The 57,671-nt window shown below is 59.0% G+C and carries 44 protein-coding genes and 4 tRNA genes (2 of these 48 only partly in view); 13 read left to right on the top strand and 35 right to left on the bottom strand.

Annotation, left to right across the window (positions count from 1 at the left end; genetic code table 11):
• Positions 1–797, top strand: partial view of an EamA family transporter RarD gene (gene rarD / locus ABFX35_RS19965; RefSeq protein ID WP_346082603.1) — the 3' portion only. It extends 88 nt beyond the left edge of the window; 797 of the gene's 885 nt are visible here — the last part of the coding sequence; its start codon lies off the left edge, out of view; its stop codon occupies positions 795–797.
• 53 nt (positions 798–850) lie between these two features.
• On the opposite strand, the gene ABFX35_RS19960 is transcribed toward rarD, so the two are convergent.
• Positions 851–1,930, bottom strand: coding sequence for an AbrB family transcriptional regulator (locus tag ABFX35_RS19960; protein WP_095846357.1), 1,080 nt, complete (start codon positions 1,928–1,930; stop codon positions 851–853).
• Between the two features lie 296 nt (positions 1,931–2,226).
• Positions 2,227–3,177, bottom strand: a complete 951-nt coding sequence (corA, locus tag ABFX35_RS19955) for a magnesium/cobalt transporter CorA (RefSeq protein WP_121552792.1) — start codon at positions 3,175–3,177, stop codon at positions 2,227–2,229.
• A 594-nt stretch (positions 3,178–3,771) separates the two neighbouring features.
• Between corA and ABFX35_RS19950 the strand changes: the two genes are divergently transcribed.
• Positions 3,772–4,245 carry a WbuC family cupin fold metalloprotein gene (locus ABFX35_RS19950; RefSeq protein ID WP_346082602.1) on the top strand — a complete coding sequence of 158 codons (474 nt, stop codon included), beginning with the start codon at positions 3,772–3,774 and terminating at the stop codon, positions 4,243–4,245.
• Between the two features lie 30 nt (positions 4,246–4,275).
• Here ABFX35_RS19950 and uvrD read toward each other — a convergent pair whose 3' ends face one another.
• The 6 genes from uvrD to lptM form a co-directional block, all read right to left on the bottom strand.
• Positions 4,276–6,438, bottom strand: a complete 2,163-nt coding sequence (gene uvrD / locus ABFX35_RS19945) for a DNA helicase II (protein WP_346082601.1) — start codon at positions 6,436–6,438, stop codon at positions 4,276–4,278.
• Between the two features lie 77 nt (positions 6,439–6,515).
• Positions 6,516–7,232 carry a 5-amino-6-(5-phospho-D-ribitylamino)uracil phosphatase YigB gene (gene yigB, locus ABFX35_RS19940; RefSeq protein ID WP_346082600.1) on the bottom strand — a complete coding sequence of 239 codons (717 nt, stop codon included), beginning with the start codon at positions 7,230–7,232 and terminating at the stop codon, positions 6,516–6,518.
• On the bottom strand, positions 7,232–8,143 hold the full coding sequence (gene xerC, locus ABFX35_RS19935) for a tyrosine recombinase XerC (RefSeq protein WP_346082599.1): 912 nt from the start codon (positions 8,141–8,143) through the stop codon (positions 7,232–7,234). The genes yigB and xerC overlap by 1 nt, the downstream gene beginning before the upstream one ends.
• Positions 8,140–8,844: a DUF484 domain-containing protein gene (locus ABFX35_RS19930; RefSeq protein ID WP_346082598.1), complete on the bottom strand. Its 705-nt coding sequence runs from the start codon at positions 8,842–8,844 to the stop codon at positions 8,140–8,142. Before ABFX35_RS19930 ends, xerC begins: the two co-directional genes overlap by 4 nt.
• The gene (gene dapF, locus ABFX35_RS19925) at positions 8,841–9,665 is read right to left on the bottom strand and encodes a diaminopimelate epimerase (RefSeq protein WP_095846363.1); all 825 of its coding nucleotides are present in this window, start codon (positions 9,663–9,665) and stop codon (positions 8,841–8,843) included. Before dapF ends, ABFX35_RS19930 begins: the two co-directional genes overlap by 4 nt.
• 117 nt (positions 9,666–9,782) lie before the next feature.
• Positions 9,783–9,980, bottom strand: coding sequence for an LPS translocon maturation chaperone LptM (lptM, locus tag ABFX35_RS19920; protein WP_423783684.1), 198 nt, complete (start codon positions 9,978–9,980; stop codon positions 9,783–9,785).
• A gap of 78 nt (positions 9,981–10,058) precedes the next feature.
• On the opposite strand from lptM, the gene cyaY reads away from it, so the two are divergent.
• A complete protein-coding gene (gene cyaY / locus ABFX35_RS19915) occupies positions 10,059–10,379 on the top strand; it encodes an iron donor protein CyaY (RefSeq protein ID WP_121525478.1) in 321 nt (106 codons plus the stop codon).
• A 10-nt stretch (positions 10,380–10,389) separates the two neighbouring features.
• Here cyaY and ABFX35_RS19910 read toward each other — a convergent pair whose 3' ends face one another.
• Positions 10,390–12,948, bottom strand: coding sequence for a class I adenylate cyclase (locus tag ABFX35_RS19910; protein ID WP_346082596.1), 2,559 nt, complete (start codon positions 12,946–12,948; stop codon positions 10,390–10,392).
• A gap of 304 nt (positions 12,949–13,252) precedes the next feature.
• Here ABFX35_RS19910 and hemC point away from each other — a divergent pair, with 304 nt between their 5' ends.
• From hemC to hemY, 4 genes are read left to right on the top strand one after another with little or no spacing between them, the layout of a single operon-like run.
• Positions 13,253–14,194, top strand: a complete 942-nt coding sequence (gene hemC / locus ABFX35_RS19905) for a hydroxymethylbilane synthase (protein ID WP_346082595.1) — start codon at positions 13,253–13,255, stop codon at positions 14,192–14,194.
• Positions 14,191–14,931, top strand: a complete 741-nt coding sequence (gene hemD / locus ABFX35_RS19900) for a uroporphyrinogen-III synthase (protein WP_346082593.1) — start codon at positions 14,191–14,193, stop codon at positions 14,929–14,931. The genes hemC and hemD overlap by 4 nt, the downstream gene beginning before the upstream one ends.
• 23 nt (positions 14,932–14,954) lie before the next feature.
• Complete coding sequence (gene hemX / locus ABFX35_RS19895) at positions 14,955–16,079, top strand: uroporphyrinogen-III C-methyltransferase (protein ID WP_279028143.1); 1,125 nt, start codon at positions 14,955–14,957, stop codon at positions 16,077–16,079.
• A 3-nt stretch (positions 16,080–16,082) separates the two neighbouring features.
• Positions 16,083–17,303 (top strand): protoheme IX biogenesis protein HemY, encoded by a 1,221-nt coding sequence (gene hemY, locus ABFX35_RS19890; protein ID WP_346082592.1) that lies wholly within the window; start codon positions 16,083–16,085, stop codon positions 17,301–17,303.
• Positions 17,304–17,999: 696 nt separating this feature from the next.
• Here the strand turns inward: hemY and ABFX35_RS19885 are convergent.
• From ABFX35_RS19885 to trxA, 17 genes are all read right to left on the bottom strand, one after another.
• A tRNA-Pro gene (locus ABFX35_RS19885) sits at positions 18,000–18,076 on the bottom strand.
• Positions 18,077–18,150: 74 nt separating this feature from the next.
• Positions 18,151–18,237 (bottom strand) — tRNA-Leu (locus tag ABFX35_RS19880).
• A gap of 43 nt (positions 18,238–18,280) precedes the next feature.
• Positions 18,281–18,356 (bottom strand) — tRNA-His (locus ABFX35_RS19875).
• A 59-nt stretch (positions 18,357–18,415) separates the two neighbouring features.
• Positions 18,416–18,492 (bottom strand) — tRNA-Arg (locus tag ABFX35_RS19870).
• Positions 18,493–18,627: 135 nt separating this feature from the next.
• Complete coding sequence (thrP, locus tag ABFX35_RS19865) at positions 18,628–20,031, bottom strand: bifunctional threonine/serine APC transporter ThrP (RefSeq protein WP_346082591.1); 1,404 nt, start codon at positions 20,029–20,031, stop codon at positions 18,628–18,630.
• Between the two features lie 423 nt (positions 20,032–20,454).
• A complete protein-coding gene (gene wecG / locus ABFX35_RS19860) occupies positions 20,455–21,195 on the bottom strand; it encodes a lipopolysaccharide N-acetylmannosaminouronosyltransferase (RefSeq protein ID WP_279026050.1) in 741 nt (246 codons plus the stop codon).
• 14 nt (positions 21,196–21,209) lie between these two features.
• Positions 21,210–22,568, bottom strand: a complete 1,359-nt coding sequence (wzyE, locus tag ABFX35_RS19855; RefSeq protein WP_279026048.1) for an ECA oligosaccharide polymerase — start codon at positions 22,566–22,568, stop codon at positions 21,210–21,212.
• Complete coding sequence (locus ABFX35_RS19850; protein ID WP_095846374.1) at positions 22,565–23,650, bottom strand: TDP-N-acetylfucosamine:lipid II N-acetylfucosaminyltransferase; 1,086 nt, start codon at positions 23,648–23,650, stop codon at positions 22,565–22,567. The genes wzyE and ABFX35_RS19850 overlap by 4 nt, the downstream gene beginning before the upstream one ends.
• Entirely contained in the window at positions 23,647–24,897 is a 1,251-nt protein-coding gene (gene wzxE, locus ABFX35_RS19845; RefSeq protein WP_279026046.1) for a lipid III flippase WzxE, read from the bottom strand. Before wzxE ends, ABFX35_RS19850 begins: the two co-directional genes overlap by 4 nt.
• Before the next feature lies 1 nt (position 24,898).
• Entirely contained in the window at positions 24,899–26,029 is a 1,131-nt protein-coding gene (gene rffA, locus ABFX35_RS19840; protein WP_279026044.1) for a dTDP-4-amino-4,6-dideoxygalactose transaminase, read from the bottom strand.
• Positions 26,016–26,738, bottom strand: coding sequence for a dTDP-4-amino-4,6-dideoxy-D-galactose acyltransferase (rffC, locus tag ABFX35_RS19835; protein WP_346082589.1), 723 nt, complete (start codon positions 26,736–26,738; stop codon positions 26,016–26,018). The genes rffA and rffC overlap by 14 nt, the downstream gene beginning before the upstream one ends.
• Positions 26,739–26,767: 29 nt before the next feature.
• Entirely contained in the window at positions 26,768–28,030 is a 1,263-nt protein-coding gene (gene wecC, locus ABFX35_RS19830; RefSeq protein ID WP_346082588.1) for a UDP-N-acetyl-D-mannosamine dehydrogenase, read from the bottom strand.
• A complete protein-coding gene (gene wecB, locus ABFX35_RS19825) occupies positions 28,027–29,157 on the bottom strand; it encodes a non-hydrolyzing UDP-N-acetylglucosamine 2-epimerase (RefSeq protein ID WP_279026038.1) in 1,131 nt (376 codons plus the stop codon). The genes wecC and wecB overlap by 4 nt, the downstream gene beginning before the upstream one ends.
• 84 nt (positions 29,158–29,241) lie before the next feature.
• Positions 29,242–30,294, bottom strand: a complete 1,053-nt coding sequence (wzzE, locus tag ABFX35_RS19820; RefSeq protein ID WP_346082587.1) for an ECA polysaccharide chain length modulation protein — start codon at positions 30,292–30,294, stop codon at positions 29,242–29,244.
• A 12-nt stretch (positions 30,295–30,306) separates the two neighbouring features.
• The gene (wecA, locus tag ABFX35_RS19815; protein WP_095846381.1) at positions 30,307–31,386 is read right to left on the bottom strand and encodes a UDP-N-acetylglucosamine--undecaprenyl-phosphate N-acetylglucosaminephosphotransferase; all 1,080 of its coding nucleotides are present in this window, start codon (positions 31,384–31,386) and stop codon (positions 30,307–30,309) included.
• A 544-nt stretch (positions 31,387–31,930) separates the two neighbouring features.
• Complete coding sequence (gene rho, locus ABFX35_RS19810) at positions 31,931–33,190, bottom strand: transcription termination factor Rho (RefSeq protein WP_095846383.1); 1,260 nt, start codon at positions 33,188–33,190, stop codon at positions 31,931–31,933.
• A 393-nt stretch (positions 33,191–33,583) separates the two neighbouring features.
• Positions 33,584–33,910 carry a thioredoxin TrxA gene (trxA, locus tag ABFX35_RS19805; RefSeq protein ID WP_095846384.1) on the bottom strand — a complete coding sequence of 109 codons (327 nt, stop codon included), beginning with the start codon at positions 33,908–33,910 and terminating at the stop codon, positions 33,584–33,586.
• A gap of 117 nt (positions 33,911–34,027) precedes the next feature.
• On the opposite strand from trxA, the gene rhlB reads away from it, so the two are divergent.
• Both rhlB and ppx read left to right on the top strand, forming a co-directional pair.
• Complete coding sequence (rhlB, locus tag ABFX35_RS19800; RefSeq protein ID WP_346082584.1) at positions 34,028–35,314, top strand: ATP-dependent RNA helicase RhlB; 1,287 nt, start codon at positions 34,028–34,030, stop codon at positions 35,312–35,314.
• Positions 35,315–35,320: 6 nt separating this feature from the next.
• Complete coding sequence (gene ppx, locus ABFX35_RS19795; protein WP_346082583.1) at positions 35,321–36,817, top strand: exopolyphosphatase; 1,497 nt, start codon at positions 35,321–35,323, stop codon at positions 36,815–36,817.
• 105 nt (positions 36,818–36,922) lie between these two features.
• On the opposite strand, the gene rep is transcribed toward ppx, so the two are convergent.
• Positions 36,923–38,947, bottom strand: coding sequence for a DNA helicase Rep (gene rep, locus ABFX35_RS19790; protein WP_279026028.1), 2,025 nt, complete (start codon positions 38,945–38,947; stop codon positions 36,923–36,925).
• A 141-nt stretch (positions 38,948–39,088) separates the two neighbouring features.
• On the opposite strand from rep, the gene ppiC reads away from it, so the two are divergent.
• A complete protein-coding gene (gene ppiC, locus ABFX35_RS19785) occupies positions 39,089–39,370 on the top strand; it encodes a peptidylprolyl isomerase PpiC (protein ID WP_095846387.1) in 282 nt (93 codons plus the stop codon).
• 56 nt (positions 39,371–39,426) lie between these two features.
• Here the strand turns inward: ppiC and ABFX35_RS19780 are convergent, their stop codons facing one another.
• The 8 genes from ABFX35_RS19780 to bcsR form a co-directional block, all read right to left on the bottom strand.
• Positions 39,427–40,905 (bottom strand): M16 family metallopeptidase, encoded by a 1,479-nt coding sequence (locus ABFX35_RS19780; RefSeq protein ID WP_279026026.1) that lies wholly within the window; start codon positions 40,903–40,905, stop codon positions 39,427–39,429.
• 672 nt (positions 40,906–41,577) lie between these two features.
• Entirely contained in the window at positions 41,578–42,882 is a 1,305-nt protein-coding gene (locus tag ABFX35_RS19775) for a dicarboxylate/amino acid:cation symporter (RefSeq protein ID WP_279026024.1), read from the bottom strand.
• A gap of 253 nt (positions 42,883–43,135) precedes the next feature.
• Positions 43,136–45,145, bottom strand: a complete 2,010-nt coding sequence (gene hmsP, locus ABFX35_RS19770) for a biofilm formation regulator HmsP (RefSeq protein WP_346082581.1) — start codon at positions 45,143–45,145, stop codon at positions 43,136–43,138.
• Between the two features lie 364 nt (positions 45,146–45,509).
• On the bottom strand, positions 45,510–48,977 hold the full coding sequence (bcsC, locus tag ABFX35_RS19765) for a cellulose synthase complex outer membrane protein BcsC (protein ID WP_346082580.1): 3,468 nt from the start codon (positions 48,975–48,977) through the stop codon (positions 45,510–45,512).
• Between the two features lie 5 nt (positions 48,978–48,982).
• Complete coding sequence (gene bcsB, locus ABFX35_RS19760) at positions 48,983–51,274, bottom strand: cellulose biosynthesis cyclic di-GMP-binding regulatory protein BcsB (RefSeq protein WP_346082578.1); 2,292 nt, start codon at positions 51,272–51,274, stop codon at positions 48,983–48,985.
• A 100-nt stretch (positions 51,275–51,374) separates the two neighbouring features.
• A complete protein-coding gene (bcsA, locus tag ABFX35_RS19755) occupies positions 51,375–53,972 on the bottom strand; it encodes a UDP-forming cellulose synthase catalytic subunit (RefSeq protein ID WP_346082577.1) in 2,598 nt (865 codons plus the stop codon).
• On the bottom strand, positions 53,969–54,700 hold the full coding sequence (bcsQ, locus tag ABFX35_RS19750) for a cellulose biosynthesis protein BcsQ (protein ID WP_279023675.1): 732 nt from the start codon (positions 54,698–54,700) through the stop codon (positions 53,969–53,971). The genes bcsA and bcsQ overlap by 4 nt, the downstream gene beginning before the upstream one ends.
• A 3-nt stretch (positions 54,701–54,703) precedes the next feature.
• Complete coding sequence (gene bcsR / locus ABFX35_RS19745; protein WP_279023673.1) at positions 54,704–54,892, bottom strand: cellulose biosynthesis protein BcsR; 189 nt, start codon at positions 54,890–54,892, stop codon at positions 54,704–54,706.
• Between the two features lie 268 nt (positions 54,893–55,160).
• Between bcsR and bcsE the strand changes: the two genes are divergently transcribed.
• The 3 genes in view from bcsE to bcsG are tightly spaced (at most 3 nt apart) and all read left to right on the top strand, a layout consistent with a single transcriptional unit that may run on beyond the window.
• Positions 55,161–56,738, top strand: a complete 1,578-nt coding sequence (gene bcsE, locus ABFX35_RS19740) for a cellulose biosynthesis protein BcsE (RefSeq protein WP_346082575.1) — start codon at positions 55,161–55,163, stop codon at positions 56,736–56,738.
• Positions 56,725–56,922, top strand: a complete 198-nt coding sequence (gene bcsF, locus ABFX35_RS19735; RefSeq protein WP_121552814.1) for a cellulose biosynthesis protein BcsF — start codon at positions 56,725–56,727, stop codon at positions 56,920–56,922. The genes bcsE and bcsF overlap by 14 nt, the downstream gene beginning before the upstream one ends.
• A gap of 3 nt (positions 56,923–56,925) precedes the next feature.
• A protein-coding gene (gene bcsG / locus ABFX35_RS19730; RefSeq protein ID WP_279023668.1) for a cellulose biosynthesis protein BcsG crosses the window boundary here: on the top strand, positions 56,926–57,671 show its beginning. It continues 904 nt past the right edge of the window; only the first 746 of its 1,650 coding nucleotides appear in the window; its start codon is at positions 56,926–56,928; the stop codon falls past the right edge of the window.

Raw genomic sequence — 57,671 nt, 5'->3', positions numbered from 1 at the left:
TTCAACAGGTGCCCGCCGGGGAAATTCTCACCCACCGGGTGATCTGGTCATTCTTCTTTTTGCTGGTGTTGATTTCCGTCGGCCGCCACTGGCCGCAGGTACGCGCCACCTGCCAACACCCCTGGCGCCTGCTGTTACTGGCGGTGACCGCGCTGCTGGTGGGCGGCAACTGGCTGCTGTTCATCTGGGCGGTCAATAACCACCACATGCTGGAAGCCAGCCTGGGCTACTTTATCAACCCGTTGGTTAACGTGCTGCTGGGCATGCTGTTTCTTGGCGAGCGCTTTCGCCGTATGCAGTGGCTGGCGGTAGCACTGGCGTTCGCCGGGGTGCTGATCCAACTGTGGCAGTTCGGCTCCCTGCCGGTTATCGGCCTGGGGCTGGCGTTCAGCTTTGCCTTCTATGGCCTGTTACGCAAGAAGGTTGGCGTGGATGCGCAAACCGGGATGCTGATCGAAACGCTGTGGCTGCTGCCCGTGGCCGCGATTTATCTGTTCCTGATCGCCGACAGCCCAACCAGCCATCTGAGCGCCAACCCGTGGTCGCTGAATTTGCTGCTGGTGGCCGCCGGGATCGTGACTACCGTGCCGCTGCTGTTTTTCACCGCGGCGGCGACCCGTTTGCGCTTATCGACGCTGGGCTTTTTCCAGTATCTGGGCCCAACGCTGATGTTTCTGTTGGCGGTGACGTTCTACGGCGAGCAGATTGGCCAGGATAAGTTGCTGACCTTCGGCTGCATTTGGGCGGCATTGATTTTATTTACGCTGGATGCGGTTTATACCCAGCGCAAGCGGTGAATGGCCCGGCCTGGGCGAAAGCCGTTCATTGAGGATCCCGCCGCCAGGCGGGATCACGCATTTTTACCTGGCGTGCTCTGCGCCAGCGTGGGTGAATGCCGGGTAATAAAACGCGCCAGCGCTGGGCCGGTGAGCAGGATAGTAAACAGCCGCAAGGTCTGCAGCGCCATCACAAACGACATATCCACCCGGCTCCCCGCCGCAATGATCGCCACGGTATCCAGCCCGCCGGGGCTGGTGGCCAGATACGCCGTCATGATATCCACCGGCAGAAAGAAGGTCAGCATCCAGGCCAACGCGCCGCAAAGCGCCATCAGCGCAACAATCGATACCACCATCTGCGGCAACGTGCGCAGCGCCAACAGGAAAACCGGCCGGGTAAAACGCAGCCCCACGCTCCAGCCAATCAGGGTATAGGCCAACGCCAGCAGCCATTCCGGCACCTGTAAGGTCAGCGTGCCGCTGGCATGCAGCCCCGCGCCGATGATCATCGGCAGCAGCAAAGCCCCGGAAGGGATGCGCAACCGTGGCCCCAGCCAGGCGCCGGCAGCGGCGATAGCCAGCGTGGCGATAAAGCGCCAGTCCAGCGCAGGGAACCACTCCAGCGTGGCGGCGCCATGGCCGGCTTCATCACCCAGGCCGATGCGCGCCACCACCGCCGCTGCGGTGGCGACAAACAACACGCGCAGATATTGCATAAACGCCACCAGGCGCACATCGGCGCCGAAATCGCCGGCCATAGCCACCATCGCCGAAGCCCCGCCCGGCGACGAGCCCCAGGCGCCGGTAGGGCCGGGCAGATCGCTAAAACGCACCAGGCACCAGCCGGAAACGGCGCTGGCCAGCAACGTGGCGGCCAGCACCAGCAACACCAGCGCCCAATCGTCCAGCAGCGGCGTCAGAATGGAGGGAGACAGCGTTTGCGCGATCATGCAGCCCAGAATCGCCTGCGCGGCGACAAACAACGATTTATGGATCCGCACCGAAGCGCCGAGCAGCCCCATCGCCACTCCGACAATCATCGGCCCCAGTAACAGGGCCGCCGGGATATGATAAAACTGCAGGCCGAACCCCAGCACCAGCGAAGCCAGCAGCAGGATCAGCCATTGTAACGTGCGGGGTAGACTTGCCATCAAAACGTGCGCCTTACCGGCAAATTATATCGGGGATTGCATTCTATACTCTAAATAATTCGAGTTGCAGGAAGGCGGCGACACAGCGAATCCCCAGGAGCTTACCGAAGTCAAGTGACTGGGGTGAGCGACAAATCTGCCGGGAGCAGATTTGAACGCTGCCGGCAGCGGCCCCATCGGGGCGAGGCCCAGGGATGGGCCGAGTAATAAAGCCAACGCACCTGCGACTTGAAGTATGACGAGTATACTCTTTATTTAGCTAGCAGGCTAACGAAGCCAGCTCACCCCGGTTGCACTCACAGCCAGTTTTTACGCTTGAAATACAGGTAAGGAGCAAGGCCGGCCAGGATCATCAGCCCAATGGCGCCGGGGTAGCCAAACGACCATTTCAGCTCCGGCATGAATTCGAAGTTCATGCCATAGCTGGAAGCCACCAGCGTGGGCGGCAGGAACACCACCGACACCACCGAGAAGATCTTGATAATGCGGTTCTGTTCGATGTTGATAAACCCCATCGCCGCCTGCATCAGGAAGTTCACTTTCTGGAACAACGATTCATTGTGCGGCAACAGCGATTCGATATCACGCAGCACCTCACGCGCCTGCTCCAGTTGGCCGGTAGGCAGGCGCGCTTTGCGCACCAGGAAATTGAGCGCGCGCTGGGTATCCATCAGACACAGGCGCACCTTCCAGCCGATATCTTCCAGTTCCGCCAGCGTGGACAGCGCCTCATCGTATTCGTCGCCCTGGTGGCCTTCCATGATCACACGGCTGAGCTTCTCCAGATCGCTATAGATGTTTTCAATTTCATCCGCCAGTTGTTCGATCTTGGTTTCAAACAAATCCAGCAGCAGCTCATAGGCATTGCCGTCAACCATCATCTGGTTGCGGGCGCGCATGCGGTACAGGCGGAAAGCCGGCAGTTCGCGCTCGCGCAGGGTATACAAACGGCCGTCGCGAATCGTGAACGCCACAGTGGCGTTGCCGGCGTGATCGTCCGCATCCTCAAAGTAGAAGAATGAGTGAATATGCAGGCCGTCTTCATCTTCGAAAAAGCGCGCGGATGCTTCGATGTCGTCCAGCTCCGGGCGCGTCGCCAGGCTCTGGCCCAGTTCACTTTGCACGCGCTCGCGCTCGCCGTCTTCCGGTTCAACCAGATCAACCCATACAGAAGTGGTGAGATCGTCGGCATCATCCAGTTCCAGGCGGGACAAGCGGCTGTTGTTCAGTGTAAAAGCGCTCAGCATGTGCCAAAACTCCCTAATGGTGAGAGGTTAACAACGCATTGAAGCACGGAAACAGGGGGGGATTCTGCATCACCGCGTGTTCCAGACCATGAAGAGATCCGGCTCATAGCGACGCATTATGAGGTCGCTGACAACCACGAAGGCTATCAGCAGCAGAGGATAGCCTTAGAAGTTGTACCTGTTGTTGTCCAGGTCAGTGAGCCAGTATCTACTGGGTGCGTCCAAGGCGAATGTCCTCATTGATAATAATGGTGCGCGCATGTTACGCCGAGATGAAAAAGCCTGTCAACACATCATGCCGGATAATTGCGCAACATTTCATCAGGATGGCAGCATAATAAGGGGCTATCCCAGTAGGCATTATTGTCGCAGCCAGTTTGGACACGGACAGCGCGCAAAAACCGGAGCGTACACGAAGTACGTGAGGATTTTGAGCACTGCCCCGGTTCAAAATGGCAAGTAAAATAGCCCTAATGGGATAGGCGCTAAAAAAGCAGAGCGTTGCACAAACGTACAGCGCGGAAAAAATTACCGCGGGCGCAGAATGAAATGTTGCTAAGCTTAGACGGTGACCCACGCTTGCGGATGATCTTCATGAAACAAATCAGCAACCACGATCTGGCTGCTCTAAGCGAACAGGCCGCCCTGCAGCCACGGCTGCGCACGCACCGCCTGCTGCACGATACGCAGAGTGAGCCGGTACAACGGATGATCATCGCCATGGAGCCCGGCACCTACGTCCGGCCACACCGCCACCCGCAAACCTGGGAGCTGCTGGCGCCGCTGTGCGGGCGCTTTGTGGTGCTGCAGTTCGACGACAGCGGCGCCGTTACCAGCCGCACCCTGCTGGGGGATGAGATCAAAGTGCTGGAGTTGCCGGCTTTGGCGTGGCACACCGTGCTGGCGGTCGATCACGGCGGCGCGCTTTTTGAGGTGAAGCAGGGGCCTTATCAACCGTTAGCGGCGGAAGACTGCATGGCCTGGGCCCCGGCGGAAGGGAGCGCGGGTATCGAAGCGGTGCTGCGCTGGTACGCCACCGCACAACCGGGCGATCGCTACTCCCATTGAAACGCCCCCGGCGAGCGCCAGGGCGCACGGTTACTGGGTTTCCAGCTTGGCGTAGGCCGCCACCAGCCATTTGATCCCTTCCCCCTGGAAGGCGATCTGCAGCCGGCAGTGTTCGCCGCTGCCTTCCAGATTAACGATGGTGCCTTCGCCGAATTTCGGGTGGCGCACACGCTGGCCGAGCTTATAGCCGCTGTCGTTTTCGCTGATCGGCGTCCCCATGCGGCGGTGACTCACCGGCCGTGAGACGCTGGCGCGCAGGCGAACTTCCTCGACGCACTCTTCCGGCAGCTCGCCGATAAAGCGCGAAGGGCGATGGTAGGCTTCCTTACCGTACAGCCGGCGGGTTTCCGCATAGGTCAGCGTTAATTTCCGCATCGCCCGCGTCAGGCCAACGTAGGCCAGCCGGCGCTCTTCCTCTAGCCGCCCGCCCTCATCCAGCGACATCTGGCTGGGGAACATGCCTTCTTCCATGCCGACGATAAACACCTGGGGGAATTCCAGCCCTTTTGCCGAGTGCAGCGTCATCAGTTGCACCGCGTCCTGATAGGCGTCGGCCTGCCCTTCCCCCGCTTCCAGCGCGGCATGGGACAAAAAGGCCTGCAGCGGCAACAGATCCTGATCTTCATCCTGGTAGCTGTACTGACGCGTCGCCGTCACCAGCTCTTCGAGGTTTTCGATACGCGCCTGGCCTTTTTCGCCCTTTTCCTGTTCATACATCACAAACAGGCCGGAATCGCGGATCACCCGGTCGGTCTGCACGTGCAGCGGCATTTCGGCGGTTTCATACGCCAGCGCGTCCACCAGTTCGACAAAGCGCTGCAACGAGGACGCCGCGCGCCCCGCCAACGCCTTATCCTGCAGCAGCGCACGGGTAGCCTGCCACAGCGTCAGTTGCCGATCGCGCGCCGCCTGGCGCACCACATCCAGCGTGCGATCGCCAATGCCGCGCGTCGGCGTGTTAACCACGCGCTCAAACGCCGCGTCGTCGTTGCGGTTGGCGATCAGACGCAGGTAGGCCAGCGCGTCTTTGATTTCCTGGCGTTCGAAGAAGCGCATGCCGCCGTAAATGCGGTACGGCATCGCACTTTGCAACAGCGCTTCTTCCAGCACGCGTGACTGGGCGTTGCTGCGGTACAGAATGGCGCAATCGTTCAGCGCCCCGCCGTTGTCCTGCCAGGTTTTAATCCGGTTGACCACAAAGCGCGCCTCATCCAGCTCGTTGAAGGCGCAATAGATGGAGATCGGTTCACCCTCGGCCCCGTCGGTCCACAGGTTTTTCCCCATGCGGCCGTCGTTGTTGGCGATCAGCGTGTTGGCGGCCTTTAGGATATTGCTGGTCGAGCGGTAGTTCTGCTCCAGGCGAATGGTCTCCGCCGCCGGGAAGTCCTTCAGGAAGCGCTGGATGTTTTCCACCTGCGCGCCGCGCCAGCCATAGATTGACTGATCGTCATCGCCGACGATCATCACATTGGCGCGATCGCCTGCCAGCAGGCGGATCCAGGCATACTGGATGCGGTTGGTATCCTGAAACTCATCCACCAGAATGTTAGTGAAGCGTTCACGGTAGTGGTTGAGGATCTGCGGCTTGTTTAGCCACAGCTCGTGGGCGCGCAGCAGCAGCTCGGCGAAATCCACCAGCCCGGCGCGATCGCAGGCCTCCTGATAGGCCTGATAAATGCGCAGCCAGTTGGCCTCGACCGGATTGCCGTAGCTTTCAATATGCTGCGGGCGCAAGCCATCGTCTTTTTTGCCATTGATGTACCACATCGCCTGGCGCGGCGGCCACTGCTTCTCGTCAACGTTCAGCGCGCGAATAATGCGCTTGAGCAGCCGCAGCTGATCTTCGCTGTCGAGGATTTGGAAATCCTGCGGCAGGTTGGCGTCCATATGGTGGGCGCGCAGCAGGCGGTGGGCCAGACCGTGGAAGGTGCCGATCCACATCCCGCCCTGGCTGGTGCCGATCAGGTGCTCAATACGGTGGCGCATTTCCGCCGCCGCCTTGTTGGTGAACGTCACCGCCATGATGGAATACGGGGAACAGTTCTCCACCGCCAGCAGCCAGGCGATGCGGTGCACCAGCACCCGGGTTTTCCCGCTGCCCGCACCGGCCAGCACCAACAGGTTGCTGCGTGGCGCCGCCACGGCTTCGCGTTGTTTATCATTCATGCTGTCGAGCAGATCGGAAACGTCCATAGGCACCATTAATTGGTAAAGGAAAACGCGCGGCCCGCACGTTTTCACTGGGAATTTATACAGAGTTATGGCTGGGATTATAACAACGCTGTCAGCGATGCCAACTGCGAAATCTCAATATGTGGCAGCAGCCGGCTGTCATCCGCCTGCATCAGGCTGCGCTGACGATCGTTGATCCAGCAGGCCTGCAAGCCGGAACGCAGCGCGCCGGCCACGTCCGTGGTCAGATCGTCGCCCACGTGCAAAATGTGCCGGGGCGCCACACCGAGCCGATGGGCGGCCTGGTGGTACATGTCGTGATAGGGTTTTGAACGGCCGTCGGGGCCGGAACGCAAAACGAATTGGAAATAGCCCGCCAGCCCGCACGCGGCCGGATCGGCATTGCCGTTGGTGATCGCCACCAGCGGGTAGCGTTCGCCCAGCGCCCGCAGAGTGTCGTGTGTCGCCTGCGGCACATCAATCTGGCTGCGCCAGTGCGCGAAATCGTGCATCGCGGCATCGGCGCCGCTTACCGCGGCGGCCTCGCTCACCCCTTGCCGGCGCAGCGCCAGGTGGACGGCTCGCCAACGCCATTCGGTGACGTCGTGGTAGATCTCCGGCTCCTGCTGGCGCAGTTCCTGGCGCAGGCGGTGAAAGTCCGCCGCCTGAAAATCACGCAGCCCCGGATGGTAGCGCTGCAAAAAAGCGACCGACTGCTGCTCGGTCTGCTTGATCACCGGGCGGTTATCGTACAGCGTGTCGTCCAGATCGAACGTCAACGCTGCAAGCGGGCGCAAAGGCCGGTAGAAACGCATCAGGATTTCCCCCGTTTGGCGCGTGGATGGGCGGCGTCATACACATTTGCCAGGTGTTGAAAGTCAAGATGGGTATAAATTTGCGTGGTGCTCAGGTTGGCGTGGCCCAGCAGTTCCTGCACCGCGCGCAGATCCCCGCTGGATTCCAGCATATGCGTGGCAAACGAGTGGCGCAGCTTATGCGGGTGGATATGGCTGTTCACCCCCTGTTTTACCCCCCACTCGGCAAAACGCTTTTGCACATTGCGCGCCGAAATGCGTTTCCCCTGATTGGACAGGAACATCGCGTCATCTTCCGGCGCGAACAGATCGCGCAGCGCCAGCCAGTGCTCCAGCCAGGTCACTGCCGTGCGGCCGATCGGCAGCTTGCGCTCCTTGCTGCCCTTGCCCAGCACCCACACTTCGCCGGCCGCCAGATCGACATGGCGGCAGTTCAGCCCCACCAGCTCTGAAAGACGCAGCCCGGCGCCGTACATCACCTCCAACATCGCGCGATCGCGCACGGCCAGCGGATCGTTAAGATCGATCTCCAGCAGTTGGTGCATTTCGTCCACGTCGATATTTTTCGGCAGATGGCGGCCGCTGCGCGGCGTGCGGATACCCTTGGCCGGGTTGGCCTGCAACACGCCCTGGCCCACCTGCCAATCCAGAAAGCTGCGCAGCGCCGACAGGCGCAACGCCAAACTGGAAGCGTGCAGGCCGGCGCGTTTGCTGCGGGCGGCCAGTTGGCGCACACCGGCGGCGTCTAGCTGCGGCCACTGGGTGATGCCGAGCGCCTCGGCCAGCGTGATCAGCGCCTGTAGCTGGCGGGAATAGCTAAGACAGGTCAACGGGCTAAGCTGGCGTTCAACCTTCAGGTAACGCAAAAACGCGTCCACCGGTTGCTGCAGGCCGCCGCTTGAAGGGATCATAACCGCTCGATCCAGCGTTCCAGCAGCTCTGGCAGCATACGTGCCAATTGGCCGAGCATCACAGTGCCCATGCCGGGTTGGTAGTGGTGCACATCGCGGCTACTGAAGATCACCATGCCCAAATCGCCGTCTGCCCCCATCAACGACAGGGCGACCGAGCCAACCTGGCGCGCCTGCGGCAACAACAGTAACAGCTCCGGCCCATTCAGGCTGCCAAGAAAGTGGTGATCGTCCCCCAGGCGCTGAATGCGCAGGGGCTCAAATGCCGAACGCGACAGGCCAAGGTGGGTAAAATCGGAAGGGGCGCCAATGTTCCAGCGATCGTTAAACAGGCGAATATTGGCGCCGGCCAGGCCCAGACCGCGCGCCCAACGCTGCAGGCGGTTCAGCATATCCTGCAGGCTTTCGGCCGTGGCCAGTTCGGCCTGCAGATGCAGCAGTTGGGCGAACAGCGCTTCGTTAGCGCTGGCCTGCTCCATCAGCAGCGTGATTTCCTCTTCCAACTGGGTGATATGGTTGCGCTGCCGCGCCAGGTGCCATTCCACCAGCGACACGGTGCCGCGCACCGGGTGAGGAACGCGCATTTGTTCAACCTGGCGCGCATTACGGATAAAAAAATCCGGGTTCTGCAGCAGATACTGCATGATGGCGTCATCATCAAGCTCAACGCCCGTGACGGCCTGGTCTTCAACGCTCTTCATAAGTGAATAAATCCGTCATAGACATGGGTTGCCGGGCCCGTCATAAACAGCGGGCTGCCCGGCCCCTTCCAGCGAATATGCAGGCTGCCGCCCGGCAATTCGACATGTACTTCTTCTGACAGCAATTCCTGCTGAATGCCAATGGCCACGGCCGCACAGGCGCCGCTGCCGCAGGCCTGCGTCTCGCCGGCGCCGCGCTCGAAAACGCGCAGCTTGATGTGCTCACGGCTGACCACCTGCATAAAGCCAATGTTTGCCCGCTCCGGGAAACGCTCATGGTTTTCCAACACCGGCCCAAGCAACTCTACCTTGGCGGTTTGTACATCATCCACCTGCAAAACACAATGCGGGTTGCCCATGGAAACCACGCCGCACAGCACCGTGTGTTCCGCCGCGCGCATAATGTAGGTTTTCTCTGCTTTTACCGCGCGGAACGGCACCGCCTGGGGATCAAAATTCGGTTCGCCCATGTTGACGCAGACCAATTCGTCATCGGTCACGCTCAGCACCATGCGCCCGGTCTGGGTACTGACGCGAATGTCGCGTTTGTTGGTCAGCCCTTTCAGCCGCACAAAACGGGCGAAACAGCGGGCGCCATTGCCGCACTGCGCCACTTCGCTGCCATCGGCATTGAAGATGCGGTAGTGGAAATCAAGTTCTGGATCGTAAGGCGGTTCAACGATCAACAGTTGATCAAAACCCACGCCCAAATGCCGATCGGACAGGCGCCGGATCAGCTCAGGGGAAAAATAGACATTCTGTGTAACAGCATCGACCACCATAAAGTCGTTGCCCAGGCCGTGCATTTTGGAGAACTGCATATCATACTCCGCTATCTGGACGAGCTATCCGTCTATCCCCTTCACCCGGCAAGCTCATCGTCTGCCGCGGGGTTGCCAGGGGATTGAACGCGGTCAAACTGCCACCGCGTTCACACATTACGGGTTGCTCATTGACGAATTTTGCTGTGTACCAGATGCATCTTGCTGGTTTTTCTGCGTTTGCTCACCCGTTTGCACCGGCTTGGAAGCCGCTTTCTGTTCGGCAGGTGGGAAGTAGAGCGGGCCTTTCAGGCCACAGCCAGAGAGCCCGGCAAGCAGAACTGCCATCAGCGCATAGCGTAGTTGTTTTTTCATTTGCATTAATGCCTGTAATTCATGCGTCTAAGCTCTCTATAATCGCAGGTGGATCATGAAAAGCAATAGGAATCGAATATGAACGACAGCGAGTTTCATCAGTTGGCCGACCAACTGATGCTGAATATTGAGCAAGCTCTGGACGATTTTGTTGGGGAAGCCGACATCGATTACGAAACCAACGGCGGCGTCATGACGCTCAGCTTTGAGAACGGCAGCAAAATTATCATCAACCGCCAGGAGCCGCTGCACCAGATCTGGCTAGCCACCAAAACGGGCGGCTACCACTTCAACTACCGCGGCGGCGATTGGCTATGCGATCGCAGCGAGCAACCGTTTTATACGTTGCTTAGCGAAGCGGCCAGCGCCCAGGCGGGGGAAGACATCCGCTTCGGCTAACCGCCGGCGCTCAGTAGAGCTGGAAATGCTGTTTCATTGACAGCGGCGCCCCCTCGGGCACGGTGAGACACAGGCTCGACAGAGTATTGCTGCGGAACGGGATCACCTGCGTGCCACCGTCGAGCTGCACAATCTGGTAAAACTGCGGCAGATTGAAATTGATGAAGCTGGAGCCGTAGGTAAAGCGATCGTGGGATGAGGAATAGAAACGGCTCACGTCGCGCACCAGCTCTTCTTTGCTACCTTCGCAGTGGTGGTAAACCTCAACCCGGTTGGACTCATCCAGAATATAAATATTAAAGCCCTTGTCGTCCGTGGTGTCTTCGAAAAAGAACTGGATAATCCCTTCGCTGGCAAAACCGTCCACCACAGGCGGCAGGTGCACCTGATCGGTTTCCACCTTGATCGACAACCCGTGCAGCTTGTTGTTGGAAATGGCACCGTAAAACTCAATGGCGTTTTCCAGCTTCTGCACCGACACGCTCAGCCGCTCAAAGAACAGCCCCCAGGTTTGCCCCGCCACGCGCACCGCTTTGAAACGGCCCGGCTCCAGGCGGGTGCTGGACAAACGCAGCTCAATGCATTCGGAAACCAACTGCTGGATACGGGTGCGGATCAGCCCGCGCAAATGCTGGCTGTAGCAGAATACTTCCACCGACTCCGGCGGCGCGGCGTCCTGGTGCATCTTGCCCAAAATGGTTTTCAGCGCTTCCAGAACCGATTGCTCGCCGCTGAAATGCAGGGTACGCACCTCATTCCACGAGTTGCGGTACAGCAGATCGATACTGCCCACCAAGCACTGTTGCTGCTGGCCGAAGCTGAACACGTCCAGCTTGCGGAAATCAAAATGCACCACCTGATTGCGGAACGCCGCGGTCGGATCGTGTTCCAGGTTGACGATAATCGCCAGGTGGCGAATTTCACACGGGCTGTACAACGCCTTCGGCGACGGGGCCGGCAGGCGCAACGGGAAGTGGTGCGACACATCGGACACCAGTTCTTGCAGCTTGGCGATATCGCACAGGTTGCCGCTCTTGATATGCAGACGGGTGCTCGGCGTCAGCAGGCCGTTGAAGTAGGCCCAGGCCACCAGCTTGTTCAGGTAGCGGTTATATTCCAGCGGCTGATGGCTGACGATGGTGCTCATGGCCGGCGCCTGGTTGTACAGATACCAGCCGGTGCGGTTGGCACGGCCGATCGGCACGTGGATGAAGGTCAGATCGCGTTCGGAAAGATCCGGCGATATCTGCGGGTTCACCAGCGTCACTTTGCCGGGCAGCGCCTCAAAAGCGGCGTACAGTTTACGGGTCAACACCCCGATATCCTGCGGGCTGGCGCTGATGCTAAGGTTGTTACGGCGGGCAAAGCGAATCAAGTTGCGGTAGCTTTGCATCATCGCATCAAGCAATTCGTTATGCGCTTCGCGCACCCGTTCGATTTTCCAGTTGGCGCGGTTATCCAGAATCGCCAGGCGCTCTTCATCCCAACCCCAGGCGCTGACCAGTTGGCTCAGGATTTCACGCCGCCAGCCGACGCACGCTTTGCTGTTGGATTGGGAGAGCTTTTCACAGACTTTCAGATAAAAACAGCGGCGGGCAAGATCAAGGCGGGTGGTATCGTTGATTTCGGTCAGGTAGTGGGTCACCCGTTCCAACATCATACAGTAGGCATCCAGCCCAAAACAGACGATATCGCCCGCATGCAGGCGCTGCTTGATGTCCATCGCCAGCAGTTGCGTATTGGGGTATTCCCAGGAGTAGGCTTCCAGCAACAGGGTCTTCAACACCGCCTTGTACGGCGAGTCGATGCTTTTATACAACTGCCACAGGCTGGCGCCGAAGTATTCTTCCGCCGACAGGGTGCTCAGGCCGCCGAGATCCAGCCATTCATTGGGCGTTAGCGCGCCTTGCGCATACAGCGACAGCACATATTCGTCGTAGTGGGCTTCTTCTTCGCCCGGCACCATGTTCCACAGAATACGTTTACCCGCCAGGCGCACCGCGGTGCGGTAAAATTCGTCCAGCAACAGAATATGCTGGGTGGAGCCGCAGTCTTCGCCGCCCAGGTTGCCGCTTTCGTTATGGCGGAAGCGGTTCTCGTCGATCAGGAAGAAGCTGACTTCCACTCCCATCGACGCCGCCCATTTTTCCAGCAAGCTGCATTTCTGCTGCAAACGGTTGCGCTCTTCGCCATCGAGCCAGGACTGGTGGCACACCCAGATGTCGAGATCCGACCGGCTGCTTTGGCCGATCGATGAGGTGCTGCCCATCGAGTAAATGCCGGTAATAGGCAGTTCACCGCTGGCCTGCGCGGCTAAGGCGCTGCCCCATTTATCTTCTAAATCATCAAGGTATTGTTTTTGGTTTTCGTCAGGCGTGTAAAGACAGATGCCATGGGGAACGTTACCATTCAGGTAGCCCGGCATCAGTGGATGGTGGAAATGCAATAAGGCCGGCAGCAGACTGTAGACCCGTTGAAAAGCGGGTTTCATGGCCGCCAGAGCGCGATCGATACGCAGTTGGTTGATCGCATCTTGCCTTTGTTTCAGTGTCTCGATGTAGAGGTACAAGACGTCTCGCCTGATTATCCCGGTGTTTGGAAAAAACCGTATTTTTTGCCAGCGTCGTAAGTTTAGAAGAATAATTGACGACTTATTGCTGGAAACGTGATCAATCTAACACCTTGCTGATTGACCGTAAAGGAGGTAACGCGACACAATCGTGAGTCTAACCCACGCCCATGCATGCCAGCGCCCCACCTTCCCATGCCGCCCATTGATTCCATTACCCTTTCTGCGCCTATGGCTTCTTACACTGACAGTTTTCCCTCTCGGTGGTAGGATGGGCAAAGAATAAAAGGAGCGGTAACCAGCAATGTTAGACAGAATTATTAGAATTGCCACCCGACAAAGCCCTCTTGCGCTCTGGCAAGCACAATATGTGCAACAGCGCCTGATGGCCAGCCACCCTGGCCTGCAGGTTGAGCTGGTGCCGATGGTCACGCGCGGCGACATTATCCTGGATACGCCGCTGGCGAAAGTGGGCGGTAAAGGCCTGTTTGTCAAAGAACTTGAGCTGGCACTGCTGGAAAACCGCGCGGACATCGCCGTGCACTCCATGAAAGATGTGCCCGTCGCCTTCCCCGCCGGGCTGGGGCTGGTGACCATTTGTGAACGCGACGATCCGCGCGATGCGTTTGTCTCCAACCATTTCGCCACCCTGGACGCCCTGCCCCAGGGCAGTTGCGTAGGCACCTCAAGCCTGCGCCGCCAATGCCAACTGCGCCATTACCGGCCGGATCTGGTGGTGCGCGATCTGCGCGGCAACGTCGGCACCCGCCTGGCGAAGCTGGACAACGGCGATTACGACGCCATTATTCTGGCGGCGGCCGGGTTGAAACGCCTGGGCCAGCAACAGCGTATCCGCTGCCCGCTAAGCACCGAAATTTCCCTGCCGGCCGTCGGCCAGGGCGCCGTCGGCATTGAATGCCGGCTCGACGATGATATCACCCGTGCGCTGCTGGCTCCGCTTAACCACAGTGAGACGCAGGCCCGCGTACAGGCGGAGAGAGCCATGAACACCCGGCTGGAAGGCGGTTGCCAGGTGCCTATCGCCAGCTATGCCGAGCTGGCGGACGGCACGATATGGCTGCGCGCGCTGGTCGGTTCGCCGGATGGCAAGCAGATAATACGTGGCGAACGCCGCGGCCCGGTGGCGCAGGCGGAACAGATGGGCATTGCGCTGGCGGAAGAACTGCTGGCCAAGGGCGCGCGTGAAATCCTGCGCAACGTTTATCAAGGGCAGCCCCCCGCATGACCATCCTGGTGACCCGCCCATCCCCGGCAGGGGAGCAGTTGGTGAGCCGCCTGCGCGCACTTGGCCGGGTTGCCTATCATGCGCCGTTGATCGATTTCGCCCCCGGGGGCGATCTGCCCAGGCTGCCGCAGGCGCTGCAGCAATTGAACCCGGGCGATCTGGTATTCACGCTGTCACAGCACGCTGTCAGCTATGCCAACGCCGTTATTCGCCGCGCTGGGTTTCAATGGCCGGCGCACCTGGCCTATTATGCTATAGGCCGCACCACCGCATTGGCGCTGCACCGCGTCAGCAGCCTGCCGGTAGATTACCCGCGCGAGCGGGAAACCAGCGAAACGCTGCTGCTAATGCCGGCGTTGCAGGCACTGTCAAACCGCCAGGCGGTTATTCTGCGCGGCAACGGCGGGCGGGCGCTGCTCGGCAACACGTTGCGTGAACGCGGCGCCGCCGTAAGCTATTATGAATGTTATCAACGCAGCCCGGTGCATTACGACGGCGCAGAGCAAAGCGCTCACTGGCAGCGGGCCGGTGTCAATACGCTGGTGGTGACCAGCGGCGAAATGTTAAAACAGCTTCACACTTTAGTTCCTGACTACTACCGTTCGACATGGCTTTTGCAGTGCCGCCTGGTGGTCGTCAGCGAACGCTTGGCTACCCTCGCCCAGGCATTGGGATGGAGCGCAGTTCGGGTAGCTGATAACGCCGATAATGACGCGCTAATACGCGCGCTACAATAAACCTGACTATGGAACGTGCCATTATGACGGAACAAACCCCCCCATCAGCACCGGTTGAAGAGCCGGCTCGTAAGGCTGAAAGCCCGCAGCAGCCAGAAGCGAACAGCCGTAAAGGTAAAAACACCGGCGCTGCCCTGGGCGCGATTGCCATCGTGCTGGTGATTGCGCTAGGCGCTGGCGGTTATTACCACACGCACAAGCAGGCACAAATGTTGATCGCCGCCAATCAAGATCTGCAAAGCCAGTTGGCTACGCTGCAGCAAAGCCAGCAGCAGGAAAAGCGTGCGCTGGAAAACATGCTGCAGCAACAGGGCACATCGCTGGCCACCGCCGATCGTGAACAGGCGGCCCTGGCGCGCCAACTGAATGAGCTGCAGGAAAAAGTCGCCGTGATCTCTGGCAGCGACGCCAAAACCTGGTTGCTGGCTCAGGCCGATTTCCTGGTGAAAATGGCCGGCCGCAAGCTGTGGGGCGATCAGGACGTCAACACCGCCGCGGCGCTGCTGAAAAGCGCCGACGCCAGCCTGGCAGACATGAACGATCCGAGCCTGATCGACGTGCGCCGGGCGATTACCGAAGACGTCAGCACGCTGTCTACCGTGACTCAGGTCGATTTTGACGGCATCATCCTGAAGGTCAACCAGCTGTCCAATCAGGTGGATAACCTGCGCCTGGCGGACAACGACAGCGATGAGTCGCCGATGGATGAAGACAGCAGCGAGCTGTCCAGCTCGATCAGCGAATGGCGCCAGAACCTGAGCAAAAGCTGGCATAACTTTATGGCGGACTTCATTACCATCCGCCGCCGTGATACCAGCGCAGAACCGTTGCTGGCGCCGAATCAGGACATCTACCTGCGCGAAAATATCCGTTCACGCCTGCTGATTGCCGCCCAGGCGATCCCGCGTCATCAGGATGAGGTGTATAAACAGTCGCTGGAAACCGTTTCAACCTGGGTGCGCGCCTATTTCGATACCAGTGATCCCACCACCAAAGCGTTCCTGGAAGAGCTGGACGGCCTGAGCCAACAGTCGATCTCCATGGATGTGCCGAGCCAGTTGAAAAGCCAGCCGCTGCTGGAAAAACAGATGCAGACCCGGGTGCGCAACCTGCTTGCCCAGGGCCCCGCAGCCCATCAGGAGGGATAAGCCATGTTACGCGTGTTATTCCTGTTCCTGGTGCTGATTGCCAGCGTGGTGCTTGGGCCGATGCTGGCCGGCCATCAGGGCTATGTGCTGATTCAAACCGATAACTACAACGTTGAAACCAGCGTCACCGGCCTGGTGATCATGGGCATTCTGCTGTTCGTGGTGTTGTTTGCCATCGAATGGCTCCTGCGCCGGGTGTTCCGCACCGGCGCACGCACCCGCGGCTGGTTCCTTGGCCGCAAACGCAGCCGGGCGCGCAAGCAAACCAAAGCGGCGCTGATCAAGCTGGCGGAAGGCGATTACAAACAGGTGGAAAAACTGCTGACGCGCAACGCCGACCATGCGGAGCAACCGGTGGTGAACTACCTGCTGGCCGCCGAAGCGGCGCAACAGCGTGGGGATGAGTTCCGCACCAACCAATACCTGGAGCGCGCCGCCGAAGCGGCGGATACCGATCAACTGCCGGTCGATATCACCCGGGTGCGTATTCAACTGGCGCAGGGCGAAGTGCATGCGGCACGCCACGGGGTCGATCGCCTGTTGAACCAGGCGCCACGCCACCCGGAAGTGCTGCGGCTGGCGGAACAGGCTTACCTGCGCACCGGCGCCTATGCCTCGCTGCTGGAGATTCTGCCTTCGATGAGCAAGGTGAAGCTCCACAGCGAAAGCGAGCTGCAAGCCTTGCAGCAGCAGGCCTATATCGGCCTGATGAACCAGGCGATGGCGGATGAAGGCAGCGACGGGCTGAAACGCTGGTGGAATAACCAGAGCCGCAAAATTCGCCATGAAGTGCCGTTGCAGATAGCGATGATAGAACACCTGATCCAATGCGACGACCATCCAATGGCGCAGGAAATCTTACTCGACGGCCTGAAGCGCCAGTATGACGAACGCCTGGTATTGCTGATCCCACGCATCCGTTCCGGTAACCCGGAACAGTTGGAGAAGGCGCTGCGCCTGCAGATCAAACAGCACGGCGCCACGCCGCTGTTGAACAGCACGCTGGGCCAGTTGTTGATGAAGCAGGGCGAATGGCAGCCGGCCAGCGAAGCCTTCCGTGCCGCATTGCAGCAGCGCCCGGATGCCTTCGACTACGCCTGGCTGGCGGACACGCTGGAAAAACTGCACCGCTCCAGCGAGGCGGCGCAAATGCGCCGTGAAGGGCTAATGCTGACGCTGAAGCAAAATGGCGATAACCAACCGCCAGCGCCACCCGCCGCCTAACCTTCCCCCCCTGGCCACCCGCCAGGGGGATTTATCCCCTTCATCCCCCTCCTTCTCTTTCATTGCCGTGCCATGCGGCCAAACGACAGGCAAAAAAAACACTTGCCGAACCGGCAAGTGTATAAGAGAAGCAATCAGGTCTAGGACAACAGGGGCGGTGCCTCACTCAACGTAATGCCCTGAGTATGATGAAACAGCTGCAAGCAACCTTTCATCGTTCTGGTAGGCAATAGGCACCCTAAATCGGCTCTGCATCATTCCCAGGGTTTATGAAGCCTAAGGCGAACATAAGGGATGGAATGAGCATCTACGAGATAGATATTGCACTTGGCGTGCCAACTTTGTCACTTAGGCACAACACAAATCTATCATAATGATTTTAAAGTGATTAAATTCGTTATTTTTGATATCGGCGGTTACGCGGCGGCTCCTCGGCAGGCGGCACATCGGTTATTTGTCGCCGGCAAACGACAGCCTGACCACTTAGGCTTTTTATTTAATAGATTCAGTAAATTATATGTCTCCTGCTGGCGACAGGCCACAGGGTCAATGTCGCCAATAACCAACAGGTTGGCGTAACGCGCTGAACAACATAGGGAAAAGCAGATCGCGGCAGCGGAAAATCGCTGACGGCCGAAGAGAGGGCAAAGATGACAGGCGAAAAAAAACCTGCTTATAAAGCAGGTTTCTCGAATGTGGTCGGCGAGAGAGGATTCGAACCTCCGACCCACTGGTCCCAAACCAGTTGCGCTACCAAGCTGCGCTACTCGCCGATTTCTTGTCTGGCATACTACCGGGTAATAAGCTTTATGTCTATGAAAATATTAACTATTTAAGACATTTTGCGTGGTGCGAAGAGAGGGACTTGAACCCTCACGTCCGTTAAGACACTAACACCTGAAGCTAGCGCGTCTACCAATTCCGCCACCTTCGCACGGCCACAAAACAGCTTTTACTCTTCACTTCCCGTAGGAAGATGGGGTGGCTAATGGGACTCGAACCCACGACAACTGGAATCACAATCCAGGGCTCTACCAACTGAGCTATAGCCACCATTACTTCTTAAAATCACGCGGTAATCATACCACCGCAGCTCTTGCGCACAAACTTAATGGCGCGCCCGACAGGATTCGAACCTGAGACCTCTGCCTCCGGAGGGCAGCGCTCTATCCAGCTGAGCTACGGGCGCGTAGCGCCGTTGCGGGTGGGGATACTACGGATTTAAACCAATCCTGTCTAGTGCTTTTTCGCAGAAATGTTGCGTTTGCTTATGCTTTGCGCAGCACTGCGTAAGAAAGGGCCATCCATAGCCCTTTTTAGCGGCTTATTGCTGAGTTTCTACCCGATTTTCAGCCTGATGCTGTTTTTTATTCATGCCTAATGCGAAATAGCAGACGCTGACGGCAGCCAGGAACACCGCCCCGACCAGCAGGGAAATACGTGTATCCGGGTTAATCCCCATACCAACCAGTACGCACAGCAGGAAAGCGATGGTCAGGTAGTTCACGTACGGGAACATGACCGACTTGAAGCCATGAGTTTTGATCGCTTCTTTGTGCACGCGGCGGAAATGGAGCTGGCTAATCAGCACCACAAACCACGGCACCATCCCCGGCAGCACGCTGGCGCTGTACACATACACAAACACCTGCTGCGGGTTTGGAATGATGTAGTTCAGCATCGCGCCGGCCAACAGGCAGAGGATGGTAATCACGATACAGTTGACCGGCACGCCGTTGCCGGAGAGCTTGGTCAGCGCCGCCGGCAACTGGCGGTTTTTCGCCAGCGCATACAGCATACGCCCGCCGCTGTACATACCGCTATTGCAGCCGGAGAGCGCCGCGCTCAGCACCACAAAGTTAATGATCCCGGCCGCGGCAACGATGCCAATCTTGGCGAAGGTCAGCACAAACGGGCTACCGGCTGTGCCGATGCCGTTCCACGGGAAGATGGTCACAATCACGAAGATGGCACCCACGTAGAAGATCAGGATACGCCACAGGATGTTGTTGATCGCCCGCTTAAGGGTGACCTTCGGATTTTTAGCCTCGCCGGCGGTAATACCGACCAGCTCAACCCCCTGGTAGGACGCCACGACAATACAGAGTGCAAACAGGAAGCCTTTCCAGCCGCCGGCAAAGAAGCCGCCGTGCGCCGTCAGGTTGGCAAAGCCGATTGGTTCGCCGCCGTTGCCGAAGCCAAAGAGGATCACCCCCAGGCCAACCAGGATCATCACAATAATCGTGGTGACCTTGATCATCGCGAACCAGAATTCCAGTTCGCCATACAGCCGGACCGCCACCAGGTTAGCCAACGCCACCATGCCTACGGCAATCAACGCCGGCAGCCACTGCGGTATTTCCGGGAACCAGAACTGGACGTACACGCCGATAGCGGTGATCTCGGACACCCCGACGGCAATCCACATAAACCAATATCCCCAGGCCGTCAGGTAGCCGAAGTAGGGGTTCATATACTTATGCGCATAAACGGCAAAGGAACCGGCCACCGGCTCGAGAAACAGCATTTCCCCCATTGAGCGCATAATGAAGAAAACAAACAGCCCGGCAATGATATAGGCCAGCAGCACTGACGGCCCAGCCCACTTCAACGTACTGGCCGATCCCATAAACAGGCCGACGCCAATGGTGCCGCCCAACGCAATCAATTCAATATGCCGGGCTTCCAGCCCCCGTTGTAGTCCCTGCGGTTTTTCTTTACTCGCCATAAATCCTCAGTTGTTATTTATCGGCCGCTTCCATCCACCGCCGTTCGGCGTTGCCCGAATGGAACACAACCCCTGTTATGTTTGCCTGCCGGCTGGCGCCGGTCATTATTGTTTTAGTTGGTTAATTACCCTCATCGGCAGCACTATCCACGGGTTAGCCAGCAAAACCGCAGTAAAAAAACGCAGTTTCGCCCGATAAACCCAGCGTAAAGGCCGTAAGGAATAATTTCCGGTCGGTATCGTTTCGCATTTCGCGGCTATAAGCAAACCGCACGTTAAAACTTTATGAAATAAACAAGCGGCGTATTAGGGCGGGAGGTTATAGAAACGCGGTTTTTTCCGGCAAAAGGCGCGGTATGCACTGCGCCGGGGATAACGCGGTGAGGCAATAACCGCCGACATGCCGCGCAAAAACCGGCGCCATCATAGCTTGCCGCCATAATAGTAACCCACAAACTTCAGCAGCTTCAGCTGGCGGCGCAGCCGGCTGGGCTGGCATAACAGCCGGTAAAGCCACTCAAGACCCAGACGCTGCCACACCTTGGGCGCACGCTTCACATGGCCGGTAAACACGTCATAGGTGCCGCCTACGCCCATATACAGCGCCTCAGGGTGCACCTTGCGGCAGTCCCGCATCAGGATTTCCTGCTTCGGCGAGCCCATCGCCACAGTCACGATCGCCGCCCCGCTGGCACGAATGCGTTCAAACAGCGCGCCGCGCGCCTCGGGCGCAAAATAGCCGTCCTGGCTGCCGACAATGTTCACATTCCACTGCCGGCGCAGCTTCTGCTCGGTTTCCGCCAGCACGGTCGGTTTACCGCCGATCAGAAACACCGGCGTGCCCTCCCGGCCCGCACGCTGCATCAGCGCTTCCCACAGATCCGCACCCGCCACGCGCGCCACCTCTGCGCCGGGGTATTTTCGCCGGATGGCGCGTACCATACTGATCCCGTCGGCGTACTTGTATTCCGCCTCGTCCAGTAATGCGCGCAGCGCCGGATCGCGCTCCGCATTCAGGACTTTTTCGGCATTCATTGCCACCAGCGTTCCCTGCCTGATCTTGCCGCCATCAAACAGAAAATCCAGACACTGCGCCATATCGCGAAAGCCCCAAAGGCTAAAACCGCGCAGCGCATATTGGGCAACAGACACCTTTGCTTCCATGATGATTATGACCCTTACAGAAAACCGTCAGCCTGCGGTGGCGCAGGCCGATGCTGCGAACGCGCCCGGATAAGCCCGGTGCTGTCGAACAGCCAGAACAGTAGCTTCGCCACCACCAGGCAAGCGCCGAAAATAAGACAGAAAAACACCACGCGCGAAACGAATGCGTCCAGCCCTTCGCGCGCCAGCACAATGATGTTGAACACCGCGCCAAAGCAGAAGCCCTGCAGGATCGCCGATTTATAACGGTTCGGCTCCGCCCGCCCCAGGGCATACAGCCAGTCGAACCATTTGATGATCAACCCAACCACCACCGCCCCCAGGGGAATAAACAGCACGCCGCCCATCACCACCAGCGAACCAATCAGCGTGGGCGAGATCGCCAGCCCGGAATGGTTATCCAGCACTTCCCAGGTAAAGTAGTTGGCGCTGTTGAGCACCACGTCCGGCCGCCCCGGCCACAGCCAGGAGGGAATAAAGACGTAAAAATCGCGCACGATCGGCGCCAGCCCCTGAAAATCGATCTTATCGTAGTTTTGCAGCAGCAACGCCAGGTTTTCCCACGGCGAGAAGGTATCGCGCGTCAGATACAGGAAGGTGTAGAACGCTTCGTCGCCGCTCACATCCAGCCCGTAGCGCTTGAGCGCCAGCCAGAACATGCCGACGATGCCAAAGATGCCTGCCGCCGCCAGCATCCACAGGGTGATCCAGCCGCGAACGATGCCAATAAACAGGAACAGGGCGAATGCGATGATGATATTGGCACGCGTGCCGCCGACGATCAGATAGGTCAGGAAGCCGAACGCCACCGTCGCCAGCAGGAAAAAGAACCAGGCGCCCATGCTCTGCCGGAGGAAATACACCACCAGCATCGCCGGAATAAAGAAGTAGAAGAAGCGTTTAAGCGCGACGCCGGAAACATCGCTGGAAAAAATCTGGCTGTAGGAGTTGAGCTTGAACAGCAGGAAGCCGTTGTGCATAAAGAAAATGCCGACGGTGCTGATCGCCACCAACATCAGCAGCACCCAGGTCAGGTTGGTTTCCACCCGGTTCATGGTGAACAGCGGCGCACGCGGCCGGCTGGCCGCCAAACGCCAGCGGGTTTTATAGCTAACGTAATAAATGGCATAAAAGCAGGTGGCTGACAGCATGGCGTACAGCAGGAACGCCGGCGGCACCACGTCGACGCCAAAACGCATCGCCAGCAGGCAGGTCAGCGGGAAACCGAAGTAGAACGTCAGCAAATACAGCAACGAGAAGAACACGTTGAAGTTAAAGCGCACGCGCCGAAACTCGCGGTAGGTCAGCGCCAGCACAAACAACAGCCCAATCAGATAAACCACCAACAGGCCGCCAAATTGCGCCAGCGTCATGGCTGTTCTCCCGCCGCCAGCTCCAGCGCCTGTTGCCAGCCATCAATGTAGTTCGGGTTGAAGAAAGCGATCGCCTGTTTATCCACCTGCGCCAGTTGCCGCTGGGCTTCACGCACCACCGCTTCATCCAGCGTATCGCCATAGAACAGCACCGGCAGGCGCTGCTCCGCCAAATCCTGCCAGAACGGGTTCTGGCGGCTAAGCACAAACGGCACGCCGAACTGAATCAGCAGGCATAGCGTGCCGATGCCCTGCTGGCGATCGAAAATAAAGTAGCCGAGATCGCACTCGCGCAGGATGTTCAGGTAATCGTCAAATGCCACCTGCTGCGTCAGCAACTGCAGGTTTTTGGCGCCGAACAGCGCTAGGCCGGCCTTGCGCACCTGCTCGATATAGGCGCCATTATTGGGCGGATAGCCCATGGGCACGATCACCCGCACATTGGCGCCGAACTGTTGGTGGATCGCCTGCAGCGCTTCAATATGGCGGTTAGTATTGTCGCCGGAGTTGCCCACCAGGATAGTCATCGGCCCGGCAAGGTTCTTCTCGACCTCCACGCCGGTCAGTTGGGGATCCATCCGCGTTGGGAAGTACAGCAGCGAAGCTGGCACCCGCGGGTGCCGCTGATGGTAATGGATCAGATCGCCCCGGGTGGCGAAAACGTGCCCCACCCGCCCCTGCGCCATACGGCGCAGCAGATAAAACAGGCGATATTTCCAGCTGGTGGCGTTTTCATACAGATCGGCCCCCCATATATGCCAGCTCACCTGCTCGGGCTTGATTTTGCCGCTGAGCAACGCCAGCCACAGCGTGGGGTTAAACTGCCCATGCAAGAAGAAACGGCAACTGCGATCGGCCTGCGCACGGGCGATCACCGCCTGCGCCAGGCTTTTCTTGCCGGCGTAGCTTTCAACCGCCAGCGCCGGAAATTGCCCCAGCGCGGCCACGTCTTTGGCGGCCACCATAAAGTGGCGCACCTGTTCCTGCGGCAAGCGCGTTGCCAGCACCTGGTTGAAGAAACGCAGCACCGTCTGATTGTGATGCGGGATGTCAGATCCCAGTACGTGAATCAGTGTGGTCATACTCGTCTACGATAAAGAATAAATACGCAGCTACACAGTGCAAAATACACGATGTAAGTTGCCATATAGGCTTGCGCCGCGCCCAGTGCACCGTGCAACGGTATCAGCCAATGAGAAAACAGCGTCAGCAGCAAAAACTGGCTGACTTCCGTCAGAATATAAAACCGCAGCGCCGCCTTGGCGATCACCAAATAGCCGTATACATAGGCGCCCACTTTCAGCACATCGCCCACCAGTTGCCAGGCGAACAGATCGCGCATGGCGGTGAACTTGTCCGAGAATAACAGCCAAATCGCCACATCGCGCAGCAGCCAGACGGCAAAGCTGGCCGCCGCCACCGCCGGCAGCACAAACTTCAGCGAACGCACAATTTCCTGCGAAATGGCCTGTTTGTCCACCAGGCGCGAGAGCGTCGGCAGCAGATAGACGCTGAATGAGGCGGTAATAAACTGCAGATAGGCATCGGAAATGCTGCTCACCCCTTGCCAAATCCCCACCGCATCCCAGCCGTAATGCCGGGCCAACAGGTTACGCATCATCACGTAAGCCACCGGCAGCGTCACCGAGGTTATCAGCGCCATAATGGTGAACTTGCCCAAGTGGCTGGCCAACGCCCCATCCCACGCCGGCAGCAGGTGGCGCAGCGGCATCGGGCTGCGCCGCCACAGCAATACGCCGGCGGGCAGCGCCACCAGCGCCGGCACCAGCGCCAGGCCGACCAGCGCGCCTTCATAACCGCCCAGCGTGAAACACAAGGCATAGGCCGCCACGCCAATCAGGCTGCCGCCGATCACGGAGAGCGCGTTGCCCATCGCGTCGCGATAGCCTTTCAACACCGCCTGGAACAGGTTGGCATAGGCGATGCCCATCTGAATAAACGCCACGGCCCGCACCACGTTAACATAACGCGCATGGCCAAACAGCCCGATGCTGATCGGCTCGGCGGCAAACAGGAACACCAGCGCCAGCAGGGTTGAGAACCCCAGCACGATGCTTGACGCAGTGCCCACCGCCAGGCGCAGGCGCTGCGGATCCTGATGATACTGGGCGACGTATTTGGTGATGCCGTTGAATATCCCGGCGCCGGACAGCACGCCCAGCACGGTGACCAACTGGCGGAAGTTGCCCGCCTGCCCCACGCCAGCCGGGCCATAGGCCACGGCCAGCAGCTTGACGACCAACAGCCCCACGCCGATTTTGATCAGCGTGGAGCCGGCGGTCCAGAGCGATGCTTTTGCCAACGACATATCAGGCGAGGTAGCTCAGGATGGTGCTGATCACCGTGCGCTGATTAACGTCCGACATATTGTAGAACAGCGGCAGCCGCACCAGGCGCTCGCTTTCCTGGGTGGTGAAGCGATCTTCGCCGTCAAAGCGGCCGAAACGCTCGCCCGCCGGGCTACTGTGCAGCGGGATATAGTGGAATACCGACAAAATCTCCGCTTCTTTCAGGTAGGCGATGAACGCCGAGCGATCCTCAATATCCCGCAGCTTGAGGTAAAACATGTGCGCATTGTGCACGCAGTCGGCCGGGATCACCGGCAAGGCGATCCGCCCGGCGGCGGCCAACGGTTTGAAAGCGTTGTAGTAGTTTTGCCAGAGCTGCAGGCGGCGCGCGTTGATTGGCTGCGCCGCTTCCAACTGCGCCCACAGGTAGGCCGCCTGTAAATCGGCCATCAGATAGCTGGAGCCGATATCGCGCCAGGTGTATTTATCGACCTGGCCGCGGAAAAATTGGCTGCGGTTAGTGCCCTTTTCGCGAATGATTTCCGCCCGCTCAATCAAGGCGCGATCGTTAATCAGCGTGGCGCCGCCTTCACCGCCGGCGGTGTAGTTTTTGGTTTCATGGAAACTGAACGCGCCCACGTGGCCGATGGTGCCCAGCGCCTTACCTTTATAGGTGGACATCACGCCCTGGGCGGCATCTTCCACCACCAGCAGGTTGTGCTTCTCCGCCAGCGCCATGATGGTGTCCATCTCGCAGGCCACGCCGGCGTAGTGCACCGGCACAATGGCGCGGGTTTTCTCAGTGATCGCCGCTTCGATTTTACTTTCATCGATGTTCAGGGTATCCGGGCGGATATCCACATAGACGATCGTCGCCCCGCGCAGCACAAAGGCGTTGGCGGTGGAAACAAAGGTATAGCTCGGCATGATGACTTCATCGCCCGGCTGGATATCCAGCAGAATGGCCGCCATCTCCAGCGATGCCGTGCACGACGGCGTCAGCAGCACTTTCGGGCAGGCGAAGTGTTGCTCCATCCACTGCTGGCAGCGGCGAGTAAAGCCGCCATCACCGCACAGTTTGCCGCTGCCCATGGCCGCCTGCATGTATTCAAGCTCGGTACCTACTACCGGTGGTGCGTTAAATGGAATCATGTAAACCTCGGTATAACCAGTACGCGGTGTCCGTCACCCTGGCACCGTGCCGTTGATAGAGCCGCAATGCGGGAATATTGCCCAGTTGGGTCGCCACCCACAGGCGCGCCAGTTGCCGCTGTTGGCACCAGCCCTGCGCCGCCGCCATCAGGCGGGCGCCGACGCCCTGGCCTGCCGCCCCGGGGAACGCCGCCAGCAGCCCAATACGCGCCTGCTGCCGGCCGATATCGCGCAGGCTGACAAACCCAACGGGCTGGCCGTCGCTGCCCAATGCCAACAGGCACTGGTGATCAAAGGTGCCGAGCACCGCTTTTTCAACCCAGGCAGCGTAAAAGCGGCCGCTGTCTTGCGGCGCATACCACGGCGCGCGAAAGCGGCTAATGGCGAACACTGTGCTGGCCGCCGCGCGCAGCGCGGGAATATCCGCCGGCGCGGCGGGGCGTACCGACAAATCCTGGGCAGCTGGCTGTTCATCGCCGACGGCCAGGGAAAGATCGACCGCCCCTTCCACCAGGCGAAAACCGAAGCCCGCCAGCGCATCGGCCAGATCCAGACGCTGCGCCGGGATCCTGGCCTGCACCAGCGTAAACGCATCCAGCGCCTCGGCCGTAAGGGCCGGCGCCGGCGAGCTGAAGTTCAGCTTCGCGCTGGCCATGCCGAAAAACGCGCTTTCCCAGCTTAACGGCTCAACGGTGGCGTACAGGCACATATTCCCCACTCCTTAAAGCGGTGCCGGCGTTAACGCCAGACGCCTTTGGTATCCACAATCCAGCGTTGTTTGATGGCCTCGGGCGCAATGGCGCGGAATTCGTTGTGATCCACCAGCAGCACCAGCACATCTGCCTGCTGCAGCGCGGCATTGAGAGCTTTGAGCACCACCTGGCCGACCAACGATTTTGGCAGTTGCTCCACGTTCGGTTCGATCACCTGGGTTTCCCCTACGTGCCAGTTGGCGATCAACTGCGCCACTTCCACCGCCGGGCTTTCGCGCAGATCGTCAATATTGGGCTTGAACGCCAGGCCGAAGCAGGCGATTTTGACCTCCGCCGCCCGTTTACCGGTCGCCGCCAGGCAGTCGGCAACGGCCGCTTTAACGCGATCGACCACCCACAGCGGTTTGCCGTCGTTAACCAGGCGTGCGGTGTGGATCAGGCGCGCCAGCTGCGGGTTCTGCGCCACGATAAACCACGGATCCACCGCAATGCAGTGGCCGCCGACGCCGGGGCCGGGCTGCAAAATGTTGACGCGCGGGTGGCGGTTCGCCAGGCGAATCAGTTCCCACACGTTAATCCCCTGCTCAGCGCAGATCAGCGACAGTTCGTTAGCAAAGGCAATATTCACGTCGCGGAAGCTGTTTTCCGTCAGTTTGCACATCTCCGCCGTGCGGGAGTTGGTAATCACGCACTCGCCTTCGAGGAAAATCTTGTATAGGGCGCTGGCGCGCGCGGAGCATCGCGGCGTCATGCCGCCAATCACGCGGTCGTTTTGAATCAGCTCCACCATCACCTGCCCCGGCAGCACGCGCTCTGGGCAATAGGCGATATTCACGTCGGCGGCTTCGCCTGCATCCTGTGGGAAACGCAGATCGCCGCGGGCTTCGGCCAGCCATTGCGCCATCTGTTCCGTCGCCCCCACCGGGGAGGTGGATTCCAGAATGACCAAATCGCCTTTTTTCAGCACCGGCGCCAGCGATTTGGCCGCGGCCTCAACAAAGGCCAGATCCGGCTCATGGTCGCCTTTAAACGGGGTGGGAACGGCAATCAGAAACGCATCGGCCGCCTGCGGCTTGGTCACCGCCTGCAAATAGCCCCCTTCCACCGCCTCTTTCACCACGTGGGCCAGATCGGGTTCGACAATATGAATGGCGCCACGGTTAATGGTATCGACCGCATGGTGGTTCACATCAACGCCCACCACTTTTTTCCTGCGGGAGGCGAACGCCGCCGCCGTTGGCAGCCCGATGTAGCCCAGACCAATAACCGAGATCGTGTCAAAATTCATAGTGTCACCTGATGATTCTTCAAAGCTTTGAGGATACGCTGGCAGGCATGCCCGTCACCGTAAGGATTATGGGCCCGGCTCATCATGTGATAGGTCTCTTCGTCCGTCAGCAGGCGGGTCACCGCGCTGACGATCCGGGCCACGTCCGTCCCTACCAGTTGTACCGTGCCGGCATCGATCGCTTCCGGCCGTTCGGTGGTGTCGCGCATAACCAGCACCGGCTTGCCCAGCGACGGCGCCTCTTCCTGAATGCCGCCGGAGTCGGTCAGGATCAGATAGGCATGCGTCATCAGATAAACGAACGGCAGGTAGTCTTGCGGCTCGATCAGGAAAATATTGTCGATGCCTTGCAAAATACGGTTAACCGGCTCGCTGACGTTCGGGTTGAGGTGCACCGGGTACACCACCTGCACTTCTGGGTGGCTGCGGGCAATGTCCGCCAACGCGCTGCAAATACGCTCAAACCCGCCGCCAAAACTTTCACGGCGGTGGCCGGTCACCAGGATCAGTTTTTTATCGGCATCCAGGAAGGCATAGCGCTGCGCCATGCGGGCGCGCTGGGCGGCGTCGCTTAGCACCTGATCGCGCACCCAGAACAGCGCATCAATCACGGTATTGCCCGTCACGAAAATATGGCTGTCCGGCTGCTGCTCATGCAGCAAATTCTGCCGTGAGTTTTCCGTCGGCGCGAAATGGTACGCCGCCAGGTGGCCGGTCAGCCGGCGGTTGGCCTCTTCCGGCCAGGGGGAATAGAGATTACCGGTACGCAGGCCCGCTTCCACATGGCCGACCGGAATGCGCTGGTAAAACGCCGCCAGGCTGGTGGCCAGCGTCGTTGTGGTATCACCGTGCACCAAGACGACATCCGGCTTGAAATCGTCGAGCACGCCTTTCAGGCCTTCAAGGATCCGGCAAGTGATTTCCGTCAACCCTTGCCCAGGCTTCATGATATTGAGATCGTAATCCGGCGCGATCGCAAACAATCGCAGCACCTGATCCAACATCTCACGATGCTGCGCTGTGACGCAGACTTTTGATTCAAAGGCAGCATCCTGCGCCAAAGCATGTACCAGAGGAGCCATTTTGATAGCTTCAGGCCTGGTGCCGAAAACAGTCAACACTTTCACTGTGGGTCTCTTCTTGTCGGTTAACTGCAGGCGAACCTGCAAATGGGGCGCTTTCGCACCCATTAAAAGAATTATTATTATATTTTAATGAGTTGGCCGGCGAGCCAAGGCAATACCCGCGCCAACCAGGGCACCTACGGCCCCCCACAGCACCAGCCAGAATACACGCCGTGGGCTATCGCGTTTCACCGGCTCTTCCGGAGTGCGCAGATAGCGGTAAGTCTGAAACTTGTCATCCAGCGTCGGGCCGACGTTCAATGTTGCCAGCATCGCGCGGTTTTGTTCGTAATCAAGATCATAAGACGGCCCGGATGCCTGTAACCCTTCCAGGCGCGCCTGCAGCATCGGCTTGCCCAGCAGGAACAGATCGGAATCCGGCAGTTGCTCCGCCGGCGTCGTCGTCTGGGTGCGGCTAATGCCCTGCAGATCGGCGATTTTCAGCGCCTGCTGCACGGTGTTCAGTTCACGTTGATACAACGCCTTGGCCACCGTTTCCTGGCGCTTGACCTGCGCCTTCATGGAAGTGGTGCGCGCCGCCCAGGCGCCCTGAATTTCTTCGTTCAGGTGCTGCGCCGCCCGGTGGCTGGCGAAAGCCACATACTGGCGCAGCAGGCGGTTGGCGTCGCTGGCAGTTTCGGCGGTTAATTTTACGCTATCGTTCGGGACTTTTTTGTCATCACGCGCGGTGAAGACAATATTGGCGATCAGTTCATCAAGCAGCACGGCATCAGCACGCGCATCGCCTTCCTGGCGCTGCCGGTAATAGTCGGTGTGCAGCCAGAAATCACGGCGGGTATCATACGCGGCCAACTGCATCACGAATTCATTATAGGCTTCATCCGCAATACCGGGTTGATCGGCGGGGGCCACCGGCGTGGCGCGAGCGTCCAGATTGCGCAGAAACTGCTGCTGCGAATAGTAACCGCCCAGGGCATTCACCGTCGGCCGGTCGGTAATCGCCGTCGCGCTCCATTCCTGCTTCACCAGGTAAGAGACGCCCAATGCCACCACGGCAAACAGCAGCGCCATCCCGATAATCCAGGCTTTACCGCGCCACAGAGTACAAAACAGGCCGCGGATATCCAGCTCGTTATCCACCACCGGGGTCCTTTTGACAGATGTTGTCTCTTGAGTCATCACAGCCTCTGGTTAAGGTTGTTGCTTATTGCCGGAACGCCGCATGCGGCGTTTTAAACGCTTGATGTAACGCGCAACGCGCCAGGCGCGCTTGATGCAATAACCATAAAACAGGAATGCCAGCAGAAATAATGCCAACATAAACCATTCAGGGATAAAAGTAAGCCGCTCGCCGAGCACGCCAATCGCCGCCAGCAGCGCGGCCGCCAGGGTGATCAATACAAACGCCTGGTTCGGGGTAAACCCCGCGCGCATGATCAGGTGGTGAATGTGCTGGCGATCCGGCGAGAACGGGCTCATGCCTTTACGCAGGCGGCGATACATGATGGCGATCATATCCATCAGCGGGATGGCGATGATCCACAGTGCGGTAACCGGGTTGATGGCGTGGCTCACGCCCTGGGAACTTTGCAGCAAGAGCCAGATGGCGGTAAAGCCGATCAGCGTGCTGCCGGCATCGCCCATAAAAACCTTATAGCGCCGGCCGAGAATGCCGAGGTTAAGCAACACATAGGGCACAATGGCGGCGATCATGGCGAAACACCAGAATGCACGGTCGGTATGCCCGCTCAGATAAAGCAGCAGCCCGAGCGCGCCGAACGATACGCAGGACAGCCCGCCGAGCAGGCCGTCAATGCCATCGACCATGTTAAACGCGTTAATCGCGGCCCAAACGGCGAACAGCGTCACCAGGTAGCCAAAAGGGCCGAGCTGCATTTCCCAGTTGCCGAGCACGTGCCCGAAGCTGCGCAGATACAGGCCGGCAAAAACCATCATGGCGATACCCACCAGCGCCTGAACCAGGGCACGGATTTTTACGCTGATATCATAGCGATCGTCCAGCGCGCCAACCAATACCAGCACGCCGGCACAGGCCAGATATAATTTTCCATGAGCAATCGTTTGGTCAGAGATCAGAAAGGCGAAGCACAGGCCGATATAGACGGAAATGCCGCCGACCAACGGGATCATCCCCTGGTGGCGTTTACGGTAGTTGGGTCTATCAACCAAGCCAATGCGTTTTGCGACCTTGCGGGCAACAAAGAGAAAAGCCAAAGAAAACAGAAAAACAAATAGAAGTTCAGTACTCATGTGAGTAAGTTCACAGTTAACAGATCTCTGAGAAAGTAAGGCAGCTTAACACGGGCTACAGCAGGCACCAGATGTTGTACTCCCTTTCAGTCATTTCCTATGACAACAGTAATTAATTCCCATTACGCAATAGCCGTCCCCCACATTGAAACCGTAATGTGGCATATGGATTGCCCGCTAATAATGTATACCCTTCATACTTCAAGCTGCAGGTGTGTTGGCTTTCCTCGCTCACCCCAGTCACTTACTCAAGTAAGCTCCTGGGGATTCACTGCGTTGCCGCCTTCCTGCAACTCGAATTATTTTGGGTATATAACCCTTCATACTTCATGTTGCAGGCATATTGGCTTTGTTACCCGGCTGATCCTTAGAGCCTATCCCCTACGGAGCCGCCGCCTTCCTGCTACGCGAATTATTTTGGCTACAGAAATCCAAAATGATAAGTTACAAAATAACTTACGCTTTTATTACTGCTACTTATCGTATCCGTCAAATGCGAAAAACGCCACGCTTAGGCGTGGCGTTCTCCGGATTTTTTACTCAATTATGAGCGCTTCATCATATCGAAGAATTCATCATTGGTTTTGGTCATCGCCAATTTGTTGATGAGGAACTCCATTGCGTCGATCTCGCCCATCGGGTGAATAATCTTACGCAGGATCCACATTTTCTGCAGTTCTTCAGACGTGGTAAGCAATTCTTCTTTACGGGTACCGGAGCGGTTGTAATCGATCGCCGGGAACACACGCTTCTCGGCGATTTTACGCGCCAGGTGCAATTCCATGTTGCCGGTACCTTTAAACTCTTCGTAGATAACCTCGTCCATTTTCGAACCGGTATCCACCAGCGCGGTGGCGATGATGGTCAGGCTGCCGCCCTCTTCCACGTTACGCGCTGCGCCGAAGAAACGCTTCGGACGGTGCAAGGCGTTGGCGTCCACACCACCGGTCAGCACTTTACCGGACGCCGGCACCACGGTGTTGTAGGCACGGGCCAGACGGGTGATGGAATCCAGCAGGATGATCACGTCTTTTTTGTGCTCAACCAGGCGCTTGGCTTTCTCGATCACCATCTCGGCGACCTGTACGTGGCGGGAAGCCGGTTCGTCAAAGGTGGAAGCGATCACTTCGCCCTTCACCAGACGCTGCATTTCGGTCACTTCTTCCGGGCGTTCATCGATCAGCAGCACCATCAGCACGCAGTCTGGGTGGTTGTAGGCGATGCTCTGCGCGATGTTTTGCAGCAGCATGGTTTTACCGGCTTTCGGCGGCGCCACAATCAGGCCTCGCTGGCCACGGCCAATCGGCGATGCCAGATCCAGCACGCGGGCGGTCAAGTCTTCGGTCGAACCGTTGCCGCGCTCCATGCGCAGACGGGAGTTAGCATGCAGCGGCGTCAAGTTCTCAAACAAGATTTTGCTGCGGGCATTTTCCGGTTTGTCGTAGTTAACTTCGTTAACCTTCAACAGGGCAAAATAGCGCTCGCCTTCTTTTGGCGGACGAATCTTACCGGAAATGGTATCACCGGTGCGGAGGTTGAAACGGCGGATTTGGCTTGGAGAAACGTAAATGTCGTCAGGGCCGGCGAGATAGGAGCTGTCTGCGGAGCGGAGGAAACCAAATCCATCCTGCAGTATCTCCAAGACGCCGTCGCCGAAGATATCTTCCCCACTCTTGGCATGTTGCTTGAGGATAGAGAAGATAATGTCCTGTTTGCGCATGCGGGCAAGGTTTTCCAGCCCCATATTTTCGCCTAGAGTAATTAGCTCAGAAACCGGCGTATTCTTTAATTCGGTAAGATTCATAGTGGTGGGTTCTTAAACTCGGGGTATGTCTCGAACTTAGTATCGTGAATGGTATGGCAGCGTGATACGTGCCTGTTTACTGGGCGTTCGATCACCAGCCCGGCCCGGTAAGGTACAGCCTTACTGTGGACGCATGCGCTGACGGTGTAAGATCGAAGGTGCCTTAAAACTGATTTTTTGCAAAACCGTTTGATTGTTAAAACATCGGCTGGGTTCACTTTTCTTTCAGCGCCGACGCTTCAACACAGAGTAAAGCTTAGATTCTAACTCTTTAGATTTAAAACTTATGGCAAGTACTATATGCAGTTGTGGCTAAATTTAGCACGCTTCCTGGCGGGCGTCTAGCGTTGAATCACAATCTCGCCAGACGCCCTCCAAAGGCATCCCGCCCGCTTACAGATTCGCGTTCAGGAAGTCTTTGAGTTGGCCTTTGGACAGCGCGCCAACTTTGGTCGCCGCCACTTCACCATTTTTGAACAGCAGCAGCGTTGGGATACCGCGGATGCCGTACTTCGGCGCCGTCGCCGGGTTCTGATCGATATTCAACTTGGCGATGGTCAGCTTGCCTTCGAATTCTTCGGCGATTTCATCCAGAATCGGAGCAATCATCTTGCACGGCCCACACCATTCAGCCCAGAAATCGACCAGGACAGGACCTTCAGCTTTCAGTACGTCAGTGTCGAAGCTGTCGTCAGCCAGGTGAATAATTTTATCGCTCATGTTTTACTCCACAGGATTATGTCTACCTTGTTGGTGTAGCATTAACCAACCTAAGGTGACTTTATTTCACCGGATACGCTTTCGTAAAGCAATAGTTAGCTGATATTCTACCACACTATGAGCAAAACACACTTAACAGAACAGAAGTTTTCCGACTTCGCCCTGCACCCATTGGTGATTGAAGCCCTTGAAAAGAAAGGGTTTCATAACTGCACGCCTATTCAGGCGTTAGCATTGCCGCTCACGCTCTCCGGGCGTGACGTAGCAGGCCAGGCGCAAACCGGTACCGGCAAGACGTTGGCATTTTTGGCGTCTACTTTCCATTATCTGCTTTCCCACCCGGCGAAACAGGATCGTCAGATCAATCAGCCGCGCGCATTGATCATGGCGCCAACGCGTGAGTTGGCGGTGCAGATCCACTCCGACGCGGAAGCCCTGTCCCAGTCCACCGGCCTGAAACTGGGCCTGGCCTACGGCGGCGACGGCTACGATAAACAGCTCAAGGTGCTGGAAAGCGGCGTTGATATCCTGATCGGCACCACTGGCCGCTTAATCGATTATGCCAAGCAGAACTACATCGATTTGGGCGCCATTCAGGTGGTGGTGCTGGATGAGGCCGATCGGATGTACGATCTGGGCTTTATCAAAGACATCCGCTGGCTGTTCCGCCGGATGCCAGCGGTGGATCAACGCCTGAATATGCTGTTCTCCGCCACGCTGTCCTATCGCGTGCGTGAACTGGCCTTTGAACAAATGAACAACGCTGAATATGTTGAAGTGGAACCGGAACAGAAAACCGGCCACCGCATAAAAGAAGAGCTGTTCTACCCGTCCAACGAAGAAAAAATGCGCCTGCTGCAGACGCTGATCGAAGAAGAGTGGCCGGACCGCGCCATCATCTTCGCCAACACCAAGCACCGCTGTGAAGACATCTGGGGCCATCTGGCCGCCGACGGCCACCGCGTAGGCCTGCTGACCGGCGACGTCGCGCAAAAGAAACGCCTGCGTATCCTGGACGACTTCACCAAGGGGAACCTGGACATCCTGGTCGCCACCGACGTCGCTGCGCGTGGGCTGCATATTCCGGCCGTGACTCACGTATTCAACTACGATCTGCCCGACGACTGCGAAGACTACGTGCACCGCATTGGCCGTACCGGCCGCGCCGGCGCCAGTGGGCACTCCATCAGCCTGGCCTGTGAAGAGTACGCGCTCAACCTGCCGGCGATCGAAGCCTATACCGGCCACAGCATTCCGGTGAGCAAATACAACAGCGACGCGCTGCTGACCGATCTGCCGGCGCCAAAACGCCTGCAGCGCCCGCGCAACAACAACGGCCCGCGCCGCAATACGTCACAACGCCGCAGCAGTGCGCCACGTAACAACCGTAAACGTTCAGGCTGATAAATCATGCTCAGTTCCAGCACGCTTTATGCCGCCATTGACCTTGGCTCCAACAGTTTTCACATGTTGGTGGTGCGTGAGGTGGCTGGCAGTATCCAGACCCTGGCTCGCATCAAGCGCAAAGTGCGCCTCGCCGCCGGGCTGGATCAGAACAATCTCTTGTCGCACGAGGCCATGCAGCGGGGTTGGCAGTGCCTGAAGCTGTTCTCTGAACGCCTGCAGGATATTCCCCCCCAGCAGATCCGCGTGGTGGCAACGGCAACGCTGCGCCTGGCGAATAACGCCAACGCATTTTTGCAGACCGCCGAACAGATCCTCGGTTGCCCGATCCAAGTGATCAGCGGCGAAGAAGAAGCCCGCCTGATTTATCACGGCGTCGCCCACACTACCGGGGGGCCGGATCGCCGTTTGGTGGTGGATATTGGCGGCGGCAGCACCGAACTGGTCACCGGCACCGGCGCGCAGGCCTCGCAGTTGTTCAGTCTGCCGATGGGCTGCGTCACTTGGCTGGAACGCTTCTTTAGCGATCGCAACCTGGGGCGGGAAAACTTCGAGCGCGCCGAACAGGCCGCGCGCGATATGGTGCGCCCGGTGGTCGACCAACTGCGCAAACAGGGCTGGCAAATCTGCGTCGGGGCTTCCGGCACCGTGCAGGCGCTGCAGGAAATCATGGTGGCGCAAGGCATGGATGAGCGCATCACCCTGCAGAAACTGCGCCAGCTGAAGCAACGCGCCATTCAATGCGGCAAGCTGGAAGAGCTGGAAATTGAAGGCCTGACGCTTGAGCGAGCGCTGGTTTTCCCCAGCGGTCTGTCTATTCTGTTGGCGATTTTCCAGGAGCTGGGCATCGAAAGCATGATGCTGGCCGGCGGTGCGCTGCGTGAAGGCCTGGTGTACGGCATGCTGCACCTGCCGGTGGATCAAGACGTGCGCAACCGCACGCTGCGCAACCTGCAGCGCCGTTATCTGCTGGATACCGAACAAGCGGAACGCGTTAACCTGCTGGCGACCAACTTCGCCCAACAGGTGGCCAATACCTGGCAACTGGACGAACGATGTCGGGAATTGCTGCATGCCGCCTGTTTAATCCACGAGATCGGCCTTAGCGTTGATTTCAAACGGGCGCCACAGCATGCCGCCTATCTGGTGAGCCATCTCGACCTGCCAGGTTTTACGCCCGCCCAGAAAAAGCTGTTAGCCACCCTGCTGCAAAACCAAAGCAACACCATCGATCTGGCGCTGCTCAGCCAGCAAAATGCGGTGCCGCCGATCATGGCGCAGCGCCTGTGCCGTCTTCTGCGTCTGGCGATTATCTTTGCCAGCCGCCGCCGCGATGACACGTTGCCGGCGGTGCGGCTGCGGGCCGGTAGCGATGAGGAACTGACGGTGATCCTGCCGCATGGCTGGCTTGAGCAGCATCCGCTGCGGGGCGAGACGCTGGAGCAGGAGAGCCATTGGCAAAGCTATGTCCATTGGCCGTTGGTGCTGGAAGAGCAGAACTAAAGCCCGCTACGCCAGCGGGTGTTTCATCGCGTTAGCGCCGGCGTTCGAGCCAGGGCAGCATTTTACGGCTGGGGGGGGTAACCGCGCAAACCTCTTGCGGGCGCCCTAATTCCCGCCCTTCGCCTTGGCCAACATCGCCCTGACGTTCGCCAAATGGCTCTGCCCTTTTTGCATCCGCTCTTGCGGGCTCACCACTTTGCGCTCGCTTTCCCACTGCAAATCATCCTGCGGCAGTTCCAACAGGAAGCGGCTGGGCTCCGGCCGCACCAGCTCGCCATATTGGCGCCGTTCACGGCACAGGGTGAAAATCAGCTCTTTTTGGGCGCGGGTTATCCCTACATAGGCCAGGCGCCGCTCTTCATCGACGTTATCCTCATCAATACTGCTCTGATGTGGGAGCAACCCCTCCTCCATCCCCACCAGGAACACATACGGGAACTCCAGCCCTTTGGAGGCGTGCAGCGTCATCAATTGCACCTGATCCAGCTCTTCTTCATTTTCGCCGCGCTCCATCATATCGCGCAGGGTAAAGCGCGTGACCACCTGGGTCAGCGTCATCGGCTCTTCCAGATCGCTGCCGGTCAGCATTTCGGTCATCCAGCCAAACAGCGTATTGACGTTTTTCATGCGCATTTCGGCTGCTTTCGGGCTGGTGGAGGTTTCAAACAGCCAGCTTTCATAATCCACGCCGCGGATCAGATCGCGCACGGCCGCCACCGGTTCACGCTCCGCCAGTTGCGCCACTTCGGCCATCCAGTGGGTGAAACGCTGCAGCGATTCCAGCCCACGGCCGCTCAACGACTGGCTCAGGCCAAGATCAAAGCTGGCGCGGAACAGGCTCTTATTGCGCTGATTGGCCCATTCACCGAGCTTTTGCAGCGTCGCCGGCCCAATTTCGCGCTTGGGGGTGTTCACAATGCGCAGAAAAGCGCTGTCGTCGTCCGGGTTGGTCAACACCCGCAGATAGGCCAGCAAATCTTTGATTTCCGGGCGTGAGAAAAAGGAAGTGCCGCCGGAAATCTTGTACGGAATGCGGTTTTGCATCAGCATCTTTTCAAACACCCGCGACTGGTGGTTGCCGCGGTAGAGGATCGCATAATCGCCATAGTGGGTTTTCTTCACAAAGTGATGGGCAATAAGCTCCCCCACCACCCGTTCGGCCTCATGATCTTCGTTGTTCGCCGTCACCACCTTGAGCACTTCCCCATAGCCCAGCTCCGAAAACAGGCGTTTTTCAAACACATGGGGGTTATTGGCGATCAGGATATTGGCCGCTTTCAGAATGCGCTCGCTGGAGCGATAGTTTTGCTCCAGTTTGATCACCTGCAACTGCGGGAAATCCTCTTTTAACAACACCAGATTCTGCGGGCGGGCGCCGCGCCAGGAATAGATCGACTGATCGTCATCGCCCACCACGGTAAAGCGCGCGCGGTTGCCCACCAGCAGCTTCACCAGCTCATACTGGCTGGTGTTGGTGTCCTGATATTCATCGACCAGCAGATAGCGGATGCGGTTTTGCCAACGTTCCCGCACCTCATCATTGCGCTGCAGCAGCAGCGTGGGCAGCAGGATTAAATCGTCGAAATCCAGCACGTTGCATGCCCGCATGTGCGTATCGTACAGGCCGTAGCAATGGGCAAACAGCTTATCGCGCTCCGAGCGGGCCAACCCCATCGCTTGCTCCGGGTTAACCAGATCGTTTTTCCAGTTGGAAATGGTCGAAATCAACTGCGCCACCAGCGTTTTGTCATTTTCCAACCATTTCTCGGTCAGCTCTTTCAGCAGCGCCAGCTGATCCTGATCGTCGAACAGCGAAAAGTTGGATTTCATGCCCAACGCGGCATATTCACGCTTGATCACCTCCAGCCCCAGCGTATGAAAGGTGGAAATCATCAGGCCACGCGTTTCTTTACGCCCCATGGTCTGCGCCACACGCTCTTTCATCTCGCGCGCGGCCTTGTTGGTGAAGGTCACCGCAGCAATATGGCGCGCCTGGTAGCCGCAGTGGTGCACCAGATGGGCGATTTTATTGGTGATAACGCGGGTCTTGCCGGAGCCGGCGCCGGCCAGCACCAGACATGGCCCGGTGACAAATTCGACGGCTTGTTGTTGGCTGGAGTTTAATCGCATGGCTCTTTTCTGCTCGGCTTGCATAACGTGGGAGAGGGATTGTAGCAGAAAGCCGCGCCGGGATTGAGAACCGCATTCAACGGAAAAGGCGCGCAATCGCGGGTATAATCAACGCCATTACGCATCAACGAAGGTAACCCCATGGCAAAGACCGCGTGCGCCCTGCACATCCTGGTGGATAACGAAAAGCTGGCCAACGAACTGCTGGCTAAACTCAAACGCGGCGTCAGCTTTGACACGCTGGCGCGTAAATATTCACGCTGCCCGTCAAAACGCAACGGCGGCTCGCTGGGCGAGTTCAACAAAGGCACCATGGTGCCGGCGTTCGATAAGGCGGTGTTCAGCATTCCGCTGCTCAAGCCCTTCGGGCCGGTCAAAACCCAGTTCGGCTATCACATCATCAAGGTGTTATACCGCAATTAACCGCTGCCGCCACGCGGCGGGCAACACCAGGCGGCCTAAACCGCCTGGTGCAGGGTTTACTGCGCGGCCGGCGCGTCAGCCGGCGGCGCTTCTTCGCTCACCGTTGCCGGCACCGGGGTCATGCTGCGTTCATAGGTTTGCTGCAGCTGCTTCATGCTCATTTCCGGCTCGCCTTTCGGCTGCACCAGTATCAGCGTCGCATCTTGCGCCAGCTGTGCTTTCAGCTCCTGGTTCAGCGCGTCCAGCGTCAGATCGGCAAGCAACGCCTGGCGCAGCTTCTGATACTGCTCTGGCGCAATATCCACCACGCCGCTCTGCTGGGAGCGCAAGCGCTGGCTCATCAGCACGTCCGTATCGGTGCGCGCATAGGTGGCGAAAAGCTTGCTCAACTGATCGTTCTTCTGCGCAATCAGCGTATCAAACTCTGCCTGCGACAGGCCGTTATTGCGCACGTTGGCCAGCTCCCGCGCCACAAACGCCAGGCCGGCGTTCAGGTTGTCATTCGGCGTGCCGATATGGATAGCGCACTGCGCGCGCTGATATTGCACCCGGCAGTCAAAGCCCAGATTAACCTGCTTTTGATCGCTCTTTTCCAGCGCCTGCTGCATGTGCCAAAACAGCCCTTCACGGGCGATATCCGCACGCCAATAGCGGTTCAGGCTTTGGGAATCGCGGATCGGGTGCCACGGCGTATCCCACATGATTGACAGCCGATCCTGCTTCACATGCGGGCTCATCAGGCTCACCGGCTGCGGGGGCAACGGCCCCAGGGTCGGCACGATGGCCGGCACTTCACGCTTGCCGTCCAGCGGCGAAAACGCCTTGTTGATCTGTTCGCTCAGGCTGCGGCTATCCACTTTGCCCACCACGTACAGCGTCATGGCGTCTGGGGTATACCACTGCTGGTAAAATGCCTTGAGCTGCTCGATATCCACCGGGCGCTTCACCGGTTGGTTCGGATCATGCGGCAGCAGCGTCGAGCCTTTCAGCCGGTAACGCCACCAGACGTCCTGCGGATCAACCGGGAAGGTGCCGATCGGGTCAACATGGCTGTTGATAACGGCGTGAACCGTATTTTCATCGATCGCCAGCCGGCCGGTGGTATCCGCCAGCCACGCCAATGCTTCTTTCAGCAAATCCGGGCGGTTATTCGGCAGACTGAGATTGTACAGGGTGAAATCATAAGAGCTGATCGCCGGCGGCAACGGCCGGCCGCTGTCGATGCCCTGTTGCCAAAGCGAACGCAGCTCCGGCTGCGTAAAACTTTCGCTGCGCGCCAGTGCCAGACGCGGCAGAAAATGGGCAAACCCCGTCTGTTGGGTGGTCTCCACCAACGAGCCGGTATTAACCATCAGCCGCAGCTCAATGCGATCATTCGGCCGCTGCGGCGTGCTAAGAATTTGCCATGAGAACCCGTTATCCAGTTTCCCCTGCTGCCAGGCCGGATCGGGTTGTAGTGTTTCAGCCTGCACGCTGCTGCTGGCCACGGCCAACAATAGCCCACCAACCAAGAGATGAATTCTGGTGCCCTGCATGTGAACCCCTACTTAATGACTATCCAATTTCTATATATACCCAAAATAATTCGAGTTGCAGGAAGGCGGCTTTGCTGCGACAAATTCGTCAGGAACGAATTTGCCTGGCCTCTGGCCAGCCTTCGGTGAGAGACAAGGATGTCTCTCATCAATCCCCAGGAGCTTACCGAAGTCAAGTGACTGGGGTGAGCGACAAATCTGCCGGGAGCAGATTTGAACGCTGCCGGCAGCGGCCCCATCGGGGCGAGGCCCAGGGATGGGCCGAGTAATAAAGCCAACACACCTGCAACTTGAAGTATGAAGGGTAAACAAACACGGATATTCGCCTCAACGGAATATCCCACTGTATCCCGCAGAGTGGACACAGCTAACAACTACGCCCTGAGTTTCACGGTGGGGCAGAAAGCAGAAAGTGTACCATTGTGTTAGACCGCATGCCTTTGCGGATGTCACTCACAGGGTGAAAAATAATGGATAAAGGGATTTTTAATGCAAAAAAACGTGAAAACGGCCGGCCGGCCGCTGAGAAAAACAGCAATTTACGGCGGTGATAGCAGAAAATAACGAGAGAAAACCAAAAGATAACCCCCTTCGCCTATGGCTAAAGGGGGTCAGTGGCCGGGGCAACGTTGGCGTTGCCCCGGCAAGCGGCGTACGCGGCAAGAAGCGGATTTACGCTGAAGGCAGCGTCTTATCGGCCTTCTCAGCCGCGACGGCCTCCTTTGTTTTACCCGAGAGCGTATCTTTCAACTGTTGCTCATCCAACTGCTTACACCATCTGGCCACGACCACGGTCGCCACGCCGTTGCCCACCAGGTTGGTCAGCGCGCGGGCTTCAGACATAAAGCGGTCGATACCCAGAATCAGCGCCAGCCCGGCCAGCGGCAAGTGGCCCACGGCAGAGATCGTCGCCGCCAGCACGATAAAACCGCTGCCGGTAACGCCGGCCGCCCCTTTCGAGGAGAGCAACAGCACCACCAACAGCGTCACCTGGTGCCAGATATCCATATGGGTATTGGTGGCCTGGGCGATAAACACCGCCGCCATGGTCAGGTAAATCGAGGTGCCGTCAAGGTTGAACGAATAGCCGGTTGGGATAACCAGCCCGACGACCGATTTTTTACACCCCAGCTTCTCCATTTTCTCCAGCATGCGCGGCAGCACCGATTCGGACGATGACGTGCCCAGCACCACCAGCAGTTCTTCCTTGATGTAGGCGATAAACTTGAAGATATTGAAGCCGTTGGCGCGGGCAATGCTGCCAAGCACCACGATCACAAACAGGAAGCAGGTGAGGTAGAAACAGAGGATCAGCTGGCCAAGCTGCACCAGCGTGCCCACACCGTATTTGCCGATGGTGAACGCCATGGCGCCAAAAGCCCCCAGCGGCGCCAGGCGCATGATCATGTTGATGATGCCGAAAATCACCCGTGAGAAGCTGTCGATCACGTTAAAGATCAACTGCCCTTTTTCACCCAGGTGATGCAGCGCAAAACCAAACATCACGGCGAACAGCAGCACCTGCAGAATATTGCCGCTGGCAAAGGCGCCAATGACGCTACCGGGAATAATGTCCAGCAGGAACGGGATCAGGCCCTGTTGCGAAGCCTGCTCGGCATAGACCGCCACCGCTTTGGCATCCAGTGAGCCGGGATCGACATTCATACCGGCGCCCGGTTGCGCCAGATTGACGATCAATAGCCCAATGATTAACGCAATGGTACTGACAATTTCAAAGTAAAGCAGCGCGATGGCGCCCGTGCGCCCCACCGCTTTCATGCTTTCCATACCCGCGATGCCGGTGACCACGGTACAGAAGATCACCGGTGCGATGATCATTTTAATCAGTTTAACAAATCCATCACCCAGCGGTTTCATCTGGGCACCAAGGTCAGGGTAGAAATGGCCAAGCAAGATACCCAGCGTAATCGCCGTCAGCACCTGAAAATAGAGGCTCTTAAAGATTGAGGTTTTCATATGAACGTCCTTTGGGGGAGATCAGCATCAGGTGGTTTATAACTTGTCCGTCCTGTTTATCGCCAGCGCGAAAATAACACCCCCATAACAACATGGAAATAAATTGTTGCGCCTACATACAGGTATTAATACGATTTTAAGAGCTGAAACGCTTCAGCTTGAATGGGAAAACCACGCATTACTTATGGTTTTGTTTAGTGAAACGAAACAGGGGAATTTGGCCGGCTCGCGCTTAACGCTGGCGCCGTTCAATTCAGGAATGGGGGTGCAGGCAGAACCTGGCTTCAAAGACTTCGCGCGGCAACGGGCGAGCAAACAGGAACCCCTGGCCGAAGTAGATACCGTGCCGAATCAACCAATCGCGTTGTTCCGCCGTTTCCACCCCTTCCGCCATCACCGGCAGGTTCAACACCTCGGAAATCACGCTGACGATACGCGCCATGGAATCATCCCCGGGCAGGCTGTGAATAAAGCTCTTGTCGATTTTGATTTGGTCGATCGGCAGGCATTTCAGGCGGTTGAGGTAGTTCAGGCTGGAGTAGCCCATACCGAAATCGTCCAGTGCGATCGACAGCCCCAAATCATGCAGTTCGCGCAGCAGCGCCAGCGCATGGTCCAGATCGTCAATGCGCACCGTCTCAGTAATCTCCAGCAGCAGTTTACGCGGATCGATCCGGTGCTGCGCCAGAACCGTTTTCAGATGCGGCACAAAGTCTTCATGCTGCATCTGAATGGCGGAAATATTCACGGCCAATGGCAGAGTAATCCCCTGCGCCTGCCAGTCCGCCAGGATGCGGCACGCCTCTTCCAGCACCCAGTTGCCCAAGGGCACGATCACGCCCAGTTCTTCAGCCAGCGTGATCACTTCGGCCGGCAGCGAATAGCTGCCATCCCGTTGCTGCCAGCGCAACAACGCTTCAACGCCAAACACCTGGTTACTGCGCATGTCGATTTGCGGCTGTAGGAACAGCGTGAAACGGCGCTGTTCGATCGCCTGCAGGATTTCGCTTTCCTGCGTCAGGCGTTTTTGCGTTTTTTCCGTCAGGCTGGGTTCAAAGAACAGGATTTTATTTTTGCCCATGCGGTGCGCAGACATCATCGCCGAGGTGGCGCTGCGCAGCAGTTGCTCCGCGCTTCCCTCATGATTCAGGTAATGGGCAATGCCGATACTGGCCGTCGGCCGCAGCGACATCTGCTGGATTTTCAACGGTGCGTTAATCTGCGCCAGAATACGCCGCGCCAGTTGCAGCGCATGAAGCGGCCGCTCAACGCCTTTGGCCAGCACCGCAAACTCGCTGTTGGTCAATTGCGCCAACACCGCATTTTCATCAATGCATGCGCGCAGCTTAGCCGTCAGTTGCCGCACCAGCGCTTCACGCTGCGCCGTGCTGAGCACCACGGAAGCCTCGTGCAGCGTCTCAATGCCGATCACCAGCAGGTTGAAGCGCTCCGGGCGCAGGCTGGAGGCAATATGCTGCTCCAGCAAAGCGGAAAACAGTACCTGATTAGGTAAATCGGTAATCGGGTGGCGCGTGCTGAGGCGGCTCATGTCCACATGTGCCTTGGCCAGCCGCTGCTGATTGCGATTATAATAACGCACCAATAGCCCTAGCTCGTCATCCTTGTGCAGCGCAGGCAACATCAGTTGATGGTAAGGCGCATCATCCGCCGGCACGTTTTCCAGCTCGCGCGCGATGGCGCGCAGCGGATAGACCATCAACCGATTCATGCACCAGGTGATCGCGATCGACAAGATCAGCGCCAGCAACAGGTAGGTTGAGAGCATGGTCGAAATCGCGCTGAGGATAAACTGGTACATACGGAATGAGTCGGCTTGCAGGACGAGATAAGCCAGCGGCTGGGGGTTGGCCGGCACCCGTTCCAGTGAATACAGCGGGACGGAGATCTGCACCGGCAGCTCGAAAATCCGGGCAATCAACGGCGGCACCGGCCGTTCAGGCGGGAAATTAGCATGCAGCGCCTGGAACTCGTTCGGTAAAACAATATCAGCCCGGGTCAGAATGCCGACCGGCAGCAACGAGTTAAGCACCTGTTTCGCCTTCGGCAGATCCATACGCAGCACCGCGTCGGCCAAGGGTTGGCGCACCGAGTGGGCGATGTTTTCCAGTTGCTGGGCGTAGTCATCCCTGCGCTGCTGCACAAAATGGAACAACTGAATCACGATAAAAATACAGATCGTCACCAGCGCCACACAGGACACCGTAGACATCTGCTTAATCGTCAATGAACGCCTGACCCGCAAAACTGCTCTCCATCATCCGGGCTGAAATATAAAAGGGGGGTGAAACAATACGCTTCTTCCCCCCCAAAGCCTGCCCCAGCGTTATCGGGCTTCTACCCAGGCCCACGATGCTTTGCGCTCTCTGTTTTGATAGCAAGCTTTGGGGCTACAACGGCGCCACGATCGATGGCGGGACACCGCCTAAGTATACGCGATTGCCCGTGCTTTTTACCGTGCCAGGCCCGTAGCCAAAGTAATAAAAAGCGGGTTTCAGTCTTTTCCTAAGCAGATTAACAAAATACCTGATGGGCGACACGCTGAATCTCGCGCTTTGCGTAGCCCGGTATGCGCCGGCGGCGTTCGTTGCCGGCGCAAGACTCGAATGCTATTTAAAGTCCGCGTAAGGGGTCAGCGGCTGCGGCGGCAAATCAAGATCGCCCTGCCAGCCCGCCCAGGAATAGCGTAAATACAGCAACGCATGGCTTGGGGCATAGTCTTTGGCCTGCTGGATATCCACCCCGGCGCCCAGCGCCCAGTGGCTGGTCAGGCGCCGCTCGACGACCGCGCGCAGCGTATAACCGACGCCGGAAGATGCGCTGCCTTCCTCCACCGTCAGCCGATCGGTCAGCGATGCCGGCACCAGCCCTTGCAGCGGATAACGCCGCTGGTTCTGGGTTTTCGAATAGGAAACCGATACCGAGCCGCCCAGTTCGAATGACCAATTTTCAGTGCGTTGGCGGTAATTAACCGGCAGCCCCAGCGAAATATAGCGCTGCGGGCTGTAATAACCGCCCTGGCCGAGCGAATAACCGCTCAAATCCCGCTGGTAGTGCCACATCATGGTATTGAGGCCGACGGTGGCCCGCCGATTGTCTTCGTTAATCAGCTTGTAGTAATAGCCGGCCATCAGGCGCTCACGCAGGTTGCCCTCCACGTTTTTGCCGGTCAGTTGATGGGCGCCGAGATCGGCCCAAACGCCGTGCGCACCGCCGCGATCGTAGCTGGCGCTCAGGCTGACGCCGGTGGCGCGCACCCCGCCCCAGGTGGTGCCGGTGTTCGGATCGCGCGCGCCGCCAAAGGCCAGCAGCGAACTGGAGATCGGCCGGCGCGAAGCCAGCAGCGTCCAGCCCATCCGGCGCCAGTCGCCGCTGTACGACAATCCGCCGACCCAATCAACCACCTCAAATCCCATCGGCGTGGTGCCGAGATCCGCCGCCCAGGCCGCGTTTTTCCAACCGGCCGCCACGCTGGTGCCGGTGGTTTTCTGGTGCACCCCACGGCGACAGTTCACCGTGGCACAGGTGCCGAAAGTCTCCGAGTACTGCCCGTTTACGGTGGTAAAACGGCCGGCGTCCAGGCTGACGGTATCGGTGCGGAAAAAGGCGCGGCCGTCATCCAACGGCATATCCACCTGCAGCATGGTGTCATGGGCCTGGTAGTCCGAAATACCCCCGGTGCCGCTGGAGCCCCAGTAATCGTGGCCGAGCGTAACGTTAATATCCTGCTGGCGGTAAAGGTCCGCCGCGTCGGCACGGATGCCGCGTTTTAGCCAGTCATCCGCCGGGGCATTGCGCGTCAGCGCCGTGTAATGCGCGTTATCCTGCGGCACGGCCGGCGTAATGCCGCTGGCGACCATCGCCTGTTGGAAATCCTGCTGCGCCTGCGCCGGTTGCCCACGTTCACGTTCCAACAGGGCGGCGTCGCGATAAACCAGCGCCGTGTCTTGCCCCGGCGGCTGTTGTTGCGCGGCCGCTTTCAGCGGGGTGAACAGCCCGGCGGCCCGATCGAGATCGCCCACGGCGCGCCAGGCGTTGGCGATGCGGCGCTGGCTATTCAGCGTGGCCGTTTTCTGCGCCGGCAACGTCTGCAGCCGTTGGCGCGCCGTCTCCTGCCGGCCGGCGGCGACATAGGCCTCGACTTCGCCCAACCGGGCATCCGCGTTGCCCGGCTCATGCGCCAGCACGCGCTGATAACTGGCCAGCGCCGTCGCGTATTCGCCACGCGCCAGGGCCCAGTCCGCCAGCAGTAGGTCGATACGGCTATCCGCCGGCTGTTGCCGCAGGTAGGCGATAGCGCCGGCCTCATCACCGGCGGCGCGCAGCCGCTCGGCATGCGCGACGCGCAGTTGCAGGTTCAGCCGCTGCGCCAGGGCGCGCATCCCGTCATCCCACTGCGCCTGCGGTAGCGTCTGCAACTGCGCCAGCGCCTGCTGCTCGCGTTCGCTGCTGGAAAGATAGAGCGCATAGGCATACACCCTCGAGGTATCGCCCGACCGTTGCCGGACCTGTTGCCGGAACACGGCGTCGGCCCGCGCCGGCTGGCCAAGCTGGCGCAGCGTTTGCGCATAGCGGTAGGTCAGCCAGGCATCGTTATGGTCAAGCTGTAACGCCAGGCGATACTTTTCCGCCGCCTGGCGCCACTGTTGCTGCGCCGCCAGCGCATCGGCCTCCTGGCGCAATATGCCCAGCCGCAGGCTGTCGAGCGTACTGCGCAAGCGCTGTTGCTCGGCACGCGGAAGGCTGTCGATATAGGCGATCGCCTGCTGTGGCGAACGGCGCTGATAGAGTGCCACCAGCGCACGCACCGCGCTGTCGTTGCCGGGCGTAAGCCGCAGCGCCTGCTGGTAATAGCGCTCGGCCGCCGCATCATCGTGGCGCTTCACGGCCACATCGCCCAGGCCCACCAGGGCAAAAGCGTCCGTGCCATCGATCTGGCGCGCCTGCAGGAACTGCCGCTGCGCACGCGCCAGATCGTTGGCGGCCAATGCCTGGTTGCCCTCATTGATCGCCAGCCAGTAACCGGTGCTCTTGATCAGACTCTGCCATTTATGCTTGAAATCACCGCTTTGGTCGGCGGCCAACGCCTGCCTGAACAGCTCCAGCGCCCGCTGGCGGTTGCCAATGCGCGCATAGGCCTGCCCGAGCGCGCCCAACAGCGCCGAATCGTCCGGCGTGGCGGCCAGGGCTTTTTGCAGATCCGGAATGGCGCTGCGGCGGCTGCCCTGGTCAATCAGCGCCAGCCCACGGAGCCGCGCCTGGAAGGCCGGATCGGCCAGCATCGCCTGCTGGCGCGCCAGTTCTTGCCGCGCGCTGGCGGCCTGAATGCCTTGTTCAAACACCGCGAGGAAGCGCGTATAGGCCGCGGCGCTGGCGGGGCTGACCGGCATGCGCCGGATCCGCTCCAGCCACAGATCGGCCGCCTCATTGCGCCCCAGCGGATCGACGGCGATCTGGCGCAAAACGGCAAAACCCTGCTCATCCTGCTGCTGGCTAAAGAACAGGCGCGCCAACACGATACGCGCCTGCACATTGCCGGGATACTGCCGATCCAGCGCCTGCAGCTTGCCGATCGCCAATGGCGTCTGCCCCGGCAAGCGGGCGACGAAACGCCAATACTCCACCGCCAGATCGAGCGTTGGCGGTTCGCCGCCAAACAGTTCGTCATAGGCGGCCTTGGCCTCAGGCAAGCGCCCTGCCGTAGCCAGCAGGCGCGCCTGTTGTAGCTTCTGCCGCATGGCCGGCTGAACCAACCGTAGGTTCAGCGCCGCCTGCCGATAAGCGGCAGACTGCGGCGCCTCCGCTTTAAGCCTTGCCAACTGCTGCTGCGCCAAGGCCGCATCCCCCTGGCTCAGCGCCAGGCGCACCCGGGCGGCAATCACCTCCGGGTTGTCAGGATCGATAAGCTCCAGCCGGTGCAACGACTGCTGCACCAGCTCATGCTTGTAGCCGGCTTCGCCGATGCGCACCTGCTCAAGCAGCCATTGTTCGGGCGCGACCGTGGGCGCCGCCTGCGCGGCGGGCAGCAACGCCAACCCCAACGGCAACAGCCATTCCCTGATGCTGAAATGCGCCATGGCGCTTAATCCCGGTCTTCTGGGGATAAGCGGCGGCGGCTAAAGGCTTTCAGCCCGCGCCATAACAACAGCCCGAAGCCCACTACCACCACCACCGCGATCAACGCCAGCCACACCGGGTGGGTGGCCAACGCATGCCATATCCACTCCCACCAGGGCAGGTGCCCGACATAGTAAACATCGCCGACGCGCAGGCTTTTCACGCCGGATTCACGGATCACCGCCACCGAGCCAAACACCGCGTTGCGTTTGCCGCTGTCCAGCATCGCGCCGTTGAGCAGCGCGTAGCCACGCGGGCTGTCCGCCAACAGCGCGACAATGCTGCGCTGTTTATCAAACGGCGACTGCATGCCGACGATAGCGGCCATCGCGCCGTCAGAACCGATGGCGGTTCTGCTGTCCGCCCTGGCGTCTTCAGCCCGCACGGGGCCGATCGGCAACGGCACCTGGCGCTGCGGCTGGGTAATCCAACTGCGGGTCGCCTCCAACAGCAGGTTGGCCTTTTTCTCATCCCGCAGTTCGGCCGGCAGCGCGCCGATCATTAAAATATCGGCATCGTGCTGTTTCGCCTGCGTCCAATCGTCGCTCAGCGTCACCGCCAGCGCCGGGTAGCCGGTCTGTGCGCCGATGTTGCCCAACACGTTGAGCAAGGCGCTGATTTGCGCCGGCTGGGCGCGCGGGCTCACCAGCACCAGCGTTTGCGACAGATCCGCCAGGCGGCTGAACGGGAAGCTGGCCCCGGCAAAGGCATGCAGATCCGGCATGGCGATAAAGTGGCGATAACCGGAAAAATCGATGGTGGAACTGCCGTCGATCACCGCATTATTTTTCGTAAATGAGTAGGTTTCACAACGCCCTTCGGCGCCGCTGGCCAGCAGCGTGGTGTAATCGAAGTCAAAACGCAGCTGGTTGGTCAGGCCCAGGTTCAATGCCGGGATGCTCAGCGAGCGGTCAGCGTCAAACGGTTCCTGGTTCAGCGGCAACCGCAGCAGCTGCGTGCCCTGTTCACGCTCCGGCACCAGCGCAAACGCCTGCAGGAACTGGTTGTTCAGGCTGATATTCAGGCGCGATCCATCCTGCAGCCGCGGCGCGGTATAGCGGTATTTCAACCGCATATCAATGCCATTGCTGCGCAGCAAAAACAGATCGGGCGGCAGATTAAGCGACAGGCCGATCGGGTTCGGCTGCACGCCGCTGGTCTGCAACTGCCCGGCATACTGCTGCAGCTCATCGAATGTCATCGGCCGATCGGTACGCACCCAGTTCGGCGCATCATACGGCTGGCGCGGCGCCAGTTGCGCCACGTTATCCACCGTCACCGCCTGGCCGCGCAACAAGATATCGCCCTGCGCAATGCCCTTCACCGCGGTGATCAGATCGTTATCGTCGCGCCCCAGCACCAACAGCAGTTTCACATACGGGTTATCCGGGTGATTGATCATCGCGACCGTCGGCTGATTGACCGGCGGGTAATCACGCAGGAAATCCGGGCGCTGGGCGTTGGTGGCGAACACCACCGCGTGCTGCGCCGGCAGGCGGTTAAACAGCACCGGGAACGACTGCCCGCGCCACTGCGCCTGGCTGCCGAACCACGAAGCCAGGATACCGGCGGCGCGCTGCTGGGCAAGATCCGGCTGGCCGGCGAACACCACCGGCAATGAAAGCGGCCGGTTGTCGCGCTGATCAAAGAACGGCTCCGGGAAATAGGACAGATCGTCTTTCAGCGGCAGCGCCTGGAAACGCAAATCAAGAGCGCTGGATTTGCTGACGTCCAGCCACAGCGAAGCATTGGCCGGGTTTTCACACAGGCTCTGATAGTGGCCGATAAACTCCAGCCTGACGCGGTTGAAATCCGTAATGTAGCGCGGATCGATCGCCATCTGGATCCGGTTCGGCTTGCCGAGCATCTCGCGGGTCAGGGTGGTGACCCCCATCAGTTCGTCGTTCAAATAGACCTTAACGTGCGACTCCACCGGGATCAGCGCCGGCGACGGCGTATATTCGATATCCAGCGTCGCCTGGGAGACCACCTCATCGCTGCGCACGCCAAACTCCAGATGCCCATCGGGGTGGGTGCCGCGCAGCACAAATGCGCCCGGCAGCGTGCTGATTTGGGTAAAGGGCAGCCGCACATCGCGCACCGGCGCGGCCGGGGCCTGCGGCACGTTGGGTTCGACAGGTAACACGCTAAGGGCGCCGGCCTGCGGCAGACTGGCGGCTGGCGCGCTTAGCGCAGCCAAAGGCAACGAGCACAAGCTTATGAGCAAGGCGTTAAACCAGGTTATTTTTTTCACCATCGGTATCATCATCAATGTTAAAGCTCACTCACTGACTACGAGCAAACAGGTATGGCCGCAGCCCCAGCGCTGCGATGTTTGGCGGCATCCCCGCCGGTTACTACGGTATCCTGGCGCCGGCCGCGCGTTGCTGCCCCACGCCATGGGGGAACAGCGATAGCACCCACATCAGCAAACGCAGGCAACCCCCCAACACGTTACGCACCAACGGCGGCGCGTAGTCGGTCATCCGCTGATAGCCGCGGAACCCCAGCATCAGTACGTCGCGCAGGCTCTCGATCGGCTTGTCTTCAGGGAAACCGTCCTGCCACAGCGCCCAGGTATCGGCACGGGCAAAGGTGCATTGGATAAAATCAATATGTTGCCGGGTAGAGAGCGTGAGCATACGCATCCCGACCTTGCATCCAAAGGCGCGCGTCACCACGAGTGGGAAACTGAATTCCCGTTGGCCGCGTTTAAGCAACAGTTGTACCTGGTCGCCCGGCTGCAGCCGATCCGCCACCCGCATCTCCACCCCCACACCGCCGTCGGAGTAATCGCGCAGCGTGCAGGGGAACAGGTGCCCGTCGGCGCGCGCCACGGCCGCCGGCATGGCGATCTCGACACGGTGCGACTGGCGCATCTGCTTGCTTTCCACCGCAACGGCCATCGCCCCGCCAAGGATAATCATGTTGTACAGCACCCAAACCAGGCTGATGATCACCGTCATCACCTCATCTGCCGGGCCGTTGAACAGGCGCCAGATGCCAAACCCCAGGCCGGCCAGGTTCAATAGCACCAGGAACAGATAGGGGCGCGTGATCACCCAATCAACGTGCTCGTTTTCAACCAGGCCCCCTTTGGCGGTAACGTTGAATTTCCCCTTATGCGGGTTGAGCAGCGCCACGGTAGTCGGCCGCGCGATATACCATGCCAGGACGGTTTCGTAGATTTCACTCCAGAACGAGTGCCGGTATTTGCCCTGAATGCGCGAGTTGGTCAGGCTGGAATGCACCATGTGCGGCAACACGTACAGCGCGATCGCCAGCGCCGGCGCCCAGATGATATAGGCATGCAGCAGCAGAAACGCCAATGGCGCAATCAGGAAAATCAAACGCGGGATGCCCGACAGGAAGTGCAGCATGGCGTTGGCGTAACAGACGCGCTGGGCAAAGGCGAGCCCCTTGCCAAATAACGGATTATCCAGCCGGAAGATCTGCACCATGCCCCGCGCCCAGCGGATGCGTTGGCCGATGTGCGCCGACAGACTTTCGGTCGCCAGCCCGGCCGCCTGGGGAATGCGAATGTACGCCGAACCGTAGCCAAGCCGATGCAACCGGAGCGAGGTATGGGCGTCTTCAGTGACGGTTTCCACCGCGATGCCGCCGATTTCATCCAGCGCGCTGCGCCGCAGGATGGCGCAGGAGCCGCAGAAGAACGTGGCGTCCCACATATCGTTGCCGTCCTGCACCAGGCCATAAAACAGCGTGCCCTCATTGGGCGCGCGGCGAAAGCGCCCCAGGTTGCGCTCAAACGGGTCTGGCGAGAAAAAGTGGTGCGGCGTCTGCAACATCGCCAGTTTTTTATCCTTGAAGAACCAGCCCATGGTCAGTTGCAGGAAGGAGCGCGTCGGCACATGGTCACAGTCAAAGATGGTAACAAACTCGCCGCGGGCCTGTTTCAGCGCATTGTTGATATTGCCGGCCTTGGCGTGCTCATGGGTGGGCCGCGCAATGTACTGCACCCCGACTTCTTCGGCAAACGCTCGGAATTCCGCGCGGTTACCGTCGTCCAGGATGTAAATGGTCAGTTTGTCTTTCGGCCAGTCGATGCCCAGCGCCGCATAAATGGTGGGTTTGACCACCCCCAGATCTTCATTGTAAGTGGGCACCATCAAATCGACGCTCGGCCAACTGCCGCGATCGGCCGGCAGCGACACCGGTTGGCGATTAAGCGGCCATACCGTCTGGAAGTAGCCCAGGATCAGCACCACCCAGGCGTAGGTTTCCGCCACCAGCAACAGCAGGCCGCAAACCAGGCTAAGCGGATCGTCCCAGTTCAGCGTGGCGGTATAGCGCCACCACAGGTAGCGGCAAGAAACCGTCAGCGACAGCACAATCAGCATCAGCACCGGCAGACGCCCCGGCACGCGGCGCACCACCATGGCCACCGCCCACAGCAGCAGCACAAAGACAAACTGCGCCACTAAATCAAACGGTTGGGAGATACACAGCAGCGCCAGCAGCCCCATAACGATGCCGACGGCGATATACAACGCCTTACGTACCGCCGGAGGCAGCCGGTTCAAGCGTGCGTTGGAGCGCGGCCCGATGCCGCTGGCGTGCAGCCGGTGGGGAATCGCCGCCAGCAGGCGGGCATAATCACGTTGCAACCGTTGCCAACCGGCGAAAGGCGCGCGCGGGGCGGCGATGCGTTCGCTGCGCAGCACCAGCAGCCACAGCCCCTGCAGCAGATAGCGCAGGCCGTCGCCAAACCGTGGCCGGCCGGGCGTAATATGCGGGAACCAATAGCGCCGGCTCGCGCGGATACGTTGCCAACTGGGGGATTCAAGGCGCAGGAAACACCAGCCGAGCGCCGCCAGCAACGTGGCGAAGAAGGCCACCAACACCGCAGCGCCCTGTTGACGATAGGCGCGGTAACGCGCCTGGATCACGCGTTGCACTGGCGGCACCAGAATCAGTGACAGCACCCGGCTCATCGCGCATCCTTGTTCAGGCGCAGCAGGCACCAGTTGGCCAGCGTCAGCACCTCATCGGCGGCCAGGCTCTCCGGGCGGTATTCTCCCAACGGTTGTTTCATCAGTAACGCTTCGGCCAGCGCTTCATCGCGGTGGATCACCACCGGCAACAGGGCGGGCAACGTATTCAGCCAAAGCTGGTGCAGATCCTGCTGTATCTGGCTGGTTGAGGAATAACGGTTAATCAGAAAATGGCTATGCGGTAACGGAGTATGCCGGTGCAGGCGCACATGGCTGTTGGCATCCGGGTTGAGCAGCACAAACACACTGTCGGCGAGTGGCAGCAGCGCCTGCGCATCATTGCCGGCGGGGATATCCAGCAAAATCCAGCGGTGCTGGCCGGCAGCCTTCAGCTCGGCCAGGCGCAAGGGCCACGCCGGTGGTTGCTCCTGGTTCTGCCGGCATACCACGTTTGTTTCCTGTTCGGTAAGCTGGCCGAACGGCAGAAAATCCAACCCTTCGCAGTAACGCAGCGCGGCTTGCCGCCAGTCTTCGCCGTCGAGCTGCGCGCGGGCCCAGCCGCGCGCCAGCGTCAGCGGCGTATTAAAATGCAGGCGCAACAGGTTATCCGGTGAAAAATCAATCACCAGCACGGATTCCCCCAGTTGCCGTAGCGCCCACGCCAGCGCAGCCGTTACCGACGTGGTACCAATACCACCCCGAATTCCCTGTAACGCAATAACCGGCATACGCTAATGGCTCCCGGCGCCCTGCGCCAACTCGGCCAGTAACGGCCAGTTATCCATCATTTGCGTTAAGCGTTCCTGACTCGAGATATCGATGTAATTCAACGGCGGCAATGCAAATGTCTGGCTTAATGCCTGTAAGTCGTCCCGCGCCTCAGCCAACGTATCGGCAGAGTGGGAAAATGGATACGTCATTTCACAGCCTTAAAAAAAGGGCTAATACGGTTCACTATAAACAATAAATAATAGATAAGATAATTCTCAACTCATATTACTTTATTCACTAGGATTTTTGCTATTATCAAAACCGATAAACGTCATTGAAGGCTTAGCGCCGTCATTAGCCTGCCCCCGGTTAGCGCGGGGCTCGGGGTTAATTTGGCGCTGTACGCACCGTTTGGCGCCATTTAACCGGTTACTGATGTCTGGGCGGCGAATTTTAAAGAAAGTAGATAAAAATCTTATGGCACAATCCTTTTCGTTAGGTCTTCGGCAAGTTTGGGAAGATCTTTCAGTGATGCAGTCCCCCGGCTTTTACTGGGTCAACAGCAACCGCCAATCCGACGCTCAGCTGTTCTGCCAACAGGTTATCGCCGCCCAGCAGGAAGACAGCCGGGCAGCCTTGATTTGCTGCGGCAGCAAACCAGAAAAGTTAATGGCCGGGATCAAAGCGCCCGCGTTGAAAAAACTGCCGCTCTATACGCTGCCGGAGAAAAAAGCGGCTCTGCTTTCCCTGCCTGACGATCTGATGCGCGCCCTGAACCCCAGCCACCGCCTGCTGATTCTGTTTGTCCACGCCAGCCAATGGCAAACCTTTACCAGCCAGGAATTGCACGCCTGGGCCGATGGCCTGCGCCACTGGCTGCGCAGCCGGCACTGCACGCTGCTGATCCTCAGCCATGGCAACGGGGTAAGCCGGCTGCGCGATCAGCTCGGCACCGCCCACCAAATCTTAAGCGGCCTGGCCAGCCTGCAATGGCAACAGGACAGCGCGCAATATCTGGTGAACTGGTGGAGCACGCAAAAGAGCATCAACGCCAACCAATTGCTGACGCTTGTCCCCGGTGAGCTGGGCTGGCAGCCGTTTGAAGAGCATGGCAGGCCGCTCGCAGCCACCTCGGGCCGCAACGATGAAGAAGACTACCTGGCGGAAATCAGTATTCTGGAGGGCGCCCCGCCGCTCTCCCGCAGTTGGCGCCTGTTTGAAGACAATGCGCAACTGGCCCAACACGGTATGCTGCAGCTTGCCGCCACGCTGATTTTTTCGCTGGCCCACACCGAGCAGATAGAAGCCCTGGCCTATCATATCCACGGCCTGCGCCGGCTGCGCGGCGACAACATGAAGATTGTGGTGCGTGAAATGAAGCCCTGCCTGCGCTACAGCGACGAGCGCCTGCTGCTGGCCTGCGGCGCCAATCTGATAGCACCACACCTGGCCCCGCTCTCGCGTTTCCTGACCATGCTGGAAGGCGTGCAGGGCCAACGCTTCCCGCGCCACGTGCCGGAGGACATTGATATCCTGCTGGCCGGCCTGCGGCCGCTGCAGGTGAAAGGCTACATGCGGCCGGGCGACTTCACCGACACGGTGCTGAAGCTGATGGAAAACACGCTACTGCCTGAAAACGGCAAAGGGGTGATGGTAGCGTTGCGCCCGGCGCCCGGGCTACATGCCGAACAGGCGATGACCCTATGCCACCTGCGCCGGTTTGGGGATGTGATGACCATCATCCAGGGCCAACTGGTGTTGTATCTCTCCACCTGCCGCATTAACGATCTGGAAACGGCCTTGCAGCATATCTTCCGCCTGCCGGTAGATGAAGCATTCAGCAACCGCAAAGTGTGGTATCAGGACACGGATATTATCTCTGAAATCAAAGTGTTGAGCCATGCTCAGCCCACCGTTCAGTTGGGGAAAACGGCGCTGCCCGTTTTCCCGGCCGCCGCCGGCGAAACCGCCGCGCCAACGCAGGAACGCCGCCAACCGGTGGCCATAACCCTGCTTACCAGCAACCCCAGGGAGCCATCGCATGCTGAATCTTAATGACATCGTGCAACTGGCCATCCTGTTTGCACTGATTTTTATCCCGCTAGGATACGCGTTCCACCGGCGTTTTCCCCATTGGCGGCGATACTGGCTGAACCTGTTTTCATCACCGCGCTATTTGAAATCCGCTGGGTTATGGGTACGCGAAGGTTCTTCACACCACATAAAGCATAAAAAATAGACCATGAGTGAGAAAAAAATAACGCCGAGCGCCAATGCGCCATGGCGCTACTGGCGCGGCCTCGGCGGCTGGAACTACTACTTTCTGGCCAAGTTCGCCCTGCTGTGGTTTGGCTACCTCAATTTTCATCCGCTGCCGAACCTGGTGTTTATGGCATTCCTGCTGATGCCGATCCCGGCATTGCGGCTACACCGCTGGCGCCACATGATTGCGATCCCTATCGGCATCGCGCTGTTCTATCACGATACCTGGCTGCCCGGCCTCAGCAGTATCCTCAGCCAGGGCTCACAGGTGACCAGCTTCAGCGCGGCATACCTGCTGGAGTTGATTGACCGCTTTATCAACTGGCAGATGGTGGGCGCCGCCTTCGTGTTACTGGTGGCCTATCTGTTTTTATCGCAATGGATCCGCGTAACGGTATTTACCGTCGCGGCGTTGGCCTGGCTCAACCTGCTGGCGATCGGCGGCCCGGCATTTTCCCTGACGCCGGCCAGCACCGTGGCGGCCCCTATCGCCAATGCCCCCGCGCCGGCCTCGGCAGCCGACACCAGCCCCACGGCCGCCAATGGGCCGCCGACCAACGCCAACCTGAGCGCCTATCTGGAACAGTTCTACAGCCAGGAGAAAAAGCGTGTGACGGCCTTCCCGGCCGCGCTGCCGGCGGATGCCCAACCCTTTGACCTGCTGATGATCAACATCTGTTCCCTCGCCTGGGCCGATCTGGACGAAGTGAAGCTGGAGCACCATCC

The organism is Gibbsiella dentisursi (assembly GCF_039539505.1).
In the GTDB taxonomy this organism is placed as follows: Bacteria; Pseudomonadota; Gammaproteobacteria; order Enterobacterales; family Enterobacteriaceae; genus Gibbsiella; species Gibbsiella quercinecans.
Note: the sequence above shows the minus strand (reverse complement) of the source record. Positions and strands in the feature narration are given on the sequence as shown.

Coding starts and splice junctions, on each gene's coding strand:
- ABFX35_RS19960 (WP_095846357.1), bottom strand. CDS start 1,930: ATGGCAAGTCTACCCCGCACGTTACAATGGCTGATCCTGCTGCTGGCT.
- corA (WP_121552792.1), bottom strand. CDS start 3,177: ATGCTGAGCGCTTTTACACTGAACAACAGCCGCTTGTCCCGCCTGGAA.
- ABFX35_RS19950 (WP_346082602.1), top strand. CDS start 3,772: ATGAAACAAATCAGCAACCACGATCTGGCTGCTCTAAGCGAACAGGCC.
- uvrD (WP_346082601.1), bottom strand. CDS start 6,438: ATGGACGTTTCCGATCTGCTCGACAGCATGAATGATAAACAACGCGAA.
- yigB (WP_346082600.1), bottom strand. CDS start 7,232: ATGCGTTTCTACCGGCCTTTGCGCCCGCTTGCAGCGTTGACGTTCGAT.
- xerC (WP_346082599.1), bottom strand. CDS start 8,143: ATGATCCCTTCAAGCGGCGGCCTGCAGCAACCGGTGGACGCGTTTTTG.
- ABFX35_RS19930 (WP_346082598.1), bottom strand. CDS start 8,844: ATGAAGAGCGTTGAAGACCAGGCCGTCACGGGCGTTGAGCTTGATGAT.
- dapF (WP_095846363.1), bottom strand. CDS start 9,665: ATGCAGTTCTCCAAAATGCACGGCCTGGGCAACGACTTTATGGTGGTC.
- lptM (WP_423783684.1), bottom strand. CDS start 9,980: ATGAAAAAACAACTACGCTATGCGCTGATGGCAGTTCTGCTTGCCGGG.
- cyaY (WP_121525478.1), top strand. CDS start 10,059: ATGAACGACAGCGAGTTTCATCAGTTGGCCGACCAACTGATGCTGAAT.
- hemC (WP_346082595.1), top strand. CDS start 13,253: ATGTTAGACAGAATTATTAGAATTGCCACCCGACAAAGCCCTCTTGCG.
- hemD (WP_346082593.1), top strand. CDS start 14,191: ATGACCATCCTGGTGACCCGCCCATCCCCGGCAGGGGAGCAGTTGGTG.
- hemX (WP_279028143.1), top strand. CDS start 14,955: ATGACGGAACAAACCCCCCCATCAGCACCGGTTGAAGAGCCGGCTCGT.
- hemY (WP_346082592.1), top strand. CDS start 16,083: ATGTTACGCGTGTTATTCCTGTTCCTGGTGCTGATTGCCAGCGTGGTG.
- thrP (WP_346082591.1), bottom strand. CDS start 20,031: ATGGCGAGTAAAGAAAAACCGCAGGGACTACAACGGGGGCTGGAAGCC.
- wecG (WP_279026050.1), bottom strand. CDS start 21,195: ATGGAAGCAAAGGTGTCTGTTGCCCAATATGCGCTGCGCGGTTTTAGC.
- wzyE (WP_279026048.1), bottom strand. CDS start 22,568: ATGACGCTGGCGCAATTTGGCGGCCTGTTGGTGGTTTATCTGATTGGG.
- ABFX35_RS19850 (WP_095846374.1), bottom strand. CDS start 23,650: ATGACCACACTGATTCACGTACTGGGATCTGACATCCCGCATCACAAT.
- wzxE (WP_279026046.1), bottom strand. CDS start 24,897: ATGTCGTTGGCAAAAGCATCGCTCTGGACCGCCGGCTCCACGCTGATC.
- rffA (WP_279026044.1), bottom strand. CDS start 26,029: ATGATTCCATTTAACGCACCACCGGTAGTAGGTACCGAGCTTGAATAC.
- rffC (WP_346082589.1), bottom strand. CDS start 26,738: ATGTGCCTGTACGCCACCGTTGAGCCGTTAAGCTGGGAAAGCGCGTTT.
- wecC (WP_346082588.1), bottom strand. CDS start 28,030: ATGAATTTTGACACGATCTCGGTTATTGGTCTGGGCTACATCGGGCTG.
- wzzE (WP_346082587.1), bottom strand. CDS start 30,294: ATGACTCAAGAGACAACATCTGTCAAAAGGACCCCGGTGGTGGATAAC.
- wecA (WP_095846381.1), bottom strand. CDS start 31,386: ATGAGTACTGAACTTCTATTTGTTTTTCTGTTTTCTTTGGCTTTTCTC.
- rho (WP_095846383.1), bottom strand. CDS start 33,190: ATGAATCTTACCGAATTAAAGAATACGCCGGTTTCTGAGCTAATTACT.
- trxA (WP_095846384.1), bottom strand. CDS start 33,910: ATGAGCGATAAAATTATTCACCTGGCTGACGACAGCTTCGACACTGAC.
- rhlB (WP_346082584.1), top strand. CDS start 34,028: ATGAGCAAAACACACTTAACAGAACAGAAGTTTTCCGACTTCGCCCTG.
- ppx (WP_346082583.1), top strand. CDS start 35,321: ATGCTCAGTTCCAGCACGCTTTATGCCGCCATTGACCTTGGCTCCAAC.
- rep (WP_279026028.1), bottom strand. CDS start 38,947: ATGCGATTAAACTCCAGCCAACAACAAGCCGTCGAATTTGTCACCGGG.
- ppiC (WP_095846387.1), top strand. CDS start 39,089: ATGGCAAAGACCGCGTGCGCCCTGCACATCCTGGTGGATAACGAAAAG.
- ABFX35_RS19780 (WP_279026026.1), bottom strand. CDS start 40,905: ATGCAGGGCACCAGAATTCATCTCTTGGTTGGTGGGCTATTGTTGGCC.
- ABFX35_RS19775 (WP_279026024.1), bottom strand. CDS start 42,882: ATGAAAACCTCAATCTTTAAGAGCCTCTATTTTCAGGTGCTGACGGCG.
- bcsC (WP_346082580.1), bottom strand. CDS start 48,977: ATGGCGCATTTCAGCATCAGGGAATGGCTGTTGCCGTTGGGGTTGGCG.
- bcsB (WP_346082578.1), bottom strand. CDS start 51,274: ATGGTGAAAAAAATAACCTGGTTTAACGCCTTGCTCATAAGCTTGTGC.
- bcsA (WP_346082577.1), bottom strand. CDS start 53,972: ATGAGCCGGGTGCTGTCACTGATTCTGGTGCCGCCAGTGCAACGCGTG.
- bcsQ (WP_279023675.1), bottom strand. CDS start 54,700: ATGCCGGTTATTGCGTTACAGGGAATTCGGGGTGGTATTGGTACCACG.
- bcsR (WP_279023673.1), bottom strand. CDS start 54,892: ATGACGTATCCATTTTCCCACTCTGCCGATACGTTGGCTGAGGCGCGG.
- bcsE (WP_346082575.1), top strand. CDS start 55,161: ATGGCACAATCCTTTTCGTTAGGTCTTCGGCAAGTTTGGGAAGATCTT.
- bcsF (WP_121552814.1), top strand. CDS start 56,725: ATGCTGAATCTTAATGACATCGTGCAACTGGCCATCCTGTTTGCACTG.